This is a genomic window from Coleofasciculus sp. FACHB-542 (genome assembly GCF_014695825.1).
Classification (GTDB): Bacteria; Cyanobacteriota; Cyanobacteriia; order Cyanobacteriales; family FACHB-T130; genus FACHB-T130.
Genome location: NZ_JACJPB010000014.1, coordinates 57,672 through 100,045, shown reverse-complemented (window position 1 = coordinate 100,045; position 42,374 = coordinate 57,672). Strand labels below are relative to the sequence as shown.

The window sequence follows — 42,374 nt, the reverse complement described above, 5'->3', positions numbered from 1 at the left end:
TAAGGATTATGAGCTGTATTCAGAGATCAGCGAAGCAATGATTTATGGTTCTTTGATTCGTCTGATGGTCAGACGACTAGCTGCTTAAGATTTCCTTTATAAATTAGCTCTTACGTAACTCTTCTTCAGCAGCTTTCCGTTCGGTAATATCTTCAAAAGTGCAAAGGATGCCGACCACGTTTTCTTCACCATCATGGAGTGGAACTTTGTTACTGTCTATCCAAGACGGTTTACCATCCGCCTTGAGCATTGATTCAATGCTGTGATATTCTGGCGTGTTTGTTTCCATAATTCGCCGTTCGCTATCCCGCAATAAGCCCGTTTTTTCTGTGAACAACAAATCGTAGTCGGTTTTTCCAACAATATTTTCTGGCTTGCCAACCCCTACTAGCTGTGCAAAATTCCAATTGCACCCCAAATAGACTGAAGTTCTGTCTTTCCAAAAGATAAATTGGGGGATGTTATCCATTACCAATTGCAGCATTTGTTGCGACTTTCGCAGTTGTTCCTCAATGTGCCTGCGCTCAATCATTTCGGTTTCAAGTTTGCGGTTAGCTATCTCTAATTGAGCTGGGCTAGGTAATGCTAGAGCTTTGGGAATTAAGGGCACTAAGCTTGCTGCTGTATAGACTGATATTCCAGCAGTTAGCGCTTTCATAAAACCAGCTATCCAATAAATCGGATGCCAAAGCGTCCACACTTCGATTAGATGAGTGGTACCACAAGAAATAATAAAGGTTCCAAATAATAGAAATATCCCTGCATAGGGTAAATCTTTTCGCTGGTGAACGAAGTAAAAGAGCGTGATAGGAATAGAGTAATAGGCAAGAGCGATTAGCACATCTGATATGATATGTAGCCCTACTAACTCTGGTTTCCACAAGTAACAATGTCCATGTGGAATAAAAGAGTTTGAACCCAAAAAAATCTGCAAAAATTGCAGCATATAGCTCCTACTACGTGTTCCTAATTTTTGCTCAACTTTGTAAACTTGTAGAGTATAAAAACATACAATTAACCTTTACATTTTTTCTCAACGAGAGAAGCTGAGAAGCCAAAATTCTAGAAAATTATGTTTAGTAATTAAAATTTTTAATCCCAGCCCATAGCCACGACAACTGTAATTTTTCTAGAAAACATACTCAATTCGCATAGCGATCGCCGTAATATTACGTATGCCAACTGGAAATGAATATCAATGTTTAACGATTGATAGGTTTTTCTACGCAATTGTTGTGTTGAAAAAGGTCTCTGGCGTCAATGTATAAAATCAATAAATTAAACGGGGGTTCATTTGTCAAGAGAGCGATTGCTGAAAATTAGCTAGAAAATTACCGACAAAATGCTCAATCGGAGTCGCTGCGGCGCTAAAACACTCAAAGCTGGGCTTTCTTGCTATAAAAAGAAGAATCACCTTCCGATAATCATTCTTAGAATGCGGCTAGGAAGGATAATGATTTTAAATTCGAGAGCGATCGCTATGGCTGGAACGCAGTGAGTAGCAACCGTTCGGCACACTGGGGTAGATTGTAAAGCTATATTGCAACTCTTGTAAAAAGATTTAGAAATCTGCCAAGCCCGTGTCAGAACCTTAACCTAGAACTTTAAAGGAATGTTGCAAGGGAAACGTCATGGATAAAATGCAAAAGTATCGCTTCGTCTGTACTCTCTCCTTTGGCGATATCTATGGGCAAATCATCGTTTGGCTGATTGTCATCTTCATTAGTCTCGCCTCTGCACTAGCGCTGTGGAGTACCACTCGGCAAATTTACGCCCTAATGACTGTTGGACTCATCCTCGTGCTGTCTCTGCCGTTCTTGCTCTTTGCCTTCGTGACTACGTTGTTTAACCACATTGAGGTTTCTGCAATGGATATCCAGGACACCACTGAGACCGTTGGTGGCAGTTTACCCAACCAAAACCCTGCCCAAGTGACTAGTTGAAGAGCCATCAGTCTTTGGTCAACACTGAGAACTGAGGACTGAGGACTGAGGACTGAGGACTGAGGACTGAGGACTGAGGACTGAGGGCTAAGGACTGAGGACTGAGGACTGAGACGCCAGAACTGGTATTAGGACTAAAAAGAATGAGAACTGAGGGCTAAGGACTGAGGACTGAGGACTGAGGACTGAGGACTGAGGACTGAGGACTGAGGACTGAGGACTGAGGACTGAGACGCCAGAACTGGTATTAGGACTAAAAAGAAATTTATGAAGAACTTCCCCGCTTTGTGGTGGGGAAGTTTTTATTTGCGTCAGCATGGATGTAAGAATTCCAAAGAGCGGATCTTAAAGATGCTTGAACACGATGTCGTGATTGTGGGAGGTGGATTAGCGGGGTGTCGCGCCGCCTTAGAGATTGCCCGCACAGAACCCAGCTTAGATGTAGCGCTGATTGCCAAAACTCACCCGATTCGTTCCCATTCGGTCGCCGCGCAGGGGGGTATGGCGGCAACGCTGAAGAATGTAGACCCTGAAGACAGTTGGAAAGACCACGCTTTTGACACCGTAAAGGGATCTGACTACCTGGCGGATCAGGATGCGGTGGAAATCCTCACCCGCGAGGCTCCAGACACGATCATCGACCTGGAACACATGGGAGTATTGTTTTCCCGATTGCCGGATGGTCGGATTGCCCAGCGGGCTTTTGGGGGGCATTCTCACCGGCGCACTTGCTATGCAGCGGATAAGACGGGTCACGCGATTCTGCACGAACTGGTGAATAATCTCAGGCGTCACGGCGTCCGCATCTACGATGAGTGGTACGTGATGCAGCTGATTCTGGAAGACGCCCAGGCGAAGGGTGTGGTGATGTACCAGATTCTGGACGGGCGAATTGAGGTTGTACGGGCGAAGGCGGTGATGTTCGCCACGGGCGGCTATGGCAGGGTATTTAACACCACCTCGAATGACTACGCCTCGACGGGGGATGGGTTGGCGATGTCTGCCCTCGCCGGGGTGCCGTTGGAAGATATGGAGTTTGTGCAGTTTCACCCGACGGGCTTGTATCCGGTGGGAGTGCTGATTTCGGAAGCTGTGCGGGGTGAAGGCGCGTATTTGATCAACGCTGAGGGCGATCGCTTCATGGCGACTTATGCCCCCAGTCGCATGGAACTCGCTCCCCGCGATATTACTTCACGAGCGATCGCGCGAGAAATTCGTGCCGGAAGGGGCGTTCATCCCGATGGCAGCGCCGGTGGTCCCTTTGTCTATCTCGACTTGCGCCACATGGGGCGAGAAAAAATTATGAGTCGGGTTCCCTTTGCTTGGGAAGAAGCTCACCGATTACTCAGCATCGATGCCGTAGATCAACCGATGCCCGTGCGCCCTACGGCTCACTATTCAATGGGCGGCATCCCCGTCAATACCAGCGGTCAGGTGAAAAGTGGCCCAGATGGTTTAATTGACGCTTTCTTTGCCGCTGGAGAAGCTGCTTGTGTCTCGGTTCACGGGGCAAATCGATTGGGCAGTAATTCCCTGTTGGAGTGTGTGGTTTATGGCAGAAAAACGGGGGCAACGATCGCGCAATTTGTCCAAAACCGCAAGCTGCCCGAACTGGATGAGCAACCCTATCTGCTAGAAGCTCACTGCAAAATCCAAGCGCAACTAGAACAATCGGGTCAATACCGGATTAACCAAGTGCGTCAAGCCTTCCAAGACTGCATGACTGAGTATTGCGGTGTCTTCCGCAGCGAGGAATTGATGCGCGAAGGTTTGAACAAGCTGCAACAGATTCAGCAGCAATCCCAGGATATTTACCTGGATGATAAAGGTAAACTCTGGAACACTGAAGTCATCGAGGCGCTGGAACTCCGCAGTTTGATTATTGTCGGACAAATGATTCTGACATCGGCGCTCAACCGTCAAGAAAGTCGAGGCGCTCATTACCGCGAAGATTATCCTGAGCGTGATGATGAGAATTTCCTCAAGCACACAATGGCTTTCTATTCTCCAGCCGGGATCGATTTGCGCGATCGCCCGGTGACGATTACCATGTTTGAGCCAAAGGAACGGAAGTATTAAGTGATTAGGTGGAAAGTTTGCAAGTTCATAACCTGCCGACTTTCCACCTGCCCACAGGCGTGCTGGCTGCGAATGGGGGATATATTGCGATCGCCTGTCATGACACTCCCCAAATAAATTTATGTAGATTTATTAATTTCTTCTACCCACAGTTAGATGTATAATTACTTAACAATGAAGGGGAGTAGCTGCTAGCGAAGAATGATGCTAGCCCATCTGAATCAACATACTGGCGATGAGCCTGGTTCAGGTGACAAGCGAAAGAAACTAAAAATAAGCGCCTAGTCGCTGAACTAATTGTTTCAAACCTTGGGAGCGAGACCTTCACCGAGTTCACATCCGATGTGAGCTGCTGGTGAAGTCCCATGTACCCTCCAGAAAGCTCACTCAGATGCGATAGGTAGAACATTCTGAGGAGCTTGAGAGGATGCTGACAGCTTTTACTGCCGGTTTATTATTCATCACTTTTTCCGAATTAGGCGATAAAACCTTTTTCATTGCGGTAATTCTGGCAATGCGCCACTCCCGACGCCTGGTATTTGCAGGAGTCGTGGCGGCATTAGCAGCAATGACGGTTCTGTCGGTTCTCTTAGGACAAGTGGCATCTCTACTCCCCAAGCATTATCTTCATTTGGCGGAAATTATTTTTTTTGTTGGCTTCGGGGTGAAGTTATTGTACGAAGCAAGCCAGATGCCAGCAGGACCAGACTGTGAAGAAGCCGAAGAAGCGATCGCCACGGTTAAAGAAGCTGAGTCGAAAATGCCAAAAAAGAAAACTCCTTGGGCGATTGTACTCGAAGCCTTTATGCTGACATTTGTAGCAGAGTGGGGCGATCGCACTCAGATTGCCACAATTGCTCTAGCTGCGTCCCAGTCGGCTGTAGGGGTTACGGCTGGGGCTATTGCGGGGCATAGTATTTGTGCAGCGATCGCTGTTTTGGGGGGTCGGATGATCGCCGGACGAATTTCCGAGCGATTAATTACAGCAATTGGGGGCGGCTTGTTTTTGCTGTTTGGAGCGATCGCCTTATTGGAAGGAAATTAAAAATTAAAAATGCCTGCATTAAAAATTCTGTTTTTTGATGAAAGCATTTTTAATTCTTAAGACCCAGGTTAAGGCGTAGGGCTGGGAGATACAGAAGGCGAAGTCGTAGGTGAAGTCGTGGGCGCAGTCGTGGGCGCAGCCGTGGGTGCGGGTGCGTCAGCCGCCAGTTGTTTAATTTGGTCTTTGACTCTAGCTGGAGCTAGAGCGATCGCCGTATTGAATAGGGGTTTAGCTTCGGCGATTTTGCCTTGTTCTCGCAGCACCAGTGCCTTCGCTAGCACCGGACGAAAATCCTGTCGATTGCCTTTGATGGCGTCATCGTAGATAGCGATCGCTTCCGGATAGCGCTTTTGCTCAACGTAAACCTTGCCCAACTCCAACTGCACCGAAGTGACATCGACGCTACCAGGTTGAACTTGATTCACTTGGGGAGCAGTTTTCAACGTGTCTTGCAGCAAGCCAATCGCTGCTTCCGGACGGTTTTGTTGTACCAGAAGACTCACAAGACCTTGCAGGGCGTTCATATCTCCCGGTTTAGAAGTCAAAATCGAGCGATAAGTTTGGGCAGCCCCTTCGCGATCTCCTGTTTGCTGTTTAGCTTGTGCAAGTAAAACTGCGTATTCACTTTGATCGGGATTCAGCTTTGCCAGTTTGTCCAAAGGTGCGATCGCGCCTTTGACATCGCGCATTTTTAGCCGCGCTTCCAACAGTCCCCGCAGTGCCGTTTGATTCTGCGGTTCTCGCTGCAAAACCAGTTCGTACCCTTTCGCCTGCGCTTCCAGTTCCGCTTGATTAGGTACCCCTGCCGACTGAGTCGGTGTTGGGGTTGCCCCAGTGGTAGGCTCTTGACCGTCAAAAACAATACCCACCAACGGAATGATGGATAATCCGACAAAGATCAACACACCCAGCCCTAGGACTAGATTAATAAACCAGCGATTGCGCTTTTGGGACACACGACTGCTCTGAACTCTATTGCCATTATCAAACACAATCTTATTTTCCACTGTCACACTTGGCAAACCGCATCACTGTCTCCACGTTTTAAAATAGTGGCAGCATCGAACCGAACTTGATAAGGTGTAAGTGTTTTTGCTGAGTGCAAAAACATTACGGATCTACCAGTCGTATCACCGCATTCAGTACAATGAGCTGACTGACTCCCCCCAAGGGGATGTGTCTCCGCCGCGAGGAGTATTATGAGTCCTTCTGTAAATCGGTTCTCCGAATTATCCCAGTCTTCTGGCGATCCTAAGCCAGAACCACCACCCCTATCCAGTCCGCCAACGCCAGCGGATACAGCGTCAAACAGCGATTTGGAACAAACAACTGAAGAGAATCCTGCTGTCACACGACAGCAACCCATTCCTCCCCCTAGCGAACCCATGCAATACCGGGCCATTGGCCTAGTAAAGGGTAAGTACACGTCCTCCGACGAGCAATTTACGCGAGGAATGCTGCTGGCAAGCGATGGAACAGCCATCGATGCCGTGCTATTAGGTCGGGTGATGAGTTTAGTCAAAAATCACCTGAACTTAGAGCAGGAACATTTATGGGTTGTCTATCCCCGGATGCGACAAGAAGACGGCAACTTGCACGTCCAGATTGTGGGCGTTTGGGAGCCGGAAAGGTTGAACCAGCCGTCGTCTGACCCAGAAGCGGAAACAGCCCAATCGTCCGAACCCACGCATATTCAAAGTGAAGAGTCGGCGGCGAACGATGGCTATTTTTCGATTCGCGGGGAAGTGATTTTTCAGTCGCGGGAAGAAGAAGAAGGCATCATCGTCAAGATTAAGCAGTCTCCCCGCAAGCAGGAAGACACGCCTAAGTTTTTCAAGTTGAAACTCAATGGTGTGGTTCAAGAAAAGGCAGTCGGTCATTTCATGGATTTGCAGGTGCAGCGACAGGGGAACTCCCTGGTAATTCAGGAGAGCCAGGATATTGGTCGCCTGCCTCCTAGAAAGATTCCGGGCAAGAAACCGTTTCGAGGAGGTGGAGGTGGGCGTCCTCCCAACAGAAAGCCAGGAGGAGGAAGCCGAGAGCGTCCCGTGCGTCCAAGCGGAGAAAGACCCGCAGCGATCGCGCCCCCATCCCCCAAACGCAAGGAACCCTTGCCAAAGCCAGTTAAGCGCTCTTCCCCGCCGCCAGAATAAACTGGCGGTTAGTCATGAGTCACTGTGATGAGTTACACCTAATAACGAATAACGAATGACAAATGACTAATCTAGGGAAATTTGAGAACCCCATCGGTCTTGGGGTAAAAATGAGCGATCCAGTGGAATGGGGGCAACAGGTTCGGTGAGGGTAAATGTCCCCGCCTCAATCCATTGCTTCAACTCCAGCGCTACTTGATTAGAAAAAAATAGGCTGACTAAGGGGGCAACCCGCACGGGTTTGCCCTCTATTGTGATGCGTCCCGTCTTCAGCTGGGCGTAACTCACAAGCCCAAAAGTGGGACGGACGCGCCGAGGAATCGAGAAATCGACAACCGGCGCAACGATCTCCTTGTCTTGCACGGCACAATTGGCGACGACTTGCTCTTGTAAAACGGGCAGTGGGATACCAACGCCGAGCATCATAGAAGGGCCATAATTTTTGAAGTAACAGCCGCGCACCCAGCGAGAATTCATTTGTTTGGCGTCTCCCATTAAGGCAAGGGTAGCCGCCGGACCAACAGGCGTTCGATTTGGCAACCGCTTTTGTAAGGGGAAGTGTTGGGTGCCTTCCCACGCTACATAGCCAACGCCGCCGCCTAAGAAAATCCGAGTGCCAATCCCGATCGTTTGCAGGTCTGGATCGTTCAGGAGGGGAGAAATTGCCCCAGCGTTTGAGTAGACGGCATTCGCGAGACGGGGTTGCAGCGGGCCGAGGTAAGTATAAAGCGGGCGATCGCCTCCATTCACCCCGACGATAAAATTTTGGTATAGATTGCGGGGATTATATAGATAAAACTGGTTAATCGTGTCGCGGGTGATGGTTGTCTCAAAGGAAGCACGAGGGTAGCAGTCCGTCCCTTGCCCAATGGCGCGTAGTTGCACCGTTTTCCCAGCAATTAAATCTTCAATCACATGACCGCCGCCGCGTTCTCTAGATTCCTCGCCGTCTAGGGGTTCGCCCGTACTCCGATATTCCACCATCTGGGTTGCTCCCAGATACAGATCCACTGCCCCAAAGCCAGAGTAGGCTAAAACCCCATCTAACCAACAGGAGCGAATTTTAATTGGGGGATCGGTGTGTCCCAGGTTAATAATCGCCCCCGAAGACTCCATCGGCTCGAAAGTGCCGGTGGTAATGACATCTACTTGCTTCGCAGCTTGGGTGACTCCCACTTCTGCCACCCGTGCTTTTAATTCTTCTATTGTCCACACCACTGCACGCTGGTGGCTGATTTTGTCGTTAATTTCGGCAAGGGTTCGCATAGGGAAGGTTGAAGGGTCGGACTTTTGCTCATCCCTAGTTTCCACTATTGCGATGCCTCGTGGGGCGACGCTTTTGGGAGGTTAACGGTATGTGTTGCTGTTCAGATTGCCGATGAGTCTATCGCCGCCAAGTAACTAACTAAATCAGTTTGGCTGGAGAAATCCAGCAGCGCTTCCGCCAATCCCTCTAATTGAGGAATCGATAAACCGCGAATCTGTTCTTGCACTTCGGGATTGATGTCACCAAATCGTAGCCTGAGCAGCCGCAAAATTAGCGCCACCTCTCCTTGTTGCAGACCTCGTTGCTCGCCCTTTTGGAGGATGTCTTGATAGATAACAGATTCCTGCATAATTTCCTTTCGGAATAGTTGTTGAATCAAATCTTTTTTAAACCGCAAACCAGCAAGAACCCCGGCACAAGCGAGGATATTCTGTCGCTCGGTGGTTTTCTCGATCCTAGCGACCCCAGTGGCGACTTGCTCTAATAAGGCTCTGGGTGAATCGCTGCGGGCTAAGGTTGCCAGGGGTAGGAGAGCCGGGTTTGCTAGCAGTGGGGTGGGATCTTCCTCCCACATACGGATGACTCGATATTGATGTCTGGTGTTTGTGTCTGTGTACTGCTGTCGAAAGACGAGTTCTGAGGTAGTGGCTTGCAAAAAGATTGCTATCTGCACAATTTCACACCCATATTGCCGCTTCAGCCGCGTGTAGTAGTCGAGCATCCGGAAGTCGAGGGGCGGAGTTGATTGCGCCGAGGTTTGAAATTCCAGGTGCAAGATTTGGTTAGCGACTTGCAGGAAGATGACAGAATCGGCGCGAATCGGTTCCAGACTGAGTTCGGTTTTGATTACCTGGATGTCTGAAGCTTCAGATGACAGTAGCCACTTGGCAAATTCATCTGGGTAGTTCTCAGCGAGATACTTGCAAGTGTTGTCGTATTCCAAGAGGGCAATTGGAGAAAGTCTTATTATTCTCTCATCGGAGGTTACTAACTAATCGCGATCGCTACTTATCGCTACTTCTTCCCTTTACCAGTCACATCATTAACATTCGCCTGATTCTCGTTATCAAGATTAGGCTTGTCATTAATGGATGACTTCCCTTCCGGCAACACCACAGTTTCTCGCTCAAATTCAGCAGCTTCATGAGACGTTGCTATACCCTCTGGATCAAAATCTGCTTCGCGCTGACTGCGCCATTGATCGAGAACATCTTTGAATAAGACTTCTTTGAACCAAATCTGACCAACAACGGTTAGCGGTAACGCCAAGACCAACCCTAAAAATCCAAAGAATGTGGCGAAAAATACTTGAGCAAGTAACGTTACGGCTGGTAACAGCGACACCTGTTGAGCCATAACGTAGGGTGTTAAGAAATTGCTTTCAACCTGCTGAATAAAAAAGTAAAGACCGAACACAGCCAAGCATTTCCAAGGAGCCTCCAACAGCGCGATCGCCATTGGTGGAATGACACTAATCGTCGGGCCAAGATTGGGAATCAAATTTAGCACCCCTGCCAAAATCCCTTGAGCCAGCGGTGACGGGATTCGCAAAACCGACAAGCCAATCATACTCATCAGCGCAACTACACTCATGCTGATGAGAGCGCCTCCAAGCCATCGCCCTAATGACACCTCGCATTGGTCCAAAATCCCATCCACGCGCCGCCGATAAAAAGAAGGAAATAGCCGCACAAATCCCTTGCGGTAAGCTTGGGGATTTGCTAAGAACATTCCGGTTAAAACCAGCACCAGCAAAACGTTGAGGATAATCCCTAAAGAGCTGGAGAAAAAGGCGACCGAACTGCCCAATAGCCGATTGATTAAGGGCTGTACTTGTTGGCTTATGCTCTCCACATCGGGTAGGTACGGTGTCAGCTGGCTAGGAAGACCCGTTCTGAGGCGATCTACCCAAAGATTCAAGCGCTCAAACCCTCTAGGAACCCGTTCTGTGAGTTCTTGAAACTGGACGGTAAAGGGCGGCACAATCAGCCAAAAAAAACCGACAATCAGAGCTAATAATAAGACAATCGACGCCAGGATCGCGATGCCATGTTTCATTCCCGATCGTTGCAGCCGCCGCGCCAATCGGTTTAAGGCAGTCGCCAACACAACGGCGGCAAACACCAACAGCAACACCTGCCGAATTTGCCACAAAACATAAAGAGAAACGACTAAGACGAATAAGCCAATCCACTGACCTAGATTCACAGGTGTTGACTCCGAGCTGACATAGGCTGTAATTGCCGTTTAATGCAGCTAGATTAGCCGATTTTGGCAACTTTCGCATGGGTTGAAAGTAAGGTTTGAATAGCTACCAAGCGTCAACTGCTTCAGTGTTTTTACGTAAGCTGCTCTACTCAGATAAGTATTGATTGATACTTAAAATACAACTTAGTCCAGTTGGCGATATTGTCGCGATCGCTGCCAGAAGGTCACAGCCATAATCAGCGTTGGCAGAAACACAACTATCAGCACTAGGGCTGGAGTTGCTGGAATTGATAAATAGGGACCACCGTACTTAATTAAGATTGACAGTGCCGCTGAGGCAAATAGCACTTTAAGAATGAATCCAACCTGAGTTGTCATACAACTTAATAAACAAAGACTAAAGTACGGCTATACGGATGCTTGTAGGGGTAGACACCGAACCCAGGCGATCGCATCCCCTTTTTTACAATAGCTTTTAGAGCCTCACCCTGTTACCAATTTCGATGCTCTAAAAGCTTACTAAAGCCAAGAGTACATTTAGCTTTCACTCAGTAGACATCTGAAAGCAACCTTTCAAACTTTATAACTTTTAAGAGGTTCGTATCTACAATGCCTGTTGAAAATAATAATAAGCGATCGCCCAAAGCCTCTAGAACAAAGCAGTTTGGCGGCAGCTTCCTGATTTTGTTCACTATCCTTCTACTGCTAAACTTTATCATTCCGAGTTTTGGCTCTCAATTGCCGCAGGTACCCTACAGCGACTTTATCAATCAGGTAGAAAGCGGTAAAGTTGAGCAGGCAGTTGTGAGCAATGACCGGATCGAGTATGCGCTTAAATCCGATGCCACGGGAGAGCAAGCCGCACCAGATCAGGTATTCGTCACCACGCCAGTGGCAATCGATCTGGATCTACCCAAGATCCTGCGCGAACATAACGTAAAGTTTGCTGCACCTGCACCCAACAACAATGGCTGGATTGGAACCCTCCTCAGTTGGGTTGTTCCTCCCCTGATTTTCTTTGGAATTTGGGGATGGTTGATGAACCGGGGTGGAGGCGCAGGTGGCGCAGCGCTGACGGTTGGGAAAAGCAAGGCACGGATTTACTCAGAAGGCAGCACCGGCATCAAGTTTAGTGATGTGGCGGGTGTCGATGAAGCCAAGTTAGAACTGCTAGAGATTGTGGATTTCTTGAAAAATGCCGGGAAGTACACCCGATTGGGAGCAAAAATTCCCAAAGGCGTGCTGCTGGTGGGACCTCCGGGAACTGGAAAGACACTCTTAGCAAAAGCGATCGCGGGTGAAGCGGGCGTTCCTTTCTTCAGTATCTCTGGCTCCGAATTTATCGAGCTATTCGTCGGTGTCGGCGCTGCACGAGTCCGCGACTTATTTGAACAAGCCAAAAAACAAGCCCCTTGCATCGTCTTCATCGACGAACTAGACGCGCTAGGTAAATCTCGCGGCGGTGCTGGAGGCTTTGTCGGTGGAAACGATGAGCGCGAACAAACTCTGAACCAGTTGCTCACCGAGATGGATGGTTTTGATGGGAATACCGGGGTGATTATCGTCGCCGCCACCAACCGCCCAGAAGTGCTAGATCCGGCTCTGCGGCGTCCGGGTCGTTTTGACCGGCAAGTGGTGGTAGACCGCCCGGATAAAGTGGGTAGAGAAGCCATTCTCGGCGTCCATTCCCGAAATGTCAAATTAGCAGATGATGTAGACTTGGTAGCGATCGCGGGTCGCACACCTGGGTTTGCCGGTGCCGATTTAGCCAACCTGGTGAATGAAGCGGCGCTACTGGCAGCACGTCAGAACCGCGACGCTGTGATGATGGCAGACTTCAACGAAGCAATTGAGCGTGTTGTCACCGGATTAGAGCGCAGATCCCGCGTTCTGAATGATGTTGAGAAAAAGACTGTCGCTTATCACGAAGTCGGTCATGCGATTATCGCGGCTTTGATGCCGGGAGCTGGTAAAGTCGAGAAAATCTCTATCGTCCCCCGTGGCGTCGGTGCCCTAGGCTACACGCTCCAGATGCCAGAGGAAGACCGCTTTTTGATGGTAGAAGATGAAATTCGCGGTCGAATCGCCACTCTCTTAGGTGGACGCTCATCGGAAGAGTTAATCTTTGGAAAGGTGTCTACGGGTGCGAGTGACGACATCCAAAAAGCAACAGATTTAGCGGAACGGGCGATTACTCTCTACGGCATGAGTGATGAATTGGGACCCGTGGCGTTTGAGAAGCCGCAGCAACAGTTCATGGAGGGTTACAGCAATCCGCGTCGTTCAGTGAGTCCCGTGGTGGCTGAGCAGATTGACCGCCAAGTGAAGGAAACGATTGATGCAGCGCACCACATGGCTTTAGAAATCTTAGACAAGAATCGGGATTTACTGGAAGAGCTGGCACAGATGCTTTTGCAAAAAGAAGTTTTGGAAGGCGCTGAACTGCGGGAACAACTCAAATCCGCTAATATTCCTTCAGAAATGGATGAATGGTTGCGTAGCGGGAAGTTACCTGACGGGATACAGTTGAAGCAAGCCGCTTTGGTTTAATGACTCCTTGAGGTGAGAAAAAAGCGATCGCTTTTCGTTTAAAGCGATCGCTTTTCCTTTGGGAGCATCCCGATACGTGCCAATCTACAACAGCGGATTTCTTTCGCCTGTTTTACGGTTTTATTGCAGAAATCTGAAAGGTAACTGGGCTAAGTATTATTACCTGGTTCCAGAGAAGAATGATGGAATCAAGTTGCGATCGCTAACTAGAGTGGGTAGTGAAACGCATCTTTTTTGTAAAAATTTATATATAACCATCCTCTGTAATGGCATTTCCCTGGAGCGTCACCCTTCAAAGTTGATAATCTACAGCAATCGGTTGGACTTGCTCTTCGCTAGTCACTACTGGGGCACCTGAAAATGGATGAAAATTTATCAATTCTGCCAGAAGTGCAGCCGCTGTTATAAAGTATAAAACTACACTAAATTTTATGAGCCATGCACCATTCATTGAAGATTTCCTTTTGGGCAGAGTTTAATTTCTTAAACATGATACCAACCTTCTCAAAATCGTCATGTATCTTAAGCAACATTGAAGCGATCGCGCGACCTAATTTCCCTTGAGGATGCTCCACAATGAATCTCCCGATCGCTTTTGAAGGCGAGTAGGAATATTTGTTTCTGTTGTAGACATCCAGTAAAATCGGATTCGTCTTCTGCGATCGCTAGCAGGCTTTTTTCCTATCCTGCTTTATCAATTTTTGTGGTCTTCCAATCCCTAACACTAGGGGCTAGAGAAATTAAATCTTCGATATTGCGCCGCATCGTGGCGCAAATTGCATCCAAAGGCAGGTCATTTGCATCGTGACCAAATGGATTTTCAATTTCAATCCCAATTTCTTCAATTCCAAACAATGTAAAACTAATCAAAGCAACTGTTAGTCCAGTCCACCAATGCAACTGTCCAACCATTTGAAACGGTAAAGATAGACAATAGATTAATAGTAACTGTTTGAGATGAATTACATAAGCCATTGGAATTGGAGTTTTGAGAATTCGTTCGCAAGCTCCTAAATTGTCTACCAGTATATTAATTAAGTTTTGCAGAGAATTCATTTGATAAACATTCAGGCAATTTCGACCATATTGTTCTTGTAAATAATCTCCAATCCAAAACGCAACTTCAAGCGGTGGATTGTTCATTGTCTTTAACTTAAAGTAGCGAGACGCAGACATCAAATCTTCGAGTTCGCTGTTGACTGGCTCCGATCTTAGATGTAATTTAGTTGCTACTGAAAAAGCCACTAGAAGCCGTAAAGCAGCTATTTTTGACTCTCTATCTTTCGGTTCATTTTCGTCAACCGATACCCAAATCTGACGAGCCAGGTTACGGACAGTGTTTACTATACTACCCCAACATTTCCGCCCTTCCCAGAACCGCTCGTAAGCTGTATTCGTCCGAAAAACCAGTAATAAACCTAAAACAATATTGGGAATTAAGCTAGCTAAAATTGGCAAAGATACAGCTAATTTAAAATGGTAAAGTACAGAAATAATTAAGCCAAATAACCCACAGATAAGGGTTCTAGGCAAGACGGCTGGAATGACCGAGCCTTTTAACTGGAAGGTAACTTGAAACCACTGCCATTTCTTTTTATCCATTCAACTTTAACCTCTAACTTTGACTCAGACGCTGAATAACATCCAAAAGATAATACTCGATTTATCCCTGAGAATTCTTTTAGGTTGTAGCATGGTCAGCAAATGTTTCTGAAATAGTCTTGTCTGTTTAGGCGTCAATTGTGTCAACGATGTTCCATTACGGTTAGGAGCCGGTAAGAGATCGCATTGTTAGACGGCTTCAATCGCGATCGCGCTTCGGAATTGCTAAAAGTATTAACAATTGCAGTATTGTTTACCCGGATTGTGGTAAATTATTGGGTTTTGCTTGAGATTGCCCTAAAATTTAAATAATTATAAAATATAGCGCTTTTTGACAGGCACGCAAAGCTATCTTAGCTGCCCCAAGCCATATTTAAGAAGTGTCTTCTGGAGGTACTTTGACCACTGTTCCCCTGCCGCCTAACGAAATAGAACGCCTAGAGGCACTGCGTCGCTACAACATTCTCGATACACCTCCCGAAGAAAGCTTCGACCGCATTACGGCTCTGGCGGCTCGGCTTTTTGACGTACCCATTGCCCTAGTTTCTTTAGTTGACCAATTTCGAGCCTGGTTTAAATCCTGCTACGGCTTTGACACCCGCGAAATTAATCGTGAAGCAACAATGTGTAGCTTCGCGATTTTGTCTAAGGATGTTTTCGTGGTTGCAGATACCAGAAATGACCCCCGCTTCGCTTGTAAGCCCTATGCAATTAGCGAACCGGGGATTCGCTTCTATGCAGGTGCCCCCCTAATTGCGAAGGATGGCTTTAATCTTGGCACCCTTTGTCTTGTAGATAGCAAGCCGCGCCATGAATTAAGTGAAGAACAGCGAGCAACCCTTGCCGACCTAGCGGCGATGGTGGTTGATGAGCTAGAGTTGCGGCTGGCTGCACACAAAATTGCCCAGATGGATGCTGCCCTCATTGAGGTGACGAAGGGAGTTTCGGCAGCGACAGGGGAGGCGTTTTTCTACTCCCTGGCGCAACACCTCACCAAGGCATTGGATGTTGATTTCGCTTTTATTGGGGAACTGGCGGGGAAAGACGAAGATAAAGTCAGCACGATTGCTCTCTATGCCCAGCATGAAATTGCAGACAATATTGAGTATTCACTGCTGAATACACCTTGCAAACAGGTGATTCAGCAAGGAAAGCTATGCTGCTATCCCCGCAATCTCCAAGCGCAATTTCCTGGTAATTTTTTGCTTGCCGAGATGGACGTTGACAGCTATATCGCAACTCCGCTTTTAGGCTCCACAGGAAGAGTGTTGGGATTAGTGGGGGTGATGGCTCGAAAACCGTTGGAGAATCTCCATCTGGCAGAATCGCTGCTGACAATCTTTGCCACCCGTGCGACGGCAGAACTGGAGCGCAAGCGAGCGGAGGAAGAACGTGCCCGACTGTTGGCTAGCGAACAAGCGGCACGCGCCGAGGCAGAGGCGGCGAACCGTATGAAAGACGAGTTTTTGGCGGTACTTTCTCACGAATTGCGATCGCCCCTCAACCCAATTATCGGATGGTCGGGGATGCTTCGCACTCAGAAGTTGAATGCAGCAACGACTGCTCGCGCCCTGGAAACCATTGAGCGCAACGCTAAGTTACAGGCAGAGTTGATTGAGGATCTTCTGGATGTGTCGCGGATGATTCGAGGCAAACTTTCCTTGAATGTGTGCCCGGTTAATCTGATCTCAATTGTTCAAGCGGCGATAGAGACGGTGCATCTAGCCGCAGCAGCTAAAAGCATTCGACTGGAATCGGTACTCGATCCCGCCGTTGGTTTGATTGTCGGCGATCCAAACCGCTTGCAGCAGATTATCTGGAACTTGCTCTCGAATGGGATCAAGTTCACACCCTCCGGGGGACGAGTGGAAATCAAGCTCGATTGCACTGACTCCTATGCCCAGATTGAGGTGAGCGATACAGGCAAAGGAATCGAGGCTGACTTTCTGCCCTATGTCTTCGAGCGCTTCCGTCAAGCTGATAGTACCAGCACGCGATCGCAAACAGGGCTTGGTTTGGGTTTGGCAATTGTTCGTCACCTCACCGAACTACACGGCGGAACTGTCTGTGTTGACAGCCCTGGGGAGGGGCAAGGGGCAATCTTTACGGTGAAACTGCCGCTGATGATGAAGACTGAGTTGAAAGGACTCAAGCCTGAGCTAGAAGCCCCACTTAGTACACAGCCTTCATCAAGCTTCAGCACTGTACTGGAAGGGTTACAGGTGTTGGTTGTAGATGACGAGGCTGATAGCCGAGATTTTCTCGCGATCGCGCTTGAACAGTATGGGGCGAGGGTAACAGCAGTAGCATCGGTACAGGAGGCACTCTTAGCGCTGCAACAGGTAAAACCAGATGTCTTAGTGAGCGATATTGGGATGCCCGATGAGGATGGCTACACGTTGATCGGCAAAATTAGAGCAATGACGCCAGAGCAAGGAGGACAGATTTCAGCGGTAGCACTGACGGCCTATGCCAGAAGCGAGGATTGCGAGCGTGCGATTTTGGCAGGCTTCCAGCAGCACGTCACGAAGCCTGTCGAGGCCGCGGCATTCGCTGCGACAATCGCTAGCTTGGCTAGAAATTCTTTCAATATAGTCTCCTAGTTGGGGATGCGATCGCGTTGTAACTGAGGTCAAGGGCGATCGCGTTGTAACTGAGGTCAAGGGCGATCGCGTTGTAACTGAGGTCAAGGGCGATCGCATTACGAGATTACCTGCCCAGGCAGGTAATCCTTGTGTTTATGCTGCCTTGATGAGAATTACTTACATCTTCATTTTATCAACATAATTCTCTGTAAGAAATGCCCGTGTTTATTCGGATGGCTTATTCTTTTCTTTACCTTTATGTTTTTGATATTGCTGGATTCAAGTTGGTTGTATTGGCAACGGTAATTTTTATGAAATATCCAGCATCGAACTAACTAACTTTCAGGAGTATTTAATGATATTTGTGATACCAATTATCCTGGGTGCTGCTGCCTTGGCTACTGCCGCTTATGGCGCGGTCAAAGGTATTGAAGGTGTTTCTGACATGAAGGATGCTGAGAAAATTGGCAAGAGCGCTCAAAAAAGACACGAGCGTGCTGTCAAGAAGTTGCAAACTGACTGGGAAGCCACCCAAGAACTTGCAGAAGCTTATGGTCAACTCCAGATTGATATTAAGGTGCGTACAGTTGGGCGATTTGTTAATTTCATCAAGCGGATTGGTCGGCAGGCTTCTGAAAGCGAGATGGAGTTTTTAGCTGGGCTAGAAGGCGTTTCTGTTCAGCAGCTCAAAGAATATGAAGCTGCTGCTTTGGAAGCTGAAAAGTTTGCCCAAGGTGGTATTACAGCTCTTGGGGCAGCAGCGGCGGCTGGTCAAGGCGCAGTAGGGCTTGTAGGACTTTTTGGGACAGCAAGTACCGGAACGGCTATTGCAGGACTTAGTGGTGCTGCTGCTTGGAATGCCACCCTAGCATGGCTGGGCGGTGGTTCACTGGCTGCTGGTGGCGGTGGCATGGCACTTGGCACGCTTGTCCTGGGAGGTATTACGGTTGGTCCAGCCTTGATGATTGGTGGCTTCGTGCTTGCTGGTCAAGGTGAGAAAGCTTTAACAAAAGCACGAAAATACGAAGCCAATGTTAGCACTGAGATTGCTAAGATTGATGCTGCCAAAGAGTTTCTGCAACAAGTGAAACGGCGGATCGCTGAGTTAAGCAACTTAGTGGAAGACTTGAATAATCGTGCTGTTATAGGTCTTAATGAACTTGAATCCCAATCCTTTGAAACAAACCGGGATGCTAGCAAGTTTCAACAGGTAGGACTTTTAGTGAAGGCACTTGTAGAAATCATGAAAACCCCAGTTTTAGATACTAAAGGCAACCTAAATCCTTCTTCTGCCACTATCAAAGCAAAATATTGTAAGCTGTGAGGTAATTAGCCGTGTCGGCTAAAAGAGTTTCTGTAGAAGTGCTTGCACAAAGCATTGGTGAATTCACTAGGCCCGCTGAATGTCTACGTGATATTGTCTCAGCTTACACGGAATACAAGAAGGTGGCTGAGGAGGAACGCACTAAGCGACGCGATATTGACGCTTGGGAAAAAGAAATAATAGCCAAGATTAATGCCCAGCGAGACTTGCTAATGGCATACCTTGACCGCTCGTTTGATGAACGTGCAGAAAACTTTCGCGCTTTGTTCGGTGTCGTCGATCTAGCAATTACAGCAGGTAATAACGAGCAATTAGCTCTAGCCTTGAACTCAATTACGGAAATAGCAAAGTCAAGTCCGTTTAAAGACCTTGCCAACTTAGCTTCTGTCACAGCAGCACTGAACGATCCAAACCATGAATGGTCGTTTTGATCGGGAGCATCCCAATGCTTGTAAAAAGGGCGAAAAGAATTCGCATTTATACAGACTAAACCCGACGGAAGCCGGTTTCAACAGTTTCGCGTTGCGCGTACCAAAGGACGTTTGTGTAGCGCTTGTCGCCTTTTTGTAGCATTTCGAAGTGTAGCTATCGCCAGTAGTTGTACAGCGACTTTTTATTTGACGTGGAGACATATTAGTGTCGTTAAAGAGTCAAAGCTTAGCCTGGCTTGCTTTTTCGGCTCAATCTAAATTGGCAACGCTGATAGTCAAATGCTAGCTCATTGAGTAATCTTTCTGTGTAATCCTGCAATCAGGAAAGTTTTGCTCAGTGACACGAAATTGTCTCGACATCATTTAATTTTTCACTGTACATAAACAGTCGTTTGTAAGGCAAAATCTTTTAGACCCAATTGGAACCAAAACATAAAAAATACCCTAACTTTAAAAGCCAGGGTACTGGGTAGCATCGAAAATTAATCACAGTTAGTAAAATGAAACAATTACCTCTAATAATCTAACAATCACCTCTAATGAAGCTTTATTTGTATTTTTCTTCGACCCTAGCAATCATTGTCCTTACCTCTTGCAGTTTACCGGGGATTCCACAGAAGCCACAATCTAATATGGGGCTGGTGACTCAACCCCAACTTAGGGTGGTAACGTTGGATGACAATAGTAAGATAGCGATGGGGCAAACTATCTATGTCCCTATCTATTCTCATATTTATTACGAAAACCAGAAGGAAGTTTTATATTTATCAGCCACTCTTAGTATTCGCAATACGGATTTGAGCAATCCTATCATTGTTACTTCAGTCCGCTACTATGATACAGAAGGAAAATTAATCAAGCACTATTTAGAGCGCCCTGTGGAACTTGGTTCTCTAGCTTCTACAGATTTTGTTGTAGCGAGAACTGACACCACTGGGGGGTTAGGAGCTAACTTTATTGTTGAGTGGATAGCTCAAAAGAAAGTTTCTGAGCCTGTCGTTGAAGCCGTTATGATTAGTGCTGCATCCAACCAAGGAATTTCTTTTATTAGTCCTGGTAGAGTTATTAAAAATCATAATAATAAGTAATTTGTATCAGTAGCTTTTTTTGACACAAGGTTCATCGTCATGAAGATGGAATCGACCTAATCACGTCAATTATTAATAAATTTCGGTTTAATAGCTCCTTCCCACCTGAGTTGAAACTATTCTGGAAACTCAGGACATCTTTGCTCATCAGTCACCTCTTCAACGTTGATGTACAGTGCCAAATTAAATGGCGTCGAGACAATTTCGTGTCACTGAGCAAAACTTTCCCGATTGCAGGATTACAGAGAAAGATTACTCAACGATCTAGCATTTGACCATCAGCATTGCCAATTTAGATTGAGCGGAAAAAGCAAGCTAGGTTTAGCTTTTCCTCGTTAACGACACTAATCTGATCTGTCTCCACGTCCAATAAAAAGTCACTATACAGCCTGTAAAAAGGGGGAAGAGAATTCGCATCTATACAGACTCAACCCGACCGAAGCGGGTTTCAAAAGTCTCGCGTTGCACGTACAAAAGGACGTTTGTGTAGCGTTAGTCGCCTTCTTGTAGTATTTTGAAGTATATTGTATTCACCCAAAGGTGATGAGATGTACTGGTATAACGGCAACCTGATTGAGTCGGGAACCCTGGAATTAGCGATTGACGATCCGGGATTGCTTTATGGAGCGAAAGTGTTTACAACGCTGCGGGTTTACGAGCAGTCGTTGGATAGCCCACTGACTAATTGGAAGGGACATTGCGATCGCCTCTGTCGCAGCGTGCAAACGTTTGACTGGCAGCAGCCAGACTGGGAAAAATTACGACAAGAAGCAGAAGCGTTAATCCCACACTTCCCCGTTCTCAGAATTACCCTATTTCCCGATGGGCGAGAGTGGATTAGCGGGCGGTTTTTTCCCGATGATTTGACAGAAAGACAAAAATATGGTGTTAAAAGTTGGCTAGCGGCAGAGCCGTTATTTTGCCGCTCAATTCCCGAACATAAAACGGGGAACTACCTGCCTGCTTGGCTGGCATTGGGAAAAGCTCAGCAGATGGGAGCGATAGAAGCAATTTTGGTCGATGATAGGGGAAATTGGTTAGAAACCAGTACGGGCAATCTTTGGGGATGGCGGGATGGTAAGTGGTGGACGCCGCCTCTAGATGCTGGAATTTTGCCGGGAATCGCGCGATCGCAACTGATCAACTGGCTGGCAAGTCAGAATCTAACCTCTGGGCAAGTACCTTGGGATGCTGACTTTGTGAAAGGATTGTCAGTTCTTGCTTATAGTAATTGCGTGGTGCAAGTCGTTCCGATCCATACCGTTCTTTGCCAAGAAGGTACTTTGACTTTTGACCCGTTACACAGCAGCCTAGAGCAATTGCAGAGCTTATTTCAGCGCTACCAAACCCATCAAGCTTCCCCCTGAGCGTAAAAAGCTCGACGACTGAAGTCGCGACTCCACAAACGAACCCTGTCTTTACAGGCTAGGAGACAAAGCCTGCGTAGGCAGGCTTTGTCTGTGTAGTCCCACCCTTCTAGGGTGGGGGACTATGTTGTGTAGCCCCATTTCTAGGGTGTGGGAGTAGATTGTTCCGGCTAGGATGGTTGTTTTTGTGGCGACGGTTACGATGAAGATAGATGACGTTGTTGAAGGTTTCTATGAACCAACCGTGTCAAGGAATTCTGAGACGGGTTAACATAAGTTAATACAAATAAAAATTCAAAGCGTCCCCATATCCTAGAGCTTAGGAGGAAACTCGGTGAACAAACGGTGGAGAAATGCAGGGCTGTATGCGCTGCTAGCAATAGTTGTAATCGCCTTAGGAACAGCATTTTTAGACAAACAACCCCAAAGTCGGGAAACCTGGAAATACAGCAAGCTGATTCAGGAAGTTCAAGACGGTCGGATTGAAAGAGTTGGTCTTAGTGCCGACCGCACTAAGGCGCTTGTTACAGCACAAGACGGCAGCAAGATTGTCGTTAACCTGCCTAATGACCCAGACCTGATTAGCATTCTGTCCACCAAGGGTGTAGACATTTCAGTTTTGCCCCAGAGCGATGACAGCTTCTGGTTCCGCGCCTTGAGCAGTCTCTTCTTCCCCGTTCTGCTTCTGGTTGGATTATTCTTTTTGCTACGACGCGCTCAGAGTGGCCCAGGCTCTCAAGCGATGAACTTTGGCAAATCCAAAGCCAGAGTCCAAATGGAGCCACAAACCCAAGTAACTTTTGGGGATGTCGCTGGCATTGACCAAGCCAAGCTAGAGCTGAATGAAGTCGTTGACTTCCTCAAGAACGCCGACCGCTTCACCGCCATTGGAGCAAAAATTCCCAAAGGCGTGCTGCTAGTTGGACCTCCGGGAACGGGTAAAACGCTGCTCGCTCGTGCAGTTGCTGGGGAAGCAGGTGTGCCTTTCTTCTCTATCTCTGGTTCTGAGTTTGTAGAAATGTTCGTCGGTGTCGGTGCATCTCGCGTGCGCGACCTGTTTGAACAAGCCAAGGCAAATGCTCCCTGTATCGTATTTATCGATGAAATTGATGCCGTGGGGCGTCAGCGGGGTGCAGGTTTAGGCGGCGGTAACGATGAGCGGGAGCAAACCCTCAACCAGTTGCTGACCGAGATGGACGGTTTCGAGGGCAACACGGGAATTATTATCATCGCTGCTACGAACCGCCCAGATGTACTTGATGCAGCACTGCTGCGTCCGGGTCGCTTTGACCGTCAGGTGGTCGTGGATCGTCCCGATTATGCCGGTCGCTTGGAGATTCTCAACGTTCACGCCCGTGGCAAAACGCTGGCGAAGGATGTGGATCTGGAGAAGATCGCTCGTCGTACTCCTGGTTTCACGGGTGCTGACCTCTCCAACTTGCTCAACGAAGCAGCCATTCTGGCGGCTCGTCGCAACCTGACCGAAATCTCGATGGATGAAATCAATGATGCCATCGACCGGGTGCTAGCTGGCCCAGAGAAGAAAGACCGGGTGATGAGCGAGAAGCGCAAAACCTTGGTGGCTTACCACGAAGCGGGTCACGCTCTCGTCGGTGCCTTGATGCCAGATTATGACCCGGTGCAAAAGATCAGCATCATCCCTCGCGGTCGTGCGGGTGGTTTGACTTGGTTTACACCGAGTGAAGACCGGATGGATTCTGGTCTGTACAGCCGCTCTTATCTGCAAAATCAGATGGCAGTCGCCTTGGGCGGTCGGCTTGCTGAAGAAATCATCTTCGGTGAAGAAGAAGTAACAACGGGTGCCTCGAATGACTTGCAGCAGGTGGCTCGTGTGGCGCGTCAAATGGTGATGCGGTTTGGCATGAGCGATCGCTTGGGACAAGTTGCTTTAGGTCGTCAGCAAGGCAATATGTTCTTGGGACGCGACATTGCCGCCGAGCGGGATTTCTCGGAAGCAACTGCGGCGACGATTGATGATGAAGTCCACAATTTGGTGGATCAAGCTTACCATCGTGCCAAAGCAGTGCTGGTGAATAACCGCCACATCCTGGATCAATTGGCTCAGATGCTCATTGAAAAGGAAACGGTAGACGCTGAGGAACTGCAAGAGGTTCTGGCGAATAACGATGTGAAGATGGCAGCGATCGCATAATTCGCTAATTGCTCATTGAGCGTCAAAAAATTGGGGCAGTTCTAGGATATTTTCTAGAACTACCCCAATTTTTGTTTGGGGTTGCACAAAGACATCAGGAGCGATCGCGAAACAATGATTGCAGTCTTCGAGACCTCACAACAAATCTCCTCTGATTGTTTACAGCCTAAAAAATTCCCAGCATCCGTAGCTGTAGTGCAAAAAAATTCAGAGGCTTCAAATTGGCGGACGATTTGATAGTGTTTTAGCAGGCAGTTCTAAAACTTTCTTCTCTCTACAGGACTAAGTTGAAGGATAGGATGCGATCGCACAATTAGATTTCAAACTGTGAATCTAGCCGTTACATTTTACTCTTCAAGTGTTGGTCGTACCTGCAATCTCTGGAAGTTTCAATTAAGACTTCCAATGATTAGCCTTGATTCGATCGCAACCTGTAGCTTATATCGCATACATAGCGGTCTAAAGGTGAAGTTTTGCGGCGGCAGATAGCTTTGAACTCCCACCGATAACCTCTGTTCCATCCGCACCAACGCAGTGTTGGGCTGGTGGCAAAGAGCATCCTGATTTCATCTGTGGGAATCGATCAGTCGCTTCAGGCTATTGCTATGCTTATCATTGAACTTATTAAGCTTCTCACGAAAAATAATCCAATAAGGCTGAATAGAATCACTAAGTTCTAAAGACTTCTTAAATAGTGCTTCAAATTCCTCATGGCAACTATATGAACAATAAAGCTGCTCATTCTGGAAAAAAGCTTCTAAGACATTTTCCCATTGTACTGGACTCAAGTATTCAGCAATTTTAACTAGCAATATAGAATTAATTCCAGCAAATTTAAAAGATCCAGAGTTTGCAAACCTATCAATTATTGCTGAAACATTACTCCTTAAAACAGGTTCGATTAGCTCATCGCCAATATCGTCCCAATGTCTTCTCTGGTCAAGTAAGTCATCAAAGGATGTAGTTTTAACCTGCTGAGTAATAGAGTCGTCCAGTAGCTTAAGTATGTTGGATTTCGGTTCATCTATCGATTTATAGGTTGATTTTGCATTAAGCAAATCTTCTAAATTTGCAGTAGAAATTTTCTTTTCTAGATCAGATTCAACTAAATCAATAAAAAAGTCATCTTCATAACTTGTCATCAACAAAACTGTTTCTTCTAGTGAAATGGTTTCTATCTCCTCTTTAACCTGTTTGGCAATAAAACCATCAAATAGTTCAACTAGTGAACCTTTTGGCTCATCTATTAATTTATATGTAGATTTTGATGAAAGTAAATTTTCTAAATCTGCGGTAGGGATCTTCACCTCCAGTTCAGACTCAATTAAATCAAGAAGCCACTTATCTTGATATTTAGATGCTGTCGATGTTAACTTAGCCAAAGAAGAATCCTTGATTTTTTGCTCTACATAGGATTTAATGGTTTCATCCGATCTAAGTGAAGGTTCAAATCTCATTAAAAGCAACTCATCTAAAGTAGCTTTCGGAGACAAATCCCGCAAAATAGGAATGATTATCTTGTCTTTGAAGAAATCATCCCTGCAAGTTTCCTTTAACGAAAGTAAATCCTTTAAAGGAATCTGAAGTTTCTTGAATACAACTTCTCTCAGAAAGCCTACATGAGATGCTTTTTTTAATATAAAGAGAGCGTTTTCTGAGAGTCTTTTATAGAATATTTGGTGCGTTTCATATATCTCAATTTTATCGATATAAGATTCTGCTTTTAACCTACATGGTTCACTAAGGCTATCCCAAGCAGGAATACTTCCAAGATAAACAATGGTTTTATCCCAATTTTCATCTGTGACTTTGTTGATAATAATGTCAGATAATTGATTGTTCAGGATCTCTCTTGTTTCTTGAGTATACATAATTGATACGGCATTCAGGGCTGAAAACTGTCGCGATCTTTCATCTTCTAAACGTTCTTCTACTAACAAGCTTTTTGTTAAACCAATAACAATATCCTTGACTAAAACAAATCGAGCACGACCCAAAGGACTTTTCTGAAAATATTTAATAGCTAATTCTGGATCTACTGGAAAATACACGGATTTGATGTCCTGAAAAATTCGATCGCGGGCAGCACGTCCTTGAACAGGTGGGCGCTCTAAAAGATGGGTTACTGCACTCCTCAAGTGGTAGCGTGCTAGCTCGGCTGTTGCTTCAAATGGCTCCTCTAAAGAAGTCATGGAAGGATGGGCACATCGGCTTCGATCTTCAAACAATCTTTCAATATCTGATTTCTCTACGGTTGAGATTAGCTCAAATTTTGTGAGCGCAATTTCAGGGATACTAGACTCGAATTGCCAAAGCTCTCTAAACTGTTTACCTGAACTTCTCAAACTATCAAATTCTTCTAGTAATTTCGCAGCTTCGCGATCTCCCAAAAGTTCTAACTCTCTCAGTTTATGTAGAAAGTCAAAAACTACTGCGTTCCATGTAGCAACAATACAAGAACGAAACGCACCAGCACGATAACAGGAAACAGCTTCTTGGATAAACTTTCTAGATAACTTGTCTCTGCATCGTAATATCAGTTCATCCAAATCGATAAAGGCTTCGTACATAAAGTAAGCAAGGGAGTTTAAACACGAATTATGTGAATCCTATGGTAGCGCATCAATTTTTGGGGCTGACGGGATGAGTATCGGGTTTCATCCTTCAACCCAACCTAAAAGATCGGGGGATCGCATTAAGTTGAAGGATACAATGCGCGAGCGGAACGTTCTGGTGCAGCGCGGTTGTTAGGCAGTGAACTTAATAAGCGCGACCATCTTTGTGGGTTAAAGCCCATTCACCATTCGGCAATTGTGTTGCTTTGAGATCGTCATTTGGGAATTCCACCTCATCTCCTTCAGTGCGATCGCCAATCTCAAGATAGGTTACATTTTCCTGAGATCGATTAATCAGTTGATGGGAGATTCCCATGCCTCACAACTCACCCTTCCTTGTTATGTTAATGGCCTAACAAACCCAAGCTTTCTTTACCTTTCCAGTACCGTTAAACCATAGCATTTCAGCCACCATGCCCGATGCCCTCAGTAATAGAGCGTGATGCTATCTACACCCGTCAAGACTTCTTTCAGTTCAAAATAAAGGTCAGGAATTTGCGCTAACCCCTTCTTTCAGTAGGCTCTCACATCCGCCTTGCCATGTAGAACGCCGCTAGATTCTTCAGCAATCGATGGGATCAAAGGAGAAGCCAAGCTCGAAGTCATCCGCGTAGTGGCTTAGGACAGCATCGATGTCATGTTGATTCCACCCCTCGATCCAACTACGGGCAAAGCTTAACGCGAAATCTGCGTTGAGGATCGGCACGATCTGCAAAGACGCTCTGGTTGCAAACAAACCTCGATTGGCACCGCTTCACAGTTCCAGCAGCAGCGCGGCATAGATGCCTGCACCCAGAGCGAAAGCCCAAAAGCGGCTATCGCGATCTTCCGGGAGTTCTTCCTTCAGGACGTTCAGGACGACTCCTCCGGCAAGGAAGGCAAACAAGACTGCGATCGCTGCCTCGTGAATTTCGGTTCCGCTCCCAATGACCCATCCCACGATAATCGCTGCCGCCAGTATCCAGCGCCCCTTCTTGTGATAGGCATCCTTATGGTGTTCGCGCAAGCCGTTGTCGTTGACCATGAAATGCAAAGCCATTGCGAAGAAAAACAGAAAAAGACTTTGAAAACCCGGTTCCTCCGGGTGGATTAACAGGTAGCCGATCAAAGCATTGTAAACGGCGAATGAAGCGATGTGCGGCCAGAAGACCCCAGCTTCTGTAACATCTCCATTTCCCGCCTTTTGGTTGCGCTGGCGCGACAGTGTAGCAGCTCGCTCCAGTCCATAAAACACGCTGACGCCTATGAGTGCCACCAGGTAAACGTGGTGTTCCAGAAAGGCAAACCCCCCGTCCAACGTCTCCTTAACCGTCTCCTGTGCTTGACTCAGTTCCGGGAGGATATGGACGAAAATGTAGGCGACAGATACGCCACTCCCGATAGAAAGCCAGATACTGCGAGGGGTGGCATCCAGAAAGCGCAGCTTACCGGAGTAGAGATGCACCAGAGCCAGACCGACTGCAAGGATTGCAGACAGCAAGCGTACATCAGGATTGAATACCGAAGACTCTGCAACTGCCAACAGCATCTTAGTTGAGAAGAGGGAATATTTTTTAGAATGAATATCTTGACTAAAAAGACACGCCACTCGTCAATAGCGGCTCTGAAATCAGTGCCCTTGCTCTTTAGCTTGATAGGATTTGGGCACTAAGGCGTCCTCCCCTTAGCCGATTTTTCTGATTCTTCAAGTTTTAAACAGGTTGATTGACTGATAAATTTTCATCTTTAGGCAAGGGATCGGTTCTCTCTCTAGGTGGGCGTATAACCAGAGCCAGTAGAGGTAGTGTTCTGGTGTGGGGTATCAGCTCCTTTTTGCAACATGAGACAGATATGCAAACTCACTCAGACACCCACTCACCTTCCCCAACTAAACAAAAAATCTCCAATATTTTTCGTCTGGTAGGCTGGATTGCCTTCTGGGTCGAATTAGGATTGGCAGTTGCTTCTGGCATCGCTTTATTATTTGCTATCTCTGGCCGTAACTTTGCCAATGAAGCAAATCCTGCCCTGGGAGTCGGTATATTTTGGGCAATTTGTGGACTTTTCGCACTGTTATTCGGTGTCTTTTTAGCTTTCCGCTACACTCGCATCGCTAAAGGTTTAGCAAATCCTAATTCGGCTGTGCATCCCTCCAAAGCCGATACCGTTCAAGTCCTGCGACTGGCTTTAATTACAGGTTTGGTGGGGATTTTGTTATGTCTGTTGGGTGGTGGAGCGAGTATGGGAGTGTTACTAGCAAAATCTGTATCCCAACCTCCAGGTGTGGCAATCACCGACCCCTACAAAATCATTCGAGCGCTTGATGTTTTTGTGGTGTTAGCGAATTTTAATGGGATTGCAGGTCACTTTGTAAATGTTGTCACTGCTCTAGGGCTGCTCAAGTGGGTGCATAATCAGTAAGAATTTCCCCCACCTCTGGGTCTTTGGTTTATTGCTGATGACTAATGACTCATGGCTTACAACTCATTAAAAATTTTTAACGGCGGCGCTTTGGCGATACTGATTGATCTTCGACAGTTGATTTTGGATGAACTCGCTCTTGTAGCGCCCACACGCTTACCAGTGCTGCGGTTAAAGCTCCAATGGTGTCCATAATCAGATCCACGATGGTGTCATCCAGGTCATTGATCACTTGCACCACCCATTCAAATATCTCCCAAAGAGCGCCGATGGCGATTCCGAAGCTAGAGATCGTTAAGATATACAGCAGTCGGTGGTAGCGGAACGGAGTCAGCATTGACTCATACACGAGAAAACTCAGCGCCAGGGTTACGGAAAAGGTTGTAAAGGCATGAGCAATTTCATCGTAGGGTCCCGGTGGGTAAAATAAACCCCAAACCCAGCCACCCGCATTGATCAAGGCTGCGATAACAAACAGAAAATCAAACAACGTTGGCAGTTGATTTTCCAGGGTCACAAACAGAAACGAAGCAGCCAGGAAGCAGGCGAGTGTAAATGAACCCACCCAGTTCCGGTGATACAATTCAACGGCGATCGCGATCGCGAGTAAAAACTGTCCAACCCAAGCGGCGATTCTATACCCTCGCCAATTGCTACTCAGCATTGCTTTTTCCTCATAAATGGGTCATGGGTAAAGAGAGTTTGCAGTATTGAGTTTTGAGTTAGAAGAAAGTTTTTTAATTCAAGACTTAAAACTTTTCCCCAATTAGTCATTACTAACAAACTATAAACGAAGCAATTAATTCAATTTCATATCATGCTTCTGGTTTCTGACGGGAAAGCGCCTGAATCTCAGCCCGCAATGCAACGATTTCTTCATGCAACGCGGCGATAGATTTAGCACCTGCTACTTCTGTTTGTTCGTCTTCCGCATCGCGTCCGACAAAGAAGGTGGCGAGGGTTGCCGTTACATAGCCAAACACTGCAAAAGCATATAACGATAGGATCAAGCAGAGTACCCGACCTTCTGGAGTCTGAGGCCAGTATTCCGATCCCATCGTTGTCATAATCATTGCTGTCCACCACAGTGCAGCACCGTAGTCATTCAGTCCGCGCCCATCAGGGGTATTGCTTTCAAAAGCATACATCCCTGCGGCTCCCACCAGCGTCACCACCAGCGTCAGCGCGATGATGTAGCCAAAACCACGACGACTCATGCTGGCTCGGAGCGATCGCATCCCCCGATTTAGAGAACTGATGACACGTACCAGTCGCAGTCCCCGGCTGGCTCTCAGTAAGCGAAACACGCGGGTAATTCGGAAGACGCGCAACGCTGGCAACAGCAAGGAGAGGGCTGTAAGCCAGTTTTGCTTGAGATAGATAAATTTGTAAGGAGCCAGAACCAATCGTAAGGCGAAGTCTAGGATAAAAACGATCCAGATGAAGTTGCTGATGATTTCCAGCAGGGGATTTAAGCCCCAAATTAGTTCGACGACCAACAACGCCAGCCACCCAAAGCCGAGCAATAGCATGGGTGTTTCTAGCCAGTCTTCCAACTGTTGCAGAACCTCACCTTGTTCTTTTTTGAGTTCCCGTTTTTCAGATGGACTCAGATTGCTCATAAGATTTTTGATGACTCCTACAGCGGTTTTGAAAGCGCTTGCCGTAAAGCTGAGCCAAGGGTACAGCGGTCAGACTGTGGGCAAATATCTAGGTGCATAGAAAACCCCAGCAGAGATTAGTAGAAAAGTAGTGAAATATTCCTCTAGCTAGAGAGCGAACTTCCATACTGTGCGAGATGGTACAAGGGACGCAGACTTAATATAGCCAGCCGCAATGCGCCAACTACTTGTACAGGTTCCCCGTGGGTATGGGAAAACAGTTCTGGATATCGCCCAAACTTGTGACGGAGCGAATCTTTCCCTGTTTGAAGCGACTGGAGCTGATGAATCGTTAGACGTGGTCATCGTTCACGTGCCGAATGGAAAGGTTGAGGAACTACTCGAACAGTTGCAATCGGTGCCAAAATTGAACGTCACGCTGCTTCCGCGTGGAGTCATCGCCTTGCAGCCACCGCCTTTTAAAGCAGCGCAGCAGGTGACAGATGTGCAGGCACGCAGTCCCATCGAAATTTTCCTCTCAGGGCTGCAAAGCGTTGGCTCATGGAAAGGGTTTCTGGGCTATGCAGCGGCGGCGGGTGTGGTGGTCTGGATCGGCTTGTTCACGAATACTAGCTATCTTCTCGTTGCTGCCATGCTGATTGCACCGTTTGCGGGGCCAGCGATGAATACAGCGATCGCTACGGCACGCGGCGATGGAGAACTTCTCGGACGGAGCCTTTTACGATACTTTTCAGCCCTGGCGGTAACAATCCTAGTCACTGGGGCACTCACCTTGATTCTGCGACAGGAAGTGGTGACATCCTCCATGAACACAACCAGTACGGTTTCGGCAGTAGCCGTGCTGCTGCCACTGGTTGCAGGTGCGGCAGGCGCTCTGAATCTTGTCCAATCGGAAAGAAGTAGCCTCGTCTCTGGGGCGGCGGTGGGAATGCTGGTTGCGGCTTCGCTGGCACCGCCTGCCGGAATGGTAGGGATGGCAAGCGCAATGGGTCGCTGGGATATGGCTGTAAACGGCGTCTTTGTGCTGTTGCTACAACTGGTTGGGATTAATCTATCCGCCTCCCTGATGTTCCGCGCCTATGGTCTGTCTGCTCAAGGTGCCCGCTATAACCGTGGCAAGCGCTGGATATTTCCATCTGCTTTTGCAGCGACTGCTGTAGCGCTCTTGGGCTTGCTGACTTGGCAGTTTTCCAGCTCCCCGGAACTTCAGCGCGGCAGCCGCGAACAGCGTGCCGTTGCCCAAATCCAGAAGGTGGTGAATGATAGCGGTTTGGCGAAACTGGTGGAAGCCAATGTTCGGTTCACCGCCACGAATATTAAAGGTCAGAACACGCTGTTGGGTACGGTTTATGTTCAGCGTCAGGCGGGTGTTACTGAGTCTTCGGAAGAAATTCGCTCTCGCATGACGCAGACGATTCAAAGGCAATTACTTGACAAAGGGTTTAACGTGACCCCTTTAATTGATGTCAGCGTTCTGGAAGCGCCGCAATCGGAAAGTTAAGTGATTTTCAAGCTAAATTTCAAGCTAAATATGAGCAGCGTCATTTAAAACTCCTTTAGCGCTTTCACCGCTGCCAAATATCGCTCCTCAATATCCTTTCGGTCTAATTCCTCCGATACTTCTTCACAGCTACTGCGCTCGATCATTTGGGCATGACGTAGCAGCGCCGCCCGGTCTTTCTGGTTGCGGGTGTGGGTGGCGATGAGAGCGATCGCTTCCAGCAATCGAATTCTCACTGCTATATCCGGTTTGCTGTACTGTCGAATCTGATTAAAGGCGGCGTCAATTAACTCTGCAAACGTCACCGGATTTGCGATCGCTCGCAGGTTGTTGTCGTTGTCGTAGCGGTAGGGCGAGGGAAAATCTCTCTCCGCCAGACGGCAAAGTGCAGCGGTCATCTGGTTAATACACTGGATCGCCGTGAACGGATCGTTGATGCCAGGAGAAATGGCACGAGCGGCAATTTCAACTAACTGATTAATGGGGAATTCTATATCCTGTTGTTCGGTGCGTTGCTCGCCAAAAATAAATGCTTGGTTCAGGTGGTGGATGAGTTTTTTATTCACCCGTTCTCCAGGCCAAATCATCACCAGTTCGCTTCCTTCCACAATAAACTTGCCAGGACGATATTTCAGGCGCAGGAGGAGGTCTTTTGAGGTGGCGATCTTCATTAACAGCTCGTCATCAATTGCTTGAAGATAACCGCTTTCTTTCGCCAAGATAGGAGTAGCTTCCTTCTCAAACCCGGCGGGGATTTCCGCCACCGACCGTTGCTTTGGTATTGATTTACCCTGCCCGATCTTCTGCGGAAACAAGCGATCGATGGCATTGTCCAACTCCCTGCCAACGTCTCTGATGATATGGGATGCCTGCATCGAGGTTGAGACATGATGGATAAAGTAGATCAGGACGCCAATACTGGCGAGCGCTAGCACCATGCCGATTGTGACGGAGATTTGCGGCACAAATACGTTGTAGTCATCTCCCCGCACAGTTCGCAGTACCAGCAAGCAGTAGATGAATGTACCGATAAACGTGCCCAGGACGACTTGATTGCCCGTATCCTGCATGAAGTTCCGCATCAGTCGCGGACCGAATTGTGAGGAAGCGAGAGTGAGGGCAACAATTGTAATCGAGAAGGCAGTACCAGCAACGGTAATCATCGAACCAGCAACAGATGAAAGCAGCGTTCTCGCCCCATCTGGCCCGCCGGTGTAGATCCAGCCCAACGACTCTATCGGATCAGATTTGGCTGCTCGATCGAGGCTTAACATTCCGAATGCCAAGGCGATCGCGCTGAGCGCCATCAGGGTTGGTACGAACCAGTAGCTGGAGTGGAGCGAGTCCCAAAGTTTGCCCAGCTTGATGTTTTTCATCAGTTATTTTTCATTAATTATCGTCGGCAGTGTGAGGGCGATCGGGGTTCTCGTCTCTATGGCTGCCATTTCCATCTCTTTGGGCACGCATTTCTGCTAGCTTCCGGAGGGAACCGCCGATACTGCGGGGTTTTGGCACTTCTTGTTTCCCAGCGGGCCATCCTTCACGCTGACGAGCGCGATCTCCATCTGTCTCTTCAGTTTGGTCGTGAAACAGGATTTGCTGCGTTGGGAAGGGCATATCAATGCCGTTAGCCGTGAGCTTATTTTTAATCGCAGCGAGAACTTGATCCTGCTTATCGAGAATATCTGCACGTCGCGGCGGCTGTACCCACCAACGGGCGCGGATATTCACGGTACTGTCAGCTAGATCCACTACAAGGGCGTCGGGAGCTGGATCTTCCAAAACACCATCGACGCTAGCGATCGCTTCTAGAATCAGTTGTTTCGCCTGTTCAATGTCGTCGCCGTAACCAATACCCACGTCGTACTGAAGGCGGCGATTCTCGAAAGCAGTGTTCACCGTTACCGAGTTTGTAAACAGCTCAGAATTCGGAATCACGATGCGACGACCATCATAGGTTCTAATGGTCGTGGCTCGCGTCTGGATGTTTTCAACCGTTCCCTCGAAGTCTTTAAATACGATTTGGTCATCGATCTGGAATGGCTCGGTCAACAGAATTAAAATACCAGCCAGAAAATTCTGGAGAATATCGCGGAAGGCGAAACCAATTGCCACCCCACTGATACCCAGCAGTTGCACCAAATCTCCTGCCTTGAATGTCGGGATGACGATGGATAATGATACAAATAGACCGACTAAAATAACAATTCCCTGCGACAAACGGCCTAGCACTAGTCCCAGATTCCGAGCCTGCCGATGCCTTCTTGTAAGCCTTCTAACTGTTGCCTTAATCGCTCTTGCTGCGAAAAAAAATAGCGCAAAGACGATTAGTGCTAACACAATATTAGGCAGCATGACAATCAGGCCATCGATCATTGCCTGAATTTTCCCCCATGCTGTTGATACCGATGTTTGAAAATTCATTCCTATTTTCCGCTTACAAAATGTTGTTCATTTTAATTAAAAATTCATAATTTTGACTCTATCTATGGTCAGTATCTAGATGACACAGTTTCTATTATAAAAATAAATATATTCATAATTTATTTCTGAGGTTATAGCAATTCTCTATTGGATGCAGTACGGTTTAACCCCACCCCTGCCCCACCCCGTTCACAGGGAGGGGTTCAATATTCCTCAATATTCCCCCTCTCCGTTCACGGAGAGGGGTTGGGGGTGAAGTTCTGAGTCTATATTGCACTCAAGTGAGAACTGCTATAGTTGATTTAGTGCTAAACCGTGAAGAATGATTTAACTTTTGAATAATTATCTAAATAGAGACAGATAAACTATAAAAAAATTATTTATATCTAGGAAAATATCGATAAAATACTGTTAACAAGTTCCTATAGTGCTAGATTGTAGCGCGATCGCACAAAGGAAGCCGATAAACATCTAATAGCCGCCCCCGCCAACACCCCCGTGAGTTATCGGGCATCTGCGACCGGCACCTGCCAAATTTTGATAGTACTGTCACCACTGCCAGTAGCAATCGTCTGCCCATCCGGGCTAATCACAATACATTTAACCCAGCTAGAATGCCCGGTAAGCGTGCGAATTTCTTCACCCGTTGAAAGATTCCAAATTTTAATTGCTTTGTCCGCACTGCCACTGACTAAAGTTTGTCCATCTGAGCTAATCGCAACCGAATTCACATAGTTAGAATGCCGGGTGAGGGTGTGAATTTGTTTCCCAGTGTTTAAATCCCAAATCTTAATCGTTTTGTCAGCACTAGCACTGGCTAAAATCTGCCCATCCGGGCTAATCGCAACAGAATTAACAGGTTGAGAATGACCCTGAAGCGTGCGGATTGCTTTGCCAGTAGAAATATCCCAGATTTTAATTGTTTTATCGGCACTAGCACTGGCTAAAGTCTGCCCATCTGGGCTAATTGCAACGGAATTAACAGGTTGGGAATGACCCTGAAGCGTGCGGATTGCTTTACCCGTAGAAATATCCCAAATTTTAATTGTTTTATCGGCGCTGCCACTGGCTAGAGTCTGCCAATCAAAGCTAATCGCAACAGAATTAATAGGGTTAGAATGTCCCTTTAATCTACGGATTTCTTGACCAGTGGAGACATTTAAAACTTTAATTGTTTTATCGGCGCTGCCACTTATTAATGTATTTCCATCTGGGCTAATCGCTAGAGAATTCACGTAGCTGCCATGCCCTTTTATGACGCGAATCTCTTTGGATGTAGACTTGTTCCAAATTCTAATTGTTTTATCGGCACTGCTACTGGCTAAAATTTGTCCATCCGGGCTAATCGCCAGAGAATTTACCTGGCTTTCATGCCCATGAAGCGTTTTAACTCCCGAAAGATTTTCATAAGCGATAACTTTGGGCGCGTCTTGGTAAGATAGTTGCCAAATTCCATATCCTCCTAATCCGACCAAGCAAGCAACGGCTCCCCCCACCAACCATTTATTTTTATTTTTCTTACTAACAATGATCGTTGGGGCTAATGAAGGCTTCCAAGGTGGAAGTATCCCAACAATTGCCCCGATACCAATCAGACTAAAATTAGGAGAAGGTTTATGTCTAGATAAAGACTGTGAAATTTTAGCGAGTTCATCTAAAATTTCTTGAGTATTTTTGTGCCGCGCTCCTGCGGTAGGAGCCATCAGTTTATCAATAAAATCTGCCAGTAAGGGTGAAATACCCGGTGCATGATTGCGCCAATTAAATTTATCTGTTAAAGGTTCATAAATTGCGCGATCTGTTGCTAGTTTGCCAGTCAGCAGATAAACAAAAGTTCTGCCCAAGGCATAGAAATCTGACTGGGGTACAGCATGACCTTTTTCTTGCTCTGGAGGTGTATAGCCAGCAGAACTAATCCTCGTGACACTGCCTGCGCCGCCGACTTCCGCAAGGTAAGTATAGGTCATCTCTCTGGCGGTGCCAAAGTCAATTAATACCAGATGCCCTGTGGAGCGCATCATGATATTTGCGGGTTTAATATCACGATGGAAATAGTTTTTTTGGTGGACAAGATGTAAAATCTCAGCGAGCTGTTTTAACCAGTCAAGAGCTAGCCGCTGATCGAGAGGGCGATCGCCCTGTTGTTGCATCCACTCTTTTAAGTTGGGACCATCAATTTTCTCCATGATGATGCCATACACTGGCTCTCGGCTGTTTCTGGGATAAAACTGGAAGTATCCATCAGGCTCAACTTTGGGGATGCCGGGATGATTCAGCTGGCTTAATACAATGGCTTCTTGCTGAAATAGCTCGACGACTCTGGCATTCGTGTTGTGATCTTTTTTGAGGATCTTCAGGATTTTGGGGGTTGCGCCCTCGTAGGCTTCATAAATATTGCCGAAGCCACTGTTGTCACTCAGTAGGCGCATGACCTGATAGCGCCCTTGTACCAGCAACTCTGAGCCACAATTGCGGCAAATACGGTTGTTGGCGTTGGCTGGATCGTTAGGTTTGGGGCAGCAGGGATTGATGCAGTAGCTCATAGATAGCTACAGAATTGTCATATCCCTAATATATGTTGAGAATTTTCAATCATCCACCCATTGCTGGAGGATGCAAGCCCAATAGTTGTTATCTATTAAGGCTTTTAGCTGACGACAAAAAAAAGAGGGACTGGTTTTTCTATCCTAAAGATTTAGTTTGAATTTATAGCATTTTCCGTTTGATATGCACCTCTTTGAAAAAATATCCTTGGCGAAGAGAACTTAAGAGGGATGCAAAGGAAGTCGGCTCTTGTCGCTCTCAAGGTATTTAAAAGCCGCAAAATATCATATTGAATGTCAAAAAGGAGTAATTAGTGCAATCCTAGTTCATGAATGAATAAGGATTGCTATCAACTAAACAAACTCGTTGATGCATAGCGGCTGAAATTACGTCTCGTTTAAGTTTACCTGGAACGAGGGAAGCGATCGCAAGCAAGACGCTGTAATGACTAGAGAAGAAAGTCAAGCTGACATTTTAAAAAATATTTCATTGAGGCTTAACCCTACTCTATTACCCAGGCAACTTAAAGGGAATTGAAGCGATTGAAAAAGTATTGCCAGGTGTCCCTCAAGTGGCACTTTTTTATCGGGATATCTGCCCTAGATTCAGAGTGCCGTTGCAAAAGGCAACTAACGCGCTCAATGGGCGTTAGTTGTGTATATCCATTCGCTTCTCAGGCACATTGGGGCGATGCTGACCTCACTCGGCAGTTTTGGGTTTAAAACTCGACTCGAAAAAAATGAGCGATCGCCGATAGATGAAGACATTGCTAGCGACGAGTCAGCCGTGCGCGTCTTAATTGTGCAGGCGCAAGAAGATTGGGCGATCGCTTACTGCAACTGCGGGCTAGAACCTGTCAAAAACAACCCTTGAAATACGCCAGTAGAGAAATTCAACAACTAAGTCAGGCACTTTAAATTGATAAAACTAACTTATCTCTACCTGTACGAGCAGTAACGCCGCGTATTCCCATTAAAATCAAAGCAACTATAGCATTCAATTGCCTGGAAGATACAAAGCCTCTGGCTTAAGCGTGGCATTGAGCGAATTGGGATTATCGCCGCACAACACCGTAGGCGTTGGCGATGCCGAAAACGATAGCGCCTTGCTGAACCTGTGCGAGTGTGGCGTCGCCGTCGCCAACGCCCTGCCCATGCTCAAAGAGATTACCGATTTTGTCACGAAGGGCGATCGCGGTGCTGGGGTAATTGAATTGATTGACCATCTGGTGGCTTCGGATTTATCCGCACTTCAACCTTAGCGGCAATGACACAACATTCTGCTAGATAGCTCAGAAGCGGTCAACGTTTGTCTACCTGTCGTAGTCGATGGAGTCATTCCGCCTACCTTCTAGCTGCGGGGGCAGAAACTCAGAACGCCGTCTGTGGGATAAGGTTGGCGGAGGGGGCTGGATGGGGTGAATCACTTGTACTGTCCGGGGAGGACGCTGCTGTTGCGACAGCAACGCAAAGGCTGCTGCCAGCACAACCCCACTAATGACAGTGAGAACCATGCCTCCTACTGCCCAGAGGATGCCTGTCAGCATGGGATTTAGGGGCTGTTGCTCTTGAACAGGAGGCAAGGCTTGGGTTGGGTTGACCGGCGGAGGATAGACATTTGCTTTTGCCTGCGTAGTCAGAGCCTCAATCACCATTTGCTGATTCCGCAGCTGGGCTTTCACCTGCTCGGTTTCACTTTGTTGCTGTTCGAGCCGATCTTTTAGCCTTTGAGTTTCGCTCTGCTGCTGTAAGCAATAGGGAGTCGTATCCGGCGAGACACCAGCCGCAGTCGGAGGCGGAGGCGGCAGCTGCTGCATCGTGCCGTAGGGCTGTCCTGGCTGCGGTGGCGAGGGCAGGTAAGTCGGCAGGTTGGCTTGACTGGGATTCCCGCCAGTTCTAAGCAAGACGAAAGCTGCAATTCCGGCGAAGGCAGCCCCGGCCAGAAATGCTGTACTCTTTTCACTCATCGCTCTTGCTTTTCAACGGTAACTGAACCACAAATAGTCGCAACTGATGCACTCCGAGAATCATAACTTAACACCCTACTCAAATCGGGTTAACTTAGCAACTAAATTAGCAACTGAAGTAGATGGGATAGGGAGGCGTTTGTTACGACCTCGTATATGCTCTTACATTCAAAACCACATCATGTCAGTTGTCCAGCTAAAAAAAAATTGTAGAGATTTAAGAAGCGACAAATTGACATCCGTACTTGATAGCGGTTCTCACTCTGGCGTGCAATACACTTGGAACTTCGCCCTCAACCCCTCGCTATTCACCCAGCGGGGATATTGAACCCCTTTCTGCGGACGGGATATTAATCCGTATTGCATCCAAACCAAAATCGCTAGATTTGCCACACCGCAGGGATGGGATGCCTTCGTGTTTCTCTTGGGGTTGGGAAAGGCGTCGGGGAAAGTTAACTATAAGCAAAATTAATCGGTAGCTCTATAATAAAGCCGGTTTGACCCGATCCACTCTCAACCCAGATTTCGCCTCCTAAATGCTCTGTCAGTTTCTTCACAAGTGCCAGTCCCAAGCCAGTTCCGCCTTGCTTCCAGGGGTCAGCATTGGGAACTCGGTAAAATTTATCAAAAATACGGGTTAGTTCGCTCTGAGGAATTTCAGCTCCAGAATTTTTGACACTCAATTGAAGGGTTCCCGATTTCGCTTCGGCGGTAAGGACAATTTTTTCTCCTGGGGGAGTGTATTTACAAGCATTGTTGAGCAACTCTGCGAGGATGCGTTCCAGACTAGATGAATCAGAGACTAAGCGAGGTAATTGAGAGGGGATGTCAACCTGCAAGATTTGTTGGCGGTTTTGGGCACGCTCTTGAAAAGGTTTTACAATTTGGGGCAACCAGAGATGAAGTTCGATGACGTCTAAATCCAAGGGTCGCGTCCCGGCCTCTAGGCGTTGTAAATCAAGCAAATCGTTGATTAAATCGGTTTCGCGTTTGCATTCCTTCTGCAATATCTGCAAGTAGAGACTGACTTTGCTGACTTCTGTAGGGGGTTTTGCGATTTTGGCATCCAAGACCCCCTCCCGCTTTAGGGTGATTTCCAACATCTGAGCCGCCATTTTCATGTTGGATACAGGCGAACGTAATTCGTGAGAAACGGTGCTGAGGAATTCATCTTTGAGCCGATTGAGTTTTTCTAGTTCCTCTACTTGTGCCAGGGATGCTTGATAAAATCGGGCTTGACGGATTGCGATCGCGCATTGATTCGCTACTTGCTGCACTAGCCGGATCTCTAGTTTTTTGAAGGTATAGTCTGGGCGATGGAATAACCACAAATCCCCCAGCACTCCTTGATCGTCCAATATCGGGCAAGCCAACATCGCCACCTTACTCCGGACAAAGTCGGGACTGATTGAACAAGATTGGAAACATTTACCTTGTCGTAGAGGAGCGTAAATTTCCGGGAAGTCTGCCATTTGCATCACCTGACCCTGCGAGGAAGGCATTGAGGTGGCGTACTCGTAGCAAATTGTGGCAGTTTCTTGCTCCAGGTTGTAGAGCGAAGCATGACAGCTGCCCATATTAAATGAAAGCGCTAACTCTCGAACGGCTACCTGTAAAATCTGGCTTTCGTCGAGACTATCGCGGACTTTGTCGGTGATGCGTTTTAGCACGGCTTCAAAGCCAAGCGCTTTTTGCAGTTGGGTTGTGCGTTGTTGCACTTGGCGTTCTAAATTGGCGTTCAGCTGCTGCACCTGCTTAAACAGGGTGGATTGCCCAATCGCGATCGCCAGTTGAGCCGCGAATGCACAAACCAGGTCTACCTCTGAGTCTTGCCAGTAGCGAGGACGACCTTCCATCGATAGTGTTAAGATTCCCCAGAGGTTTCCTTGAAAGTGTATCGGTACCAACAACCAAGCACCCGGATAAGCCTCTGCTAGAGGCTTATTCCCCTCATCCTCGATAGTCTGAGTATCGTGAATGGAAACCACTTGTAACTGCTTGAGTTGCCTTCCCAACAAATTGTCTACATCTGGAAATTCCATACCCAGCCTGCTCGACAAACTGGAACCTTGATAGTAAAGTGCCACATTCAGCCAAACCTGCCGCTGCGGAAGATATTGCAGGATGGAAACGTGGTCGATGTGCAAAAGCTGACCAATTTCCGTTGTGGCTGTGGCAAAAATTACTTCTAATTCTAGAGAGCTACGAATTGCAGAAATAGACCGATTCAGTGCTTGCTCGCGCTGAGCTTGCTGTTGCATTTGGTTGTAGAGTTCGGCTTGCTGAATTGCGATCGCTACCTGGGTTGCCAACGAACAAAGCAAATCAATTTCCAACTGTTGCCACTGTCGGGGTTGCGAACAATTATGGGCAATTAGCAGTCCCCACAATTCCTCTCCTTGCAGAATCGGGACGATCAAGCTGGCTCTAACTTGAAGCCGATGTAGTAAATCGATGTGACACTGACTCAACTCGGCTGTATAAATATCTTCTATAGTTTTAGTGCGACCCTGTTGGTACTGGACATAGACTTGTTCAAAGCAAGGATCGTGGATTGTTGTTCCCAGGATGGGAGTCCAACCGTTGGCGACAGACTCCACTACCACGACTCCACTCCAGTCCGGCTGAAAGCGGAAAACGATCACTCGATCGGAGGCGAGAAATTGCCGGACTTCAGACACCGTCGTGTTGAGAATCTCGTCTAAATTTAAAGACTGACGGATGCGTTCTAGCATCGCCCTCAGCAGTCGTTCCCGCTCGGTTTGCTGTCTTAGTGACTCTTCCGCGGCTTTGCGATCGCTAATATCGCGCACAATGACTAAAACTTCATCTTCCCCACTGACAACAAGCCGCGCCTCGTAATCGTGCAAATTGCCATTTTTGGGAAGCTGATACTCGAAGATTTGGATTTCGTTCGTAGAAAGTGCTTGCTCCACATGGTATTTGGCTTTCTCAGCGACTTCTGTGGGCAAAACCTCGTCTAACTTTTTACCTAAGAATTCCTGAGCAGGTAAGAACGTATCAAAGTCTCTAGCTGCTTTGACGTCCAAATAAGTGCTATCTTTGCTAATTCGGAAGATCAAATCCGGGATGGCACTTATAAGAGCGCGATTTTTTGCTTCGCTTTTGCTTAGTGCCTCTTCTGCCTGTTTGCGCTCGGTAATGTCAGTCTGAATCCCCACAAAACCGATTAGATTCCCTTGTGGACTCCCGATTGGGGAAAGATAGAGTTCGTTCCAGAAAAGGGTGCCATCTTTGCGATAGTTGCGTAAGGTGACATGGCATTCTCTAGCTTCCCTAATCGCCATTCGTAGCTCATCAAGTGCTGGCTGAGCAGTGTCAGCGCCCTGCAAGAAGCGGCAGTTGTACCCTATGATTTCCTCAGCAGAGTAGCCTGTTAAACGCTCAAAACTTGGATTGATATAAATAATTGGATTATCTGGTTGATTGGAGTCGGTAAGGACAATGCCATTGCAGCAATCACGGA

35 protein-coding genes and 1 pseudogene (1 of these 36 only partly in view) are annotated in these 42,374 nt (G+C 47.3%); 17 read left to right on the top strand and 19 right to left on the bottom strand.

Annotated elements, in window-relative coordinates:
* Positions 1 to 88, top strand: a pseudogene (locus tag H6F52_RS26330) (IS5/IS1182 family transposase); the annotation flags it as partial.
* A 15-nt stretch (positions 89 to 103) separates the two neighbouring features.
* On the opposite strand, the gene H6F52_RS25965 reads toward H6F52_RS26330, so the two are convergent.
* Complete coding sequence (locus tag H6F52_RS25965) at positions 104 to 946, bottom strand: PAS domain-containing protein (protein WP_190531887.1); 843 nt, start codon at positions 944 to 946, stop codon at positions 104 to 106.
* 685 nt (positions 947 to 1,631) lie between these two features.
* Between H6F52_RS25965 and H6F52_RS03320 the strand changes: the two genes are divergently transcribed.
* Entirely contained in the window at positions 1,632 to 1,943 is a 312-nt protein-coding gene (locus H6F52_RS03320; protein ID WP_190412006.1) for a hypothetical protein, read from the top strand.
* An 87-nt stretch (positions 1,944 to 2,030) separates the two neighbouring features.
* Here H6F52_RS03320 and H6F52_RS03315 read toward each other — a convergent pair whose 3' ends face one another.
* Positions 2,031 to 2,261 (bottom strand): hypothetical protein, encoded by a 231-nt coding sequence (locus H6F52_RS03315; protein WP_190531885.1) that lies wholly within the window; start codon positions 2,259 to 2,261, stop codon positions 2,031 to 2,033.
* A 33-nt stretch (positions 2,262 to 2,294) separates the two neighbouring features.
* On the opposite strand from H6F52_RS03315, the gene H6F52_RS03310 reads away from it, so the two are divergent.
* The 3 genes from H6F52_RS03310 (at position 2,295) to H6F52_RS03300 (ending at position 5,067) form a co-directional block, all read left to right on the top strand.
* Positions 2,295 to 4,022: a succinate dehydrogenase/fumarate reductase flavoprotein subunit gene (locus H6F52_RS03310; protein WP_190531883.1), complete on the top strand. Its 1,728-nt coding sequence runs from the start codon at positions 2,295 to 2,297 to the stop codon at positions 4,020 to 4,022.
* A gap of 8 nt (positions 4,023 to 4,030) precedes the next feature.
* Positions 4,031 to 4,186, top strand: coding sequence for a hypothetical protein (locus H6F52_RS03305; RefSeq protein ID WP_190528032.1), 156 nt, complete (start codon positions 4,031 to 4,033; stop codon positions 4,184 to 4,186).
* A 263-nt stretch (positions 4,187 to 4,449) separates the two neighbouring features.
* Complete coding sequence (locus tag H6F52_RS03300; protein WP_190531881.1) at positions 4,450 to 5,067, top strand: TMEM165/GDT1 family protein; 618 nt, start codon at positions 4,450 to 4,452, stop codon at positions 5,065 to 5,067.
* Between the two features lie 68 nt (positions 5,068 to 5,135).
* Here H6F52_RS03300 and H6F52_RS03295 read toward each other — a convergent pair whose 3' ends face one another.
* Positions 5,136 to 6,023, bottom strand: coding sequence for a tetratricopeptide repeat protein (locus tag H6F52_RS03295; protein WP_190439593.1), 888 nt, complete (start codon positions 6,021 to 6,023; stop codon positions 5,136 to 5,138).
* A 243-nt stretch (positions 6,024 to 6,266) separates the two neighbouring features.
* Here H6F52_RS03295 and H6F52_RS03290 point away from each other — a divergent pair, with 243 nt between their 5' ends.
* A complete protein-coding gene (locus H6F52_RS03290) occupies positions 6,267 to 7,220 on the top strand; it encodes a hypothetical protein (protein WP_190439596.1) in 954 nt (317 codons plus the stop codon).
* Between the two features lie 66 nt (positions 7,221 to 7,286).
* Here H6F52_RS03290 and H6F52_RS03285 read toward each other — a convergent pair whose 3' ends face one another.
* From H6F52_RS03285 to H6F52_RS03270, 4 genes are all read right to left on the bottom strand, one after another.
* The gene (locus H6F52_RS03285; protein ID WP_190412013.1) at positions 7,287 to 8,486 is read right to left on the bottom strand and encodes a homocysteine biosynthesis protein; all 1,200 of its coding nucleotides are present in this window, start codon (positions 8,484 to 8,486) and stop codon (positions 7,287 to 7,289) included.
* Positions 8,487 to 8,587: 101 nt separating this feature from the next.
* A complete protein-coding gene (locus H6F52_RS03280) occupies positions 8,588 to 9,430 on the bottom strand; it encodes a DUF4351 domain-containing protein (protein ID WP_190531879.1) in 843 nt (280 codons plus the stop codon).
* 71 nt (positions 9,431 to 9,501) lie between these two features.
* Positions 9,502 to 10,695 (bottom strand): AI-2E family transporter, encoded by a 1,194-nt coding sequence (locus H6F52_RS03275; RefSeq protein WP_190428982.1) that lies wholly within the window; start codon positions 10,693 to 10,695, stop codon positions 9,502 to 9,504.
* Positions 10,696 to 10,878: 183 nt separating this feature from the next.
* Positions 10,879 to 11,073 (bottom strand): hypothetical protein, encoded by a 195-nt coding sequence (locus H6F52_RS03270; protein WP_190531877.1) that lies wholly within the window; start codon positions 11,071 to 11,073, stop codon positions 10,879 to 10,881.
* 231 nt (positions 11,074 to 11,304) lie between these two features.
* Here H6F52_RS03270 and ftsH point away from each other — a divergent pair, with 231 nt between their 5' ends.
* Positions 11,305 to 13,245, top strand: a complete 1,941-nt coding sequence (gene ftsH, locus H6F52_RS03265) for an ATP-dependent zinc metalloprotease FtsH (RefSeq protein ID WP_190531875.1) — start codon at positions 11,305 to 11,307, stop codon at positions 13,243 to 13,245.
* Between the two features lie 292 nt (positions 13,246 to 13,537).
* On the opposite strand, the gene H6F52_RS03260 is transcribed toward ftsH, so the two are convergent.
* A complete protein-coding gene (locus H6F52_RS03260) occupies positions 13,538 to 13,696 on the bottom strand; it encodes a hypothetical protein (RefSeq protein ID WP_190412018.1) in 159 nt (52 codons plus the stop codon).
* Positions 13,697 to 13,926: 230 nt separating this feature from the next.
* The gene (locus H6F52_RS03255) at positions 13,927 to 14,847 is read right to left on the bottom strand and encodes a bestrophin family ion channel (protein WP_190531873.1); all 921 of its coding nucleotides are present in this window, start codon (positions 14,845 to 14,847) and stop codon (positions 13,927 to 13,929) included.
* Between the two features lie 398 nt (positions 14,848 to 15,245).
* Here H6F52_RS03255 and H6F52_RS03250 point away from each other — a divergent pair, with 398 nt between their 5' ends.
* From H6F52_RS03250 to ftsH3, 6 genes are all read left to right on the top strand, one after another.
* On the top strand, positions 15,246 to 17,450 hold the full coding sequence (locus H6F52_RS03250) for an ATP-binding protein (RefSeq protein ID WP_199300358.1): 2,205 nt from the start codon (positions 15,246 to 15,248) through the stop codon (positions 17,448 to 17,450).
* A gap of 337 nt (positions 17,451 to 17,787) precedes the next feature.
* Positions 17,788 to 18,756: a hypothetical protein gene (locus H6F52_RS03245; RefSeq protein WP_190412021.1), complete on the top strand. Its 969-nt coding sequence runs from the start codon at positions 17,788 to 17,790 to the stop codon at positions 18,754 to 18,756.
* Positions 18,757 to 18,767: 11 nt separating this feature from the next.
* Positions 18,768 to 19,187 (top strand): hypothetical protein, encoded by a 420-nt coding sequence (locus H6F52_RS03240; protein WP_242033835.1) that lies wholly within the window; start codon positions 18,768 to 18,770, stop codon positions 19,185 to 19,187.
* Between the two features lie 539 nt (positions 19,188 to 19,726).
* Positions 19,727 to 20,275, top strand: coding sequence for a DUF3124 domain-containing protein (locus H6F52_RS03235; RefSeq protein WP_190531869.1), 549 nt, complete (start codon positions 19,727 to 19,729; stop codon positions 20,273 to 20,275).
* A 548-nt stretch (positions 20,276 to 20,823) separates the two neighbouring features.
* Positions 20,824 to 21,642, top strand: coding sequence for an aminotransferase class IV (locus H6F52_RS03230; protein ID WP_190531867.1), 819 nt, complete (start codon positions 20,824 to 20,826; stop codon positions 21,640 to 21,642).
* Between the two features lie 334 nt (positions 21,643 to 21,976).
* Positions 21,977 to 23,815 carry an ATP-dependent zinc metalloprotease FtsH3 gene (gene ftsH3, locus H6F52_RS03225; protein WP_190412024.1) on the top strand — a complete coding sequence of 613 codons (1,839 nt, stop codon included), beginning with the start codon at positions 21,977 to 21,979 and terminating at the stop codon, positions 23,813 to 23,815.
* Positions 23,816 to 24,381: 566 nt separating this feature from the next.
* Here the strand turns inward: ftsH3 and H6F52_RS03220 are convergent.
* From H6F52_RS03220 to H6F52_RS03210, 3 genes are all read right to left on the bottom strand, one after another.
* Positions 24,382 to 26,385, bottom strand: a complete 2,004-nt coding sequence (locus H6F52_RS03220) for a hypothetical protein (protein ID WP_190429028.1) — start codon at positions 26,383 to 26,385, stop codon at positions 24,382 to 24,384.
* A 190-nt stretch (positions 26,386 to 26,575) separates the two neighbouring features.
* Positions 26,576 to 26,746, bottom strand: coding sequence for a hypothetical protein (locus tag H6F52_RS03215; RefSeq protein WP_199292141.1), 171 nt, complete (start codon positions 26,744 to 26,746; stop codon positions 26,576 to 26,578).
* Positions 26,747 to 27,184: 438 nt separating this feature from the next.
* Positions 27,185 to 27,958 carry a hypothetical protein gene (locus H6F52_RS03210; protein ID WP_190429029.1) on the bottom strand — a complete coding sequence of 258 codons (774 nt, stop codon included), beginning with the start codon at positions 27,956 to 27,958 and terminating at the stop codon, positions 27,185 to 27,187.
* Positions 27,959 to 28,260: 302 nt separating this feature from the next.
* Here H6F52_RS03210 and H6F52_RS03205 point away from each other — a divergent pair, with 302 nt between their 5' ends.
* Positions 28,261 to 28,830: a DUF3611 family protein gene (locus H6F52_RS03205; RefSeq protein ID WP_190412026.1), complete on the top strand. Its 570-nt coding sequence runs from the start codon at positions 28,261 to 28,263 to the stop codon at positions 28,828 to 28,830.
* 76 nt (positions 28,831 to 28,906) lie between these two features.
* Here H6F52_RS03205 and H6F52_RS03200 read toward each other — a convergent pair whose 3' ends face one another.
* Both H6F52_RS03200 and H6F52_RS03195 read right to left on the bottom strand, forming a co-directional pair.
* On the bottom strand, positions 28,907 to 29,494 hold the full coding sequence (locus H6F52_RS03200; RefSeq protein WP_190429030.1) for a hypothetical protein: 588 nt from the start codon (positions 29,492 to 29,494) through the stop codon (positions 28,907 to 28,909).
* A 151-nt stretch (positions 29,495 to 29,645) separates the two neighbouring features.
* The gene (locus tag H6F52_RS03195; protein WP_190429031.1) at positions 29,646 to 30,452 is read right to left on the bottom strand and encodes an ion transporter; all 807 of its coding nucleotides are present in this window, start codon (positions 30,450 to 30,452) and stop codon (positions 29,646 to 29,648) included.
* Positions 30,453 to 30,666: 214 nt separating this feature from the next.
* Between H6F52_RS03195 and H6F52_RS03190 the strand changes: the two genes are divergently transcribed.
* Positions 30,667 to 31,953, top strand: a complete 1,287-nt coding sequence (locus H6F52_RS03190) for a DUF389 domain-containing protein (protein ID WP_190531865.1) — start codon at positions 30,667 to 30,669, stop codon at positions 31,951 to 31,953.
* A gap of 44 nt (positions 31,954 to 31,997) precedes the next feature.
* Here H6F52_RS03190 and H6F52_RS03185 read toward each other — a convergent pair whose 3' ends face one another.
* From H6F52_RS03185 to H6F52_RS03175, 3 genes are all read right to left on the bottom strand, one after another.
* Entirely contained in the window at positions 31,998 to 33,329 is a 1,332-nt protein-coding gene (locus H6F52_RS03185) for a DUF2254 domain-containing protein (protein ID WP_190531863.1), read from the bottom strand.
* A 13-nt stretch (positions 33,330 to 33,342) separates the two neighbouring features.
* The gene (locus H6F52_RS03180) at positions 33,343 to 34,377 is read right to left on the bottom strand and encodes a mechanosensitive ion channel family protein (RefSeq protein ID WP_190531861.1); all 1,035 of its coding nucleotides are present in this window, start codon (positions 34,375 to 34,377) and stop codon (positions 33,343 to 33,345) included.
* 503 nt (positions 34,378 to 34,880) lie between these two features.
* Entirely contained in the window at positions 34,881 to 36,920 is a 2,040-nt protein-coding gene (locus tag H6F52_RS03175) for a serine/threonine-protein kinase (RefSeq protein WP_190531859.1), read from the bottom strand.
* Between the two features lie 691 nt (positions 36,921 to 37,611).
* Between H6F52_RS03175 and H6F52_RS03170 the strand changes: the two genes are divergently transcribed.
* Together H6F52_RS03170 and H6F52_RS03165 are read left to right on the top strand one after the other, a co-directional pair.
* Positions 37,612 to 37,794, top strand: coding sequence for a hypothetical protein (locus tag H6F52_RS03170; protein WP_190531857.1), 183 nt, complete (start codon positions 37,612 to 37,614; stop codon positions 37,792 to 37,794).
* A 127-nt stretch (positions 37,795 to 37,921) separates the two neighbouring features.
* A complete protein-coding gene (locus H6F52_RS03165) occupies positions 37,922 to 38,182 on the top strand; it encodes an HAD hydrolase family protein (protein ID WP_199300356.1) in 261 nt (86 codons plus the stop codon).
* A gap of 51 nt (positions 38,183 to 38,233) precedes the next feature.
* Here H6F52_RS03165 and H6F52_RS03160 read toward each other — a convergent pair whose 3' ends face one another.
* Together H6F52_RS03160 and H6F52_RS03155 are read right to left on the bottom strand one after the other, a co-directional pair.
* Positions 38,234 to 38,887 (bottom strand): heterocyst differentiation related protein, encoded by a 654-nt coding sequence (locus H6F52_RS03160; protein WP_190412034.1) that lies wholly within the window; start codon positions 38,885 to 38,887, stop codon positions 38,234 to 38,236.
* 452 nt (positions 38,888 to 39,339) lie between these two features.
* Positions 39,340 to 42,374, bottom strand: partial view of a GAF domain-containing protein gene (locus H6F52_RS03155; RefSeq protein WP_190531855.1) — the 3' portion only. It continues 568 nt past the right edge of the window; 3,035 of the gene's 3,603 nt are visible here — the last part of the coding sequence; the start codon falls outside the window, past its right edge — the gene reads right to left on this strand; it ends in the stop codon at positions 39,340 to 39,342.

Coding starts and splice junctions, on each gene's coding strand:
- H6F52_RS03270 (WP_190531877.1), bottom strand. CDS start 11,073: ATGACAACTCAGGTTGGATTCATTCTTAAAGTGCTATTTGCCTCAGCG.
- H6F52_RS03195 (WP_190429031.1), bottom strand. CDS start 30,452: ATGAGCAATCTGAGTCCATCTGAAAAACGGGAACTCAAAAAAGAACAA.
- H6F52_RS03245 (WP_190412021.1), top strand. CDS start 17,788: ATGATATTTGTGATACCAATTATCCTGGGTGCTGCTGCCTTGGCTACT.
- H6F52_RS03180 (WP_190531861.1), bottom strand. CDS start 34,377: ATGAATTTTCAAACATCGGTATCAACAGCATGGGGGAAAATTCAGGCA.
- ftsH (WP_190531875.1), top strand. CDS start 11,305: ATGCCTGTTGAAAATAATAATAAGCGATCGCCCAAAGCCTCTAGAACA.
- H6F52_RS25965 (WP_190531887.1), bottom strand. CDS start 946: ATGCTGCAATTTTTGCAGATTTTTTTGGGTTCAAACTCTTTTATTCCA.
- H6F52_RS03255 (WP_190531873.1), bottom strand. CDS start 14,847: ATGGATAAAAAGAAATGGCAGTGGTTTCAAGTTACCTTCCAGTTAAAA.
- H6F52_RS03290 (WP_190439596.1), top strand. CDS start 6,267: ATGAGTCCTTCTGTAAATCGGTTCTCCGAATTATCCCAGTCTTCTGGC.
- H6F52_RS03215 (WP_199292141.1), bottom strand. CDS start 26,746: ATGGGAATCTCCCATCAACTGATTAATCGATCTCAGGAAAATGTAACC.
- H6F52_RS03310 (WP_190531883.1), top strand. CDS start 2,295: ATGCTTGAACACGATGTCGTGATTGTGGGAGGTGGATTAGCGGGGTGT.
- H6F52_RS03260 (WP_190412018.1), bottom strand. CDS start 13,696: ATGAATGGTGCATGGCTCATAAAATTTAGTGTAGTTTTATACTTTATA.
- H6F52_RS03320 (WP_190412006.1), top strand. CDS start 1,632: ATGGATAAAATGCAAAAGTATCGCTTCGTCTGTACTCTCTCCTTTGGC.
- H6F52_RS03235 (WP_190531869.1), top strand. CDS start 19,727: ATGAAGCTTTATTTGTATTTTTCTTCGACCCTAGCAATCATTGTCCTT.
- H6F52_RS03205 (WP_190412026.1), top strand. CDS start 28,261: ATGCAAACTCACTCAGACACCCACTCACCTTCCCCAACTAAACAAAAA.
- H6F52_RS03300 (WP_190531881.1), top strand. CDS start 4,450: ATGCTGACAGCTTTTACTGCCGGTTTATTATTCATCACTTTTTCCGAA.
- H6F52_RS03200 (WP_190429030.1), bottom strand. CDS start 29,494: ATGCTGAGTAGCAATTGGCGAGGGTATAGAATCGCCGCTTGGGTTGGA.
- H6F52_RS03185 (WP_190531863.1), bottom strand. CDS start 33,329: ATGAAAAACATCAAGCTGGGCAAACTTTGGGACTCGCTCCACTCCAGC.
- H6F52_RS03175 (WP_190531859.1), bottom strand. CDS start 36,920: ATGAGCTACTGCATCAATCCCTGCTGCCCCAAACCTAACGATCCAGCC.
- H6F52_RS03220 (WP_190429028.1), bottom strand. CDS start 26,385: ATGTACGAAGCCTTTATCGATTTGGATGAACTGATATTACGATGCAGA.
- H6F52_RS03285 (WP_190412013.1), bottom strand. CDS start 8,486: ATGCGAACCCTTGCCGAAATTAACGACAAAATCAGCCACCAGCGTGCA.
- H6F52_RS03315 (WP_190531885.1), bottom strand. CDS start 2,261: ATGCTGACGCAAATAAAAACTTCCCCACCACAAAGCGGGGAAGTTCTT.
- H6F52_RS03230 (WP_190531867.1), top strand. CDS start 20,824: ATGTACTGGTATAACGGCAACCTGATTGAGTCGGGAACCCTGGAATTA.
- H6F52_RS03210 (WP_190429029.1), bottom strand. CDS start 27,958: ATGCTGTTGGCAGTTGCAGAGTCTTCGGTATTCAATCCTGATGTACGC.
- H6F52_RS03190 (WP_190531865.1), top strand. CDS start 30,667: ATGCGCCAACTACTTGTACAGGTTCCCCGTGGGTATGGGAAAACAGTT.
- H6F52_RS03170 (WP_190531857.1), top strand. CDS start 37,612: ATGCTGACCTCACTCGGCAGTTTTGGGTTTAAAACTCGACTCGAAAAA.
- H6F52_RS03160 (WP_190412034.1), bottom strand. CDS start 38,887: ATGAGTGAAAAGAGTACAGCATTTCTGGCCGGGGCTGCCTTCGCCGGA.